Origin of the sequence: Cellulophaga sp. F20128, from assembly GCF_023015805.1 — a bacterium.
Classification (GTDB): domain Bacteria; phylum Bacteroidota; class Bacteroidia; order Flavobacteriales; family Flavobacteriaceae; genus Cellulophaga.
The window spans coordinates 57,672-115,342 of the sequence record NZ_JALKBA010000004.1 but is presented as its reverse complement, the minus strand read 5'-3'; the positions used below and the strand labels follow the sequence as shown (position 1 = coordinate 115,342).

The 57,671-nt window shown below is 34.1% G+C and carries 51 protein-coding genes (2 of these 51 cut by a window edge); 27 read left to right on the top strand and 24 right to left on the bottom strand.

The window, feature by feature from the left end:
- The 3 genes in view from MWU65_RS05830 to MWU65_RS05820 are tightly spaced (at most 7 nt apart) and all read right to left on the bottom strand, a layout consistent with a single transcriptional unit that may run on beyond the window.
- On the bottom strand, positions 1–1,044 hold the 5' portion of the coding sequence (locus MWU65_RS05830) for a DUF4249 domain-containing protein (protein ID WP_247076243.1). It extends 174 nt beyond the left edge of the window; the window shows 1,044 of its 1,218 coding nt (coding positions 1–1,044); its start codon is at positions 1,042–1,044; the stop codon falls past the left edge of the window.
- 7 nt (positions 1,045–1,051) lie between these two features.
- A complete protein-coding gene (locus tag MWU65_RS05825) occupies positions 1,052–3,826 on the bottom strand; it encodes a TonB-dependent receptor (RefSeq protein WP_348646024.1) in 2,775 nt (924 codons plus the stop codon).
- Positions 3,810–4,565: a hypothetical protein gene (locus MWU65_RS05820; RefSeq protein ID WP_247076241.1), complete on the bottom strand. Its 756-nt coding sequence runs from the start codon at positions 4,563–4,565 to the stop codon at positions 3,810–3,812. Before MWU65_RS05820 ends, MWU65_RS05825 begins: the two co-directional genes overlap by 17 nt.
- A 485-nt stretch (positions 4,566–5,050) precedes the next feature.
- On the opposite strand from MWU65_RS05820, the gene MWU65_RS05815 reads away from it, so the two are divergent.
- From MWU65_RS05815 to MWU65_RS05785, 7 genes are all read left to right on the top strand, one after another.
- A complete protein-coding gene (locus MWU65_RS05815) occupies positions 5,051–5,494 on the top strand; it encodes a hypothetical protein (protein WP_247076240.1) in 444 nt (147 codons plus the stop codon).
- A gap of 122 nt (positions 5,495–5,616) precedes the next feature.
- Entirely contained in the window at positions 5,617–6,309 is a 693-nt protein-coding gene (locus tag MWU65_RS05810) for an SGNH/GDSL hydrolase family protein (RefSeq protein WP_247076239.1), read from the top strand.
- A 7-nt stretch (positions 6,310–6,316) separates the two neighbouring features.
- On the top strand, positions 6,317–7,327 hold the full coding sequence (locus MWU65_RS05805) for a glycosyltransferase family 2 protein (protein ID WP_348646023.1): 1,011 nt from the start codon (positions 6,317–6,319) through the stop codon (positions 7,325–7,327).
- 53 nt (positions 7,328–7,380) lie between these two features.
- Positions 7,381–9,303 (top strand): BatA and WFA domain-containing protein, encoded by a 1,923-nt coding sequence (locus MWU65_RS05800; protein ID WP_247076238.1) that lies wholly within the window; start codon positions 7,381–7,383, stop codon positions 9,301–9,303.
- Positions 9,300–10,559 (top strand): dihydroorotase, encoded by a 1,260-nt coding sequence (locus tag MWU65_RS05795; RefSeq protein ID WP_247076237.1) that lies wholly within the window; start codon positions 9,300–9,302, stop codon positions 10,557–10,559. The genes MWU65_RS05800 and MWU65_RS05795 overlap by 4 nt, the downstream gene beginning before the upstream one ends.
- A 17-nt stretch (positions 10,560–10,576) precedes the next feature.
- A complete protein-coding gene (locus MWU65_RS05790; RefSeq protein ID WP_247076236.1) occupies positions 10,577–10,900 on the top strand; it encodes a hypothetical protein in 324 nt (107 codons plus the stop codon).
- 1 nt (position 10,901) lies between these two features.
- Positions 10,902–11,561 carry an alpha/beta hydrolase-fold protein gene (locus MWU65_RS05785; protein ID WP_247076235.1) on the top strand — a complete coding sequence of 220 codons (660 nt, stop codon included), beginning with the start codon at positions 10,902–10,904 and terminating at the stop codon, positions 11,559–11,561.
- Here MWU65_RS05785 and MWU65_RS05780 read toward each other — a convergent pair.
- Together MWU65_RS05780 and MWU65_RS05775 are read right to left on the bottom strand one after the other, a co-directional pair.
- Positions 11,558–12,052, bottom strand: a complete 495-nt coding sequence (locus MWU65_RS05780) for a hydrolase (RefSeq protein WP_247076234.1) — start codon at positions 12,050–12,052, stop codon at positions 11,558–11,560. The two genes, MWU65_RS05785 and MWU65_RS05780, sit on opposite strands and share 4 nt — an antisense overlap.
- A 10-nt stretch (positions 12,053–12,062) precedes the next feature.
- Complete coding sequence (locus MWU65_RS05775; RefSeq protein ID WP_247076233.1) at positions 12,063–12,839, bottom strand: MBL fold metallo-hydrolase; 777 nt, start codon at positions 12,837–12,839, stop codon at positions 12,063–12,065.
- A 78-nt stretch (positions 12,840–12,917) separates the two neighbouring features.
- On the opposite strand from MWU65_RS05775, the gene MWU65_RS05770 reads away from it, so the two are divergent.
- Positions 12,918–14,366 carry a TonB-dependent receptor gene (locus MWU65_RS05770; protein WP_247076232.1) on the top strand — a complete coding sequence of 483 codons (1,449 nt, stop codon included), beginning with the start codon at positions 12,918–12,920 and terminating at the stop codon, positions 14,364–14,366.
- A gap of 38 nt (positions 14,367–14,404) precedes the next feature.
- Here MWU65_RS05770 and bcp read toward each other — a convergent pair whose 3' ends face one another.
- Positions 14,405–14,857, bottom strand: a complete 453-nt coding sequence (gene bcp, locus MWU65_RS05765) for a thioredoxin-dependent thiol peroxidase (RefSeq protein WP_247076231.1) — start codon at positions 14,855–14,857, stop codon at positions 14,405–14,407.
- Positions 14,858–14,909: 52 nt separating this feature from the next.
- Between bcp and nth the strand changes: the two genes are divergently transcribed.
- Entirely contained in the window at positions 14,910–15,572 is a 663-nt protein-coding gene (gene nth / locus MWU65_RS05760; protein ID WP_247076230.1) for an endonuclease III, read from the top strand.
- Between the two features lie 233 nt (positions 15,573–15,805).
- On the opposite strand, the gene MWU65_RS05755 is transcribed toward nth, so the two are convergent.
- On the bottom strand, positions 15,806–16,387 hold the full coding sequence (locus tag MWU65_RS05755) for a sigma-70 family RNA polymerase sigma factor (protein WP_247076229.1): 582 nt from the start codon (positions 16,385–16,387) through the stop codon (positions 15,806–15,808).
- Positions 16,388–16,637: 250 nt separating this feature from the next.
- On the opposite strand from MWU65_RS05755, the gene uvrA reads away from it, so the two are divergent.
- Positions 16,638–19,421 carry an excinuclease ABC subunit UvrA gene (gene uvrA / locus MWU65_RS05750; RefSeq protein ID WP_247076228.1) on the top strand — a complete coding sequence of 928 codons (2,784 nt, stop codon included), beginning with the start codon at positions 16,638–16,640 and terminating at the stop codon, positions 19,419–19,421.
- Between the two features lie 307 nt (positions 19,422–19,728).
- Positions 19,729–20,991, top strand: coding sequence for a hypothetical protein (locus MWU65_RS05745; RefSeq protein ID WP_247076227.1), 1,263 nt, complete (start codon positions 19,729–19,731; stop codon positions 20,989–20,991).
- A 67-nt stretch (positions 20,992–21,058) separates the two neighbouring features.
- On the opposite strand, the gene MWU65_RS05740 is transcribed toward MWU65_RS05745, so the two are convergent.
- From MWU65_RS05740 to MWU65_RS05725, 4 genes are read right to left on the bottom strand one after another with little or no spacing between them, the layout of a single operon-like run.
- Positions 21,059–22,525 carry a polysaccharide biosynthesis C-terminal domain-containing protein gene (locus MWU65_RS05740; protein WP_247076226.1) on the bottom strand — a complete coding sequence of 489 codons (1,467 nt, stop codon included), beginning with the start codon at positions 22,523–22,525 and terminating at the stop codon, positions 21,059–21,061.
- Complete coding sequence (locus MWU65_RS05735; protein WP_247076225.1) at positions 22,509–23,795, bottom strand: glycosyltransferase family 4 protein; 1,287 nt, start codon at positions 23,793–23,795, stop codon at positions 22,509–22,511. The genes MWU65_RS05740 and MWU65_RS05735 overlap by 17 nt, the downstream gene beginning before the upstream one ends.
- On the bottom strand, positions 23,795–26,230 hold the full coding sequence (locus MWU65_RS05730) for a YfhO family protein (RefSeq protein WP_247076224.1): 2,436 nt from the start codon (positions 26,228–26,230) through the stop codon (positions 23,795–23,797). The genes MWU65_RS05735 and MWU65_RS05730 overlap by 1 nt, the downstream gene beginning before the upstream one ends.
- A gap of 20 nt (positions 26,231–26,250) precedes the next feature.
- Positions 26,251–26,514, bottom strand: a complete 264-nt coding sequence (locus MWU65_RS05725; protein WP_247076223.1) for a DUF4834 family protein — start codon at positions 26,512–26,514, stop codon at positions 26,251–26,253.
- 103 nt (positions 26,515–26,617) lie between these two features.
- Between MWU65_RS05725 and MWU65_RS05720 the strand changes: the two genes are divergently transcribed.
- Together MWU65_RS05720 and MWU65_RS05715 are read left to right on the top strand one after the other, a co-directional pair.
- On the top strand, positions 26,618–27,640 hold the full coding sequence (locus tag MWU65_RS05720) for a transporter (protein ID WP_247076222.1): 1,023 nt from the start codon (positions 26,618–26,620) through the stop codon (positions 27,638–27,640).
- 84 nt (positions 27,641–27,724) lie between these two features.
- A complete protein-coding gene (locus MWU65_RS05715) occupies positions 27,725–28,843 on the top strand; it encodes a GNAT family N-acetyltransferase (protein ID WP_247076221.1) in 1,119 nt (372 codons plus the stop codon).
- A 76-nt stretch (positions 28,844–28,919) separates the two neighbouring features.
- Here the strand turns inward: MWU65_RS05715 and MWU65_RS05710 are convergent, their stop codons facing one another.
- The 3 genes from MWU65_RS05710 to MWU65_RS05700 all read right to left on the bottom strand — a co-directional run bounded on the left by MWU65_RS05710 (position 28,920) and on the right by MWU65_RS05700 (position 33,556).
- Positions 28,920–30,179 carry an aminotransferase class I/II-fold pyridoxal phosphate-dependent enzyme gene (locus MWU65_RS05710; protein ID WP_247076220.1) on the bottom strand — a complete coding sequence of 420 codons (1,260 nt, stop codon included), beginning with the start codon at positions 30,177–30,179 and terminating at the stop codon, positions 28,920–28,922.
- Positions 30,180–30,303: 124 nt separating this feature from the next.
- Entirely contained in the window at positions 30,304–31,344 is a 1,041-nt protein-coding gene (locus MWU65_RS05705; RefSeq protein WP_247076219.1) for a cysteine synthase family protein, read from the bottom strand.
- A 73-nt stretch (positions 31,345–31,417) separates the two neighbouring features.
- Positions 31,418–33,556: a S9 family peptidase gene (locus MWU65_RS05700; RefSeq protein WP_247076218.1), complete on the bottom strand. Its 2,139-nt coding sequence runs from the start codon at positions 33,554–33,556 to the stop codon at positions 31,418–31,420.
- 60 nt (positions 33,557–33,616) lie between these two features.
- On the opposite strand from MWU65_RS05700, the gene MWU65_RS05695 reads away from it, so the two are divergent.
- The 3 genes from MWU65_RS05695 (at position 33,617) to MWU65_RS05685 (ending at position 34,858) form a co-directional block, all read left to right on the top strand.
- The gene (locus MWU65_RS05695; protein ID WP_247076217.1) at positions 33,617–33,943 is read left to right on the top strand and encodes a YbaB/EbfC family nucleoid-associated protein; all 327 of its coding nucleotides are present in this window, start codon (positions 33,617–33,619) and stop codon (positions 33,941–33,943) included.
- Between the two features lie 38 nt (positions 33,944–33,981).
- Positions 33,982–34,437, top strand: coding sequence for a thioredoxin family protein (locus tag MWU65_RS05690; protein ID WP_247076216.1), 456 nt, complete (start codon positions 33,982–33,984; stop codon positions 34,435–34,437).
- 106 nt (positions 34,438–34,543) lie between these two features.
- Positions 34,544–34,858 carry a YegP family protein gene (locus MWU65_RS05685; RefSeq protein ID WP_247076215.1) on the top strand — a complete coding sequence of 105 codons (315 nt, stop codon included), beginning with the start codon at positions 34,544–34,546 and terminating at the stop codon, positions 34,856–34,858.
- Here the strand turns inward: MWU65_RS05685 and MWU65_RS05680 are convergent.
- Positions 34,853–35,875, bottom strand: a complete 1,023-nt coding sequence (locus tag MWU65_RS05680; RefSeq protein ID WP_247076214.1) for a GntG family PLP-dependent aldolase — start codon at positions 35,873–35,875, stop codon at positions 34,853–34,855. The genes MWU65_RS05685 and MWU65_RS05680 overlap by 6 nt on opposite strands.
- 189 nt (positions 35,876–36,064) lie before the next feature.
- Here MWU65_RS05680 and prfB point away from each other — a divergent pair.
- The 5 genes from prfB (at position 36,065) to MWU65_RS05655 (ending at position 41,132) form a co-directional block, all read left to right on the top strand.
- Positions 36,065–37,160, top strand: a protein-coding gene (gene prfB, locus MWU65_RS05675; protein ID WP_247076213.1) for a peptide chain release factor 2 whose coding sequence is annotated in 2 segments (ribosomal slippage) — positions 36,065–36,127 and positions 36,129–37,160 — 1,095 coding nt in all. Because the reading frame shifts where the segments join, the coding sequence is not laid out codon by codon here.
- Positions 37,161–37,258: 98 nt separating this feature from the next.
- Positions 37,259–37,729, top strand: coding sequence for a hypothetical protein (locus MWU65_RS05670; protein WP_247076212.1), 471 nt, complete (start codon positions 37,259–37,261; stop codon positions 37,727–37,729).
- A gap of 3 nt (positions 37,730–37,732) precedes the next feature.
- Positions 37,733–38,074 (top strand): arsenate reductase (glutaredoxin), encoded by a 342-nt coding sequence (gene arsC, locus MWU65_RS05665; RefSeq protein ID WP_247076211.1) that lies wholly within the window; start codon positions 37,733–37,735, stop codon positions 38,072–38,074.
- A 107-nt stretch (positions 38,075–38,181) separates the two neighbouring features.
- Positions 38,182–38,640, top strand: coding sequence for a hypothetical protein (locus MWU65_RS05660; protein ID WP_247076210.1), 459 nt, complete (start codon positions 38,182–38,184; stop codon positions 38,638–38,640).
- A gap of 2 nt (positions 38,641–38,642) precedes the next feature.
- Positions 38,643–41,132, top strand: a complete 2,490-nt coding sequence (locus MWU65_RS05655) for a TonB-dependent receptor (protein ID WP_247076209.1) — start codon at positions 38,643–38,645, stop codon at positions 41,130–41,132.
- A gap of 51 nt (positions 41,133–41,183) precedes the next feature.
- Here MWU65_RS05655 and MWU65_RS05650 read toward each other — a convergent pair whose 3' ends face one another.
- Entirely contained in the window at positions 41,184–41,357 is a 174-nt protein-coding gene (locus MWU65_RS05650; RefSeq protein ID WP_247076208.1) for a hypothetical protein, read from the bottom strand.
- A 297-nt stretch (positions 41,358–41,654) separates the two neighbouring features.
- Between MWU65_RS05650 and MWU65_RS05645 the strand changes: the two genes are divergently transcribed.
- Entirely contained in the window at positions 41,655–44,072 is a 2,418-nt protein-coding gene (locus tag MWU65_RS05645) for an outer membrane beta-barrel family protein (RefSeq protein WP_247076207.1), read from the top strand.
- A gap of 201 nt (positions 44,073–44,273) precedes the next feature.
- Positions 44,274–45,671 (top strand): class II fumarate hydratase, encoded by a 1,398-nt coding sequence (gene fumC, locus MWU65_RS05640; RefSeq protein WP_247076206.1) that lies wholly within the window; start codon positions 44,274–44,276, stop codon positions 45,669–45,671.
- Between the two features lie 77 nt (positions 45,672–45,748).
- On the opposite strand, the gene MWU65_RS05635 is transcribed toward fumC, so the two are convergent.
- Positions 45,749–46,636: a hypothetical protein gene (locus MWU65_RS05635; protein WP_247076205.1), complete on the bottom strand. Its 888-nt coding sequence runs from the start codon at positions 46,634–46,636 to the stop codon at positions 45,749–45,751.
- Positions 46,637–46,866: 230 nt separating this feature from the next.
- On the opposite strand from MWU65_RS05635, the gene MWU65_RS05630 reads away from it, so the two are divergent.
- Positions 46,867–47,736 (top strand): cation diffusion facilitator family transporter, encoded by an 870-nt coding sequence (locus MWU65_RS05630; protein WP_247076204.1) that lies wholly within the window; start codon positions 46,867–46,869, stop codon positions 47,734–47,736.
- A 37-nt stretch (positions 47,737–47,773) separates the two neighbouring features.
- Positions 47,774–48,568, top strand: a complete 795-nt coding sequence (locus MWU65_RS05625) for an MBL fold metallo-hydrolase (protein WP_247076203.1) — start codon at positions 47,774–47,776, stop codon at positions 48,566–48,568.
- Positions 48,569–48,638: 70 nt separating this feature from the next.
- Here the strand turns inward: MWU65_RS05625 and ettA are convergent, their stop codons facing one another.
- From ettA to MWU65_RS05610, 3 genes are read right to left on the bottom strand one after another with little or no spacing between them, the layout of a single operon-like run.
- Positions 48,639–50,330, bottom strand: coding sequence for an energy-dependent translational throttle protein EttA (gene ettA / locus MWU65_RS05620; RefSeq protein WP_247076202.1), 1,692 nt, complete (start codon positions 50,328–50,330; stop codon positions 48,639–48,641).
- 58 nt (positions 50,331–50,388) lie between these two features.
- Complete coding sequence (locus MWU65_RS05615) at positions 50,389–50,571, bottom strand: CAL67264 family membrane protein (protein ID WP_247076201.1); 183 nt, start codon at positions 50,569–50,571, stop codon at positions 50,389–50,391.
- A 59-nt stretch (positions 50,572–50,630) separates the two neighbouring features.
- Positions 50,631–51,614: a Gfo/Idh/MocA family oxidoreductase gene (locus tag MWU65_RS05610; RefSeq protein WP_247076200.1), complete on the bottom strand. Its 984-nt coding sequence runs from the start codon at positions 51,612–51,614 to the stop codon at positions 50,631–50,633.
- A gap of 91 nt (positions 51,615–51,705) precedes the next feature.
- Between MWU65_RS05610 and MWU65_RS05605 the strand changes: the two genes are divergently transcribed.
- Both MWU65_RS05605 and MWU65_RS05600 read left to right on the top strand, forming a co-directional pair.
- Entirely contained in the window at positions 51,706–53,334 is a 1,629-nt protein-coding gene (locus MWU65_RS05605; protein ID WP_247076199.1) for a carboxyl transferase domain-containing protein, read from the top strand.
- 30 nt (positions 53,335–53,364) lie between these two features.
- Complete coding sequence (locus MWU65_RS05600) at positions 53,365–54,633, top strand: MFS transporter (protein WP_247076399.1); 1,269 nt, start codon at positions 53,365–53,367, stop codon at positions 54,631–54,633.
- Here MWU65_RS05600 and MWU65_RS05595 read toward each other — a convergent pair.
- The 4 genes in view from MWU65_RS05595 to MWU65_RS05580 are tightly spaced (at most 12 nt apart) and all read right to left on the bottom strand, a layout consistent with a single transcriptional unit that may run on beyond the window.
- Complete coding sequence (locus tag MWU65_RS05595; protein WP_247076198.1) at positions 54,628–55,689, bottom strand: AMP-binding protein; 1,062 nt, start codon at positions 55,687–55,689, stop codon at positions 54,628–54,630. The two genes, MWU65_RS05600 and MWU65_RS05595, sit on opposite strands and share 6 nt — an antisense overlap.
- Positions 55,676–56,614, bottom strand: coding sequence for a CPBP family intramembrane glutamic endopeptidase (locus tag MWU65_RS05590; protein WP_247076197.1), 939 nt, complete (start codon positions 56,612–56,614; stop codon positions 55,676–55,678). The genes MWU65_RS05595 and MWU65_RS05590 overlap by 14 nt, the downstream gene beginning before the upstream one ends.
- Positions 56,605–57,654, bottom strand: coding sequence for an o-succinylbenzoate synthase (locus MWU65_RS05585; RefSeq protein WP_247076196.1), 1,050 nt, complete (start codon positions 57,652–57,654; stop codon positions 56,605–56,607). Before MWU65_RS05585 ends, MWU65_RS05590 begins: the two co-directional genes overlap by 10 nt.
- 12 nt (positions 57,655–57,666) lie before the next feature.
- On the bottom strand, positions 57,667–57,671 hold the final stretch of the coding sequence (locus tag MWU65_RS05580; RefSeq protein ID WP_247076195.1) for a metal-dependent hydrolase. It continues 676 nt past the right edge of the window; 5 of the gene's 681 nt are visible here — the last part of the coding sequence; its start codon lies beyond the right edge, outside the window; its stop codon occupies positions 57,667–57,669.

Below are 57,671 nucleotides of genomic sequence, written 5' to 3'. Positions count from 1 at the left end.
TATTATTGCAGGGTTTACGGGTTGTATTGTGTTACACTCATACGGATAAGAAAATATATAAAAATCAAAGAAATCTCTATAATTAAAAAATAATCGTTTGCTTGTTACTGAAGACACATCAAAAAAACCAATTACATTATTTTCATTATTTACTGAAGATATGTTACCCTGTAAGAATCCAGGTTGCCTTTGAGAAAACAAACTTTGATTCCCGGAAAAATCATTCAAATCTTTATAAAAAGTATAAGCCTCTCTAGATACTGAATACTGTTTTATAAAAATAGAATACCTATTAGAAATCATATAATCTTCCTTATTAATAAAACGAATGGGAGTTTTCAAGAGTTTAGTAGAATTTAATCCGACTGATGATTTTAAAATATTTTTATCAGAATAATTTGTGCTATAACACACTTGTATTTCTTTAGTTTTTGGGACTTCCGTAAATGTTAATAGGGCTTCAGAAGAAATTATTAAATCATTAGGGTCCCATTTCGGAACAATTATTTTATAGGTTTCTTCATATTCAAACCTGTAATAATCGGTTTCACCTATAGGGTCATTTGAATCTAAAAACACTCCTATACCTGTTTTTCCTTCTTCATCCATTTGTTCCTCTGCATATATATTTTCTATTTCTGCTCCATTTTTAAAAATTTCTGATTTGGAAATATATTTTTCACCTAGACCTGTTTCTATATATAAAGTATACCCTACTTCTGCTTGGGCACTAAATTCTGTCACAGAAGTATATATTCCCGGATTAGACTCTATAAACAGATATTCACTGTTCTGGGTATCTTTAATACTAACAACTGCAAATTGTTCAGGGGCTGAGTTATATTCTTCAAACCTAAATGTTCTACTTAATTTAATTGTATGCTTTTTATTTTCATTTGTTAAAACGGCCTCTACTACAAGTAAACTTTCAAAGGATTCGGTTTTGGCCTTGAATTCTTCTATACACCCTGTAGCCATAAGCAAAGCAAACATCACTACAACATTTTTTTTATACCTATCCAATTTTAAAAATCCGTTTTTCATTTTGAAATCAGAATTTAATATTATATGAAATCGTAGGAATTGGAATAGAAAAAATTGAACTTTTATATGCTTTTACGTCCCCATCCTTAGTCACAAAAAATACAGCATATGGATTGTTTCTCCCCAAAACATTATATATGGAAAAATTCCAATAACCATGCCCCGGTTTTTTTAACTTATGATTTCCTTCTACATTAAAACTTAAATCTAACCTGTAATAATCAGGGATTCTGTATTTATTTCTATCACTATAAACGGTATACGTAGAACCTTGATATTCAAAATTACCTATGGGGTATGTAATTGGCCTTCCTGTTTGGTATTCAAAATTTGCTGAAAGACTAAATCTCCTCGTTAATTTTAAGTTTGAAACTATACTTAAATTATGAGGTTTGTCGTAATTTGAGGGAAAATAATCACCTTTATTCACTTCCTCCTCTTCAAAATCACTATCTAATTTTAAGAAGGACCTTGAGTAGGTATACCCTATCCACCCATTAAGTTTACCTTGGTTCTTCCGTACTAAAAGTTCTACCCCATAAGATTTACCTTCTCCCTGTAATATTTCAGTCTCTACATTTTCATTCAACAAAAGTTGCGCGCCCGTTTTAAAATCTGGAATATTTTTTGATTTTTTATAATAGCCCTCAATACTAACTTCATAGGTATTCCCTTCTATATTTTTAAAAATACCCAATGCTATTTGTTCCGATTGTTGTGGTTTTACGTTATAATCTGATAGTTTCCAAATATCAATTGGAGACATTGTTGTATTGTTCGTTAAGGTATGAACATATTGATACATGCTGTTGTAACCCATTTTAAGAGATACCTTTTTATTGAGCAGGTATCTCCCAGATAATCGGGTTTCTAATCCGCCATAGTTTTTTACAATTTTATTTTTACCAAAACTCAAGGTATCAATAATAGTTTCTTCATTTTTTGGCATATTATTTTGATATACTCTGGGTGAAGCACTACCTAACGCTTGAAACATGGAATACCGAAGCCCCATGCTTACCAGCCATTTGTCGTTTATTTCATAGTTATCTGTAAGATATATAGCAGATTCCATACCCTGCTCTTTGGCTATATGTAATGATGCTATATCCGAGCTCTCTCCCAAAGGATCTATATTTCCAGGGCTAACAATGTATTTTTTGGAAGATACCCCATAATTTATTTTATGTTGTTTACTAGATAGGTAATCAATATTCAATTTTAACCCAATTTCATTAATGTCGTAATAAAAAGCAAAATTACTATTGCCCACACCTTCATAATCTATGTTGTATTTATAATGACTATTGAAAATGGAAAAACTTCCTATATTTTTTTCGTTGATTTTTTTTAACCAATTTACAGAAAACAATCGGTTACTATAGGTATACATAGAATCTGATGTAATACTAAAGTCGTCCTTACTATAATAGGCCGTACCTCGTATTTCACTTGTGTTATCTATTTTGGTATTAAACTTGGCAACAAGATCAAAAAAAGAGGCTTTACTATTTTCTAGTGATTTCTCATTTAAGGATTTTAAGATCCAGTCAGAATATGAACTTCGACCTCCAAGCATTACAGCCGTTTTATTCTCCTTCAAAGGAATTTCTAGAGCCACATTATTTGTTACAGGTCCTATAGATGCCTCTCCTTGAAACTCCTTTAAATTAGCATCTTTTGTTGTAATATCAAAAACGGATGAGAGTCGACCACCAAACTGTGCAGGAACACTTCCTTTATAAATTTTAATGGATTTTGTTGTGAATGGATTTAAGGCTTGAAAAATACCGAAAAAATGTGCCGGATTATATAATACTGCATCATCCAAAAGTATTAAGTTTTGGTCTGTTTTGCCTCCTCTTACATTAAACCCTCCCGAGCCTTCACCGGCAGTAGTTATTCCTGGTAAGGTTGTAGCAACTTTTAAAATATTGCGCTCTCCCATAACCATTGGAATGTTCTTAGTTTCTTCTGAACTGATTTCATTGGCACCCATTTCAGCTTCTTCAACATTGCTGTTTTGGTTACCATCGAGAATAACTTCATCTAATTCTTCTATATTTTCAGTCATAGCTATATTAAGGACACCATCATTATAGGCGATAATCTTCTTCTGAATTTCTTTAAACCCCATAGAACTAATTACAAGCTCATTTTCACCTTTAGGGATCGATATTTCATAATAGCCAAGACCATTTGACACAGTTCCTGAACCCGCGTTTTGAACAAAAATTAAAACATCTGAAATTGTATTCTCGCTTTTACTGTCTGTGACATATCCACTGACCGTAAACATTTTACGTTTGTCTAGAACGTTTTCCTTGCCGATAATAGAAGTTTCGGTCTCAATTTCTCTTGAAGAACTATTTTTGGAATAAAAAATTGGCTTATTTACTACAGGAGAATGCTTTTCTTCATCAACGGATATTTCTTTTTTTCCAAAAAAATTAGGAGGTAATTCGCTATAAACAACCCGGTTTTGAGTAAGAATTATACTTTTGGAATTTAGAATAAAATAATTAAGATTTGTTTTCTCAAATATAAAACCTAGAACATCTGACAAAGCTGCGTTCCTAAAGCTTCCCGAAATAACATTTTGGTCCAACCATTCCTCAACGAAATAAAAGGTATAATTAGTTTTTTCTTCTAAAGTATGAATTACATCAATTCTTTTGGCATTTTCAAAACTTAAAGAAATTAAATCTTTGTTTTCTTGAGCAAATCCGAAAACCAAAAAATGAACAAATAAGACGGTTATAATTTTAGTTCTCAAATTCACTTGTTTTAGTTTGTATTAAAATTTGCAAACCTTCTAAAAGATGAATCATATCCAAATCTAGTGATGACTTTTTAATACCATATTTTTTAATTTCTTTTTTATATTTTGGAAAAACACTCATAAAATCACTTCTATTTTTTACCCTATAAAATCTATTTTCATAAAGGATGAAATTAAAATTTGCTTTCTTATATTTATAAAGTAATCTTTCATCATCCACTATAGACCGCCGTGTTTTTTTATGTTTTTTAAAGAGGGTTATGGAAGGTGATTCATAGAGTACCTCTGCAAACCCATTTATACCTGCACCTTGGATTTTATAGTTGTTCAAGTTTACAAATTGATTCTCACCTATAAAAAAGCGTTCAACCTTATTTTTAATAGGTTGTATGGGTATCAGCATTCCTTCCCTATTTTTAAGATGAATTAAAAGTTCTTCTTCAAATAAATCATATTTGAGTTGTAAATCAAAATACGGTTGTCCACTATACACTAAAGATCCAATAAAAAAATCATAGGATTCAAAATACCGATGTGTATTCTTAAATGATTTATTTTTCTCAAAGAAACCATCACCAGTATCAAGGTAACCATTAAAGATGGCTGTATTTTCAGGCCCAACCTTAGCATCAAACCAATTGTATATCTCAGCTGTAGTCGAAACTTCCTGAGACCAAACCAACCGTGAAATTAAGGCGAAAAATATAAGAATAAAAGTTCTTATGTTTTTTGATATCATATTCGGTAAAAATTTAAATGTGTATCAAATACATACACAAAAATCAATTAATTAAAAAGGTGAATTTAACCAAAATTTTATTTCAAAAAATAAAAACAGAGAAATAAAACATACAGGAGGATTAACCAAATTATTATCCCTTGAAAAATAATGAAAGGTTGTATTCGTTTTATCAATTTTATACAAAGGTAAATTCACAAAAAAAGCTTGGCCCTACTAACAAAAAAATGAATAGTTACCACTTTTAATTCCTATCGAATTACTTTACTGACTATGCTTAATTAATTTGAAATCGAATCATATCATTACCTCCTTGCAGGGTACACTTTATTCACATCCTCTAAAAAAAACAATTCAGCTAATGAATTCATTTTTAATGCATTTCATCTAAAACATAAAAAGATGGCTGTAGTTCAACGAAAGTAAGTAATAAACCTAAAAAAAATCTGTTATAATAATCCCAAATGAGATTAAACCTACTTTGAATGACATGTTTAGAATGTAAGAATGAGCTTAGCCATATTGAACTTAAAAATGCGATAGACGCATTTGGTGTTGCATTATGTACCAAGCATCAACTAAGATTAAACAAATTAATCTTAAAGAATAAAACCCCCAAAGAGGCCATACAATTGTACTATGGTCTGAAAGAGAAAAACGTAAACCCAATGTTAGAGTGGTGGGATGGTAAAAAGTCTGTTGACATAGCCATATCTCGCGTAAAGCTCAATATTGAGATTGACACTGAATACAACATGCTTACGCATGAACAGGCTCTAAATGACTTAGAAGAAGCAATGCATTCTTTTAAAAATGGGTTTACAACTATTAAAATCCCAAACGATTTAGTACGGCATCATTTTAAGGAGACCGTGAACAATATAATGGGTATCGTAGAAGGCCTTAACACCAATATTAAAAAAATTTAAAAAAATTAGTACAGCCTACCTTGCAAATAATTGAAGTTGATGTTTTTAAAAATCATCAACTTCAATTATTCTACACTATTCCATTTTTATCTTTATATTAGGCTCTTCAAGTTTACCGAAAGATGAAAAACACAGTATTTACCGCTTCTTTACTTATATGTTTATTTATGGCATTTAACGCTAGTGCCCAAGATTGGGCTAATTTAAACCGGTTTAAAAAAGCCAATGAAAAATTAGAGGAACCTGATAAAAATGAAGACAGAGTTGTTTTTATGGGGAATTCAATTACACAGGGTTGGGGCAATCTTATGCCCGAATATTTTTCAGACAAAGCCTATATCAATAGGGGAATTAGCGGACAAACTACACCGCAAATGGTATTGCGATTTAGGCAAGATGTAATTAATCTAAAACCAAAAGTTGTTGTTATTTTGGCAGGCACCAACGATATCGCAGGGAATACGGGACCAGCTACATTAGAAGAAATTGCAGACAACATTAAGAGTATGGCGGAAATAGCACGTGCAAACAATATTAAAGTTGTTATTTCTTCTACCCTACCCGCATTTGATTATAAATGGAGCCCCAATAAAAGCCCAAATACTAAAATTCCAGCGCTAAACGCAATACTTAAAGCATATGCCAAAGAAATGAAAATTGTCTATTTGGATTATTTTTCGGCAATGGCTACGCCAGAAAACGGATTGAAAAAAATTCATTCTAAAGATGGGGTACACCCCAATCTTCTTGGTTATCAGTTAATGGCTCCTCTGGCCGATAAGGCAATTGCCAAAGCTTTAAAGAGAAAAAAATAGGTACCTCATGATGCAAACACCACTAATAAGCATCTTAATACCTTTTAAAAATGTAGCTGCTTATTTTGATGAATGTATCCTATCTATCCTTTCACAAACCTATAAAAACTGGGAGCTAATTGCTATAAACGACCACTCTACAGACAATAGTGAACAACTATTGCATTCTTATGTTACCCAAGATTCGCGAATTACATGTACAACAAATACAGGAAAAGGTATAATCCAGGCACTACAACTTGCCTACACCTTATCTAGCGGAATATATATTACAAGAATGGATGCTGATGATATTATGACTCCCAATAAATTGGAGGTTATGCTAAGTTCACTTTTAAAAAAAGGAAAAGGACATATTGCAATTGGAAAGGTTGAATATTTTTGTGCGACTGGTGTAAACAACGGTTACAAACGCTATGAAGAATGGCTCAATAAACTAACGATTACTGGAAGTAATTTTTCTGAAATTTATAAGGAGTGCGTCATCCCATCTCCTTGTTGGATGCTACATAAAAACGATTTTGAAAAAGCTAATGCCTTTAACCCCAATAGATATCCTGAAGATTATGACCTTGCATTTCGCTTTTATAAAACAGAGCTACAATGCATTCCTTGCAACCAAGTTTTACATCTATGGCGAGATTACGACACTAGATCCTCGAGAACTAGCGCGCATTATGCTCAAAACTACTTTTTAGATATTAAATTAGACTACTTCTTAGCATTGGAATACAAATTAACCCATACCCTTATTGTTTGGGGCGCTGGATCCAAAGGAAAAGAAATTGCTAAAAAATTAATACACAATAAAACCCCTTTTCTTTGGGTTTGCAACAATCCTAAGAAAATTGGAAAGGATATATACAACCAACGTTTACTACATTTTTCAGCCATATCTTCCGTAAAAAAAAGTCAAATCATTATAACTGTGGCTAATGAGGAGGCTCAAAAAAGTATTAGAAATAAGTTAAAACAGTTCGAATTAGCAGCTATGAAAGATTATTTTTTCTTTTGCTAAAGAAGCAGATCCTTTTCATCTAATTGCTTATATTTGGGAAATTAAATTAAGGAATGCAGTTTAAATATCCGGAACTTCTTTGGGCTTTATTTTTACTATTAGTTCCGCTATTCATTCATCTTTTTCAACTTCGGAAATTTAAAAAAACTCCCTTTACTAATGTAAAAGTATTACAAAAAGTACAAGTGGAATCCAGAAAAACCCGCAACCTAAAGAAATGGTTGCTCCTTTTTACAAGACTTTTAATTTTTGCGGGCATAATACTAGCTTTTGCACAACCTTTTTTTGCACAAAAAGGCGCCTTAAAGCAAAAGGAAACTGTAATATACTTAGATAATTCTTTTAGCATGCAGGCCAAGAATAATGACATCGATCTGCTAAAGGATGCTACGCAAGAACTAATAAAAAACCTAAGAAAGGAAAATCAATTTAGCCTGTTTACCAATTCTAACACCTATAAAAACACAAGTCTAAAGGATATTCAAAACGATTTACTGTCTTTAAAATATACCAATAACCAATTGAGTTTGCATGAAATTAGTATAAAAGCGAATACTATTTTTAGTTCAAAAAATAATACTGAAAAGGATTTAATAATTATTTCAGATTTTCAACAGGCTATGGGTACTACCAAAATAGATAGTGCCACTACTGTCCATACCCATTTTATAAAATTAAATCCTAACCACAGCAATAATATTAGTATAGACAGTGCCTATATTTCTAAAATTGATGCTGAAAATATGGAATTGACCGCAACTTTATTAAGCAGCACTGCAACAGAAAATATTGCTGTTTCGCTATATAATAAGGATCAGTTATTTGCTAAAACATCGGCCCTATTTAATCAAAATAAAACAGCAACTGTGATTTTCACTCTACCAAAAAACACAGCATTTGACGGTAAAATTGAAGTGTTAGATAAGGCCTTGTCTTATGACAATCAACTCTTTTTTACGATCAACAAAAAAGAGAAAATAAAGGTGTTAGTGATCTCTGAGAGTGATTCAGATTATTTGGATCGAATATTTACTGAGGATGAATTTGCACTGCAAACAGTTGCACTAAAACAACTAAATTACAGTACGCTAGAAAACCAAAATCTTATTGTTTTAAACGAGCTTGTAACCCTCCCTGAATCATTAATAAATTCATTGCATTCCTTTACAACAAATGGTGGTAGCCTGGTTGTAGTACCCGCAATACAAAGCACTGTGGCTATCTATAATAAATTACTTGGATCCTATTATTCAACTGCAATGAGTAGCTCTATTCCTATGGCGCGTAAAATTACAGACATTGCGTTTTCTCATCCCTTGTATAAAAATGTATTTGAGAAAAACATTACCAATTTTCAATACCCAACGGTTCAAAGTTATTTTCCAGTTAAAACCACAGCACCCACCCTTTTAAATTTCGATAATCAAGCTCCATTTTTAGTGGGAGCAAACGGATTCTATTTTTTTACAGCTGCCCTATCTAAAGAGCATTCCAACTTTAAAAACGCTCCATTAATTGTACCTACATTTTATACAATGGGTTCCAGTAGTCTTAAACTGCCCCAATTATATAACGTCGTAGGTGTAACAACAAAAGTAGATATAGAAACACCATTAGAAAATGACAATATTTTAAAACTAACCAAGGGCAGTACAGAATACATTCCCTTACAACAATCGTTTGCAACCAAAATAACCCTTACATTAAACGATGTTCCGGATACAGATGGAATTTATACTGTTAATAAAGGAGATTCTATATTAAATACAATTAGTTTAAATTACCCTAGAAAAGAAAGTGTATTGACCTATCTTGATGTACACGCTTTGGATGCAAGCACAACGAATGAATCGATAACGAAATTATTTCAAAATTTAGAAAATAAGCAAAAGGTATCTGAGCTTTGGAAATGGTTTGTTATTTTTGCAATGTTTTTTCTAGTACTAGAAGTTCTTATCCAAAAATATCTTTCATGAACATACTAATAAAATCGGCCAAAATTTTTGATAGCACCAACAAGAAACTCCATTTACAAAAGCGAGATATCTTGCTAAAGAATGGTATTATTGATACAATAGCTCCTACGATAAAAGAGGATGGCGACGTAAAGGTAATTAGCCGTGATAATTTATGTGTTTCTATAGGCTGGTTTGATAGCAGTGTTTCTTTTGGTGAGCCAGGATATGAAGAAAGGGAAACCATTGTAAACGGACTTAAAACAGCGGCTAACGGTGGGTTTACCGACATCATACTTAATCCAAACACAAACCCTGTACCTTATACAAGTTCTACAATTTCATTTATAAAAGACAGGGCTAAAAACACGAGTACAACCCTTCACCCGCTTGGAGCTTTAACGGTGAATAGTGAAGGTGTAGACTTGGCCGAGTTGTTTGACATGAGCAATGCAGGAGCAGTTGGTTATGCTGATCATAAAAAACCAACGGACAACGCTAACCTTTTAAAAATAGCCTTACAGTACGCACAAAATTTTAACGGATTGGTCTATTCATTTCCATTAGACACTAAAATTGCCGGAAAAGGTATCGTAAATGAAGGAAGTGTTTCTACAAGTTTAGGACTTAAAGGAATCCCTGCTTTGGCCGAGGAATTACAAGTAGCTAGAGATTTATTCATTTTGGAATATACCGGAGGTAAATTACACATTCCAACCATTTCAACTGCAGGTTCTGTTAAACTTATTGCAGATGCGAAGAAAAAAGGATTAGACGTTAGTTGCAATGTGGCGTTACCAAACTTGGTCTTTACCGATGAAACTTTAGAGGAGTTTGATACCAATTTTAAGGTACTTCCGCCATTGAGAACCAAGAAAGATGTAACTGCACTTATAAAAGGAGTAAAATCTGGAGTCATCGATTTTATTACAACCGATCACACACCACTAGATATTGAACAGAAGAAAATTGAATTTGATAATGCAGCCTATGGTACCATAGGATTAGAAACAGCCTTTGGAATCCTCAATACAATCTTTGATGTAGAAACAACTGTTAATACCTTAACAAAAGGGAGAGATAGGTACGGAATTCATACCCCGTTATTTGCTGAAGGTGAAAAAGCGAATCTCACTTTGTTTGATGAGAACACAGCCTATACCCATACAGAAAAAAACACGATCAGTACTTCCAAAAATAGCATGTTTTACAACCTGGCATTAAGGGGCGAAATTTTTGGTGTTATAGCAAATAACACGGTTACTATTAAAAACTAATTTAGAACATTACATTTATGAGTGATTCACCCAAGGGTAAAACTACTGCAATTCTAACCTACCTATCACCTGTTGGTACCTTAATTGCCTTAACAATGAATATGGAACCAAAAGATGAATTTGCGCGCTTCCATATTCGACAAGCATTTGGATTGAATTTATTTTTTATCGCATTTGCATTGTTCATTAGTCAATGGTTAGATTTTTATGCTTCTATAGGTTTGTATATTTCTTATATGGTACTTTGGACCTATGGTTTCTTAGGCGTATTAAACAACAAAAAACAACCGATTCCAATACTCGGTGATATTTCTCAAAAATGGTTTACTTTTATTCAATAGCATGACAACAGCACCCCTATCCCTACATCACCTTATAAAACCAGCAACAATACTTAAAGATAAAACTCCTGTATTATTTATGCTTCATGGTTATGGAAGTAATGAAGAAGACCTTTTTTCTTTTGCAGCAGAATTACCAGAGGAGCTTTGTGTAATTTCTATCCGGGCTCCCTACCCTATGCAACCATATGGTAATGCTTGGTATGCTATTAATTTTGATGCCGAAAAAGGAAAATGGAGTGATGATCAAGAGGCCTTGCTTTCAATAAAAAAAATACTAAATTTTATAGAAGAGGCATGCAATACCTACTTCTTAGACAAAAACAATGTAACGCTTTTAGGGTTTAGTCAAGGCGCAATATTAAGCTATGCTACCGCAATCTCTTATCCAGAAAAAATAAAAAATGTTATCGCATTAAGTGGATATATCAATGAAAACTTAATAGACACAGAAACGGATATAAAAGGGCTAAGTCATTTAAATATATACGCTTCTCACGGAACTGTAGATCAGGTAATTCCTGTTAGTTGGGCACAAAAGACACCACTTATATTATCGAATTTACAGATTAAACACAAGTATGAAGAATTCCCTATTGGACATGGGGTTTCTCCTCAGAATTTCTATTCACTAAAAGAATGGTTGAAAGATAAAATTTAATTATTCCTACGGTATAATAGATGATCTATTAAAGTAAAGTCTATGCTTAAATCATCCTTAAGCTCATACTTAATCAATAATTCTCCCCAGAATTTGCCATCAGAGAAATCAGAAATAATCCATTTATGGTTTAGTACTTTAATTTTATTTATTTTAAAATCTCCTTCCATTCCTTCATAAGGAACTAAAGGGTTATCGCCTTTTGCTTCATTGGTTTCAATAAGCTTATCAGCAATGTACCGTGCAAGATTTTTAATTTTCAAATGATCGTAATAAGACAAAGCATCATCATTATTTTCCAATAGAAAATATTGAAGATCCATTGTTTTTATCGCTGCCGTTTGCACAGAATCTTCTAGGCTAACTACTTTAGATCGTAAGAAATCTATCTTGCCATTTTTATCTTTTAGCATATTACTTGCACTTACAAATTGGTACAACGCTATTAATGCTGCAAATATAAATAGGTATAATAATAAATTCTTCTTCATTAGATTAAAGCTATATCGTTAATGTTAAATTATCATATGCCAAATGTACATTTTTTGGCAATATTTTTTCCACTTCATCATGAAAACCTAACAAATGACTAATATGTGTAAAATAGGCTTTTTGTGGTTGTACCTTTTCAACAAACTCAAGGGCTTCCTGAAGATTAAAATGTGAAGGACTAGGGTCTACACGCAAGGCATTAACGACCAATACCTTAACTCCTTTTATTTTTTCAATCTCACTATCTTCCATAACCTTTACATCGGTTAAGTACACAAAATCATCAATTTTAAAACCAAATACCTCCAAATTCATGTGCAATGATTTTATTGGCATTACTTCCTTGTCACCAATAACAAACGAGGTGTTTTCTTTGAATTCATTACTGAGCAACTCCGGTGCTCCTGGGTAGCGTTCTTCCTCATTAAAAATATAGGCAAAGCGTTGTTTAAAAGCATTGAGTACTCGTCTATCCGCATAAATAGGAATAGCTCCTTGTCTAAAACAAAAAGGCCTTATATCATCTAAACCTGCCGTATGATCTGCATGCTCATGTGTAAAGAGAATACCATTTAAGTGACTTATAGGGTTTGTAAGCATTTGTTGTCTAAAATCCGGGCCACAATCGATCACATAATTGTATGATCCCCATGAAATTAATACAGATACCCTAAGGCGTTTATCTTTTTTATTAGTACTTAGGCAAACTGGGTGATTACTACCAATGACAGGCATTCCCTGTGATGTACCTGTACCTAAAAATGTAATTTTCAACAATCCTTTCATTTTTATCAAATTTATAACATATTTATTTAATAGATGAATCTATCTTGTTAACTTTGGGCATTGTAAAAACACAGAAGAATGTCATCAGTTATGAAAAAGGATTTTGCTTTTGAGAATATACCGTCTATAAAAGCAAAAACTCTTAGAATAAATTTAAATCCCGATATCTATGGCACTTTTGCTGAAATTGGTGCCGGACAAGAAACGGCTAGGCATTTTTTTAGATCTGGCGGGGCGTCAGGTACTATAGCAAAAGCTATGAGTGCTTACGACAAAGATTTTAGTGATGCTATTTATGGAGATGAGCCTGATGGGCGATACGTAACTCAATCAAGGTTAAAAAAGATGCTTTCCCATGAAATGAGACTTATGGAAGAGCGCATTAGTAGAGAAACACATCCTGATAGATTATTTTTCTCGTATGCCAATACAGTTGCTACAATAGACTTTGCTAAAAAATATAAAGGCCATGGATGGGTTGGAATTCGGTTTCAATTAGACCCAGAACAAAAAGAGTTAGATGAAATAATAATGCATATTCGTTTTAAACAAAACGAAGCCAGGTTACAACAAGAAACTTTAGGAACAATAGGGGTTAATCTTATATATGGAGCTTTTTATAAATATCATAAGCCCATAAAATTACTTAAATATTTATACGACCACATAGACCATGATACCGTAGAAATTGATATGATTAATTTCTCTGGACCTAATTTTAAAAATGTAGACAATAGATTAATTAGCTTACAGTTAATTAAAAATGATATGACAGATGCTGTTATGTTTGGACCAGATGGCAACAATTTATTACCAGCAACGGTATTATACAAAAAGAACATCTTAGCATTACGGGGTAGTTATAGACCCGTAACCAAAGTAAATATGGATATGTTCGAGAAATCACATGATATTTTTCTAGGAGAACAAACCGTAAATCCAGACAAAACCATAGTTATTTTTGAAATAACCCTTTCAAATCTTAAAGCAAGTGGAGAAATAGATGAACAAGACTTTATGGACCGAGCAAAACTATTATGCTCTTTAGGCCATACCGTTATGATTTCTAAATTTCAGGAATATTATAAGCTAGTAGAATATTTTAGCAACTATACTAAGGCCAAAATTGGGTTAACTATGGGAGTTAATAATCTGGTTGAAGTTTTTGATGAAAAGTACTACCGACATCTAAGTGGGGGTATTCTTGAAGCTTTTGGCAAATTATTCTTTAAAGATTTAAAAGTATATCTGTATCCTATGAAAAATGAGGAAACAGGTCAAATCATGACAAGTAATAATGTAAAGGTTCACCCTAGAATGAAAGAACTATACAAGTTCTTTAAATACAATGGTAAGGTGATGGATATCTTTGATTATGATCCAGAAATACTGCATATTTTCTCTAGGGATGTTTTAAAGAAAATGAGGAATGGTGAAGAGGGATGGGAAAAAATGTTGCCTGAAGGTATTGCAGAAACCATAAAGAAAAACAATCTATTTGTTCGAAAAGAAGAAGAACCTAAATAAAAAAAACCGCAGTTTACTGCGGTTTTTTTTATTAACTTTTATTCTAGAATCTGAGCGGTATGCTCTTTTGTTTTCACTTTGTCTATGACCTTGGTAACAATTGCATTTTCATCCAATAAAAATGTTTTTCTATGGATCCCATCATATACTTTTCCCATGAATTTTTTAGTTCCCCAAACTCCAAAAATATTTAAAACCGTATGATCTTCATCTGCTAGCAATGGAAATGGGAATTCATACTTATTTTTAAAATTAGATTGTCTTTTAGGAGAATCTGCACTAACCCCTAATAATTCAAATCCTTCTGCTTGTAGTTCTTTATAATTGTCCCGTAAATTACAAGCCTCAACCGTGCAACCAGGAGTACTTGCTTTAGGATAAAAAAATACAATTAATTTTTTTCCTTTATAATCTGATAAATTTATTGAATTGCCATCTTGATCTATGGCTGTGAATTCTGGTACTTTGTCTCCTACTTTTAAAGTATTCATAAGTATTTTAATTAAATTCGTTTTTATTAATTTCTAGTAAAATTAAGTAAAAATGACGAAGGCAGAAAAAGTTACATTTACAATACAAACCTTACAAGAACTTTATCCAACTATTCCGGTTCCATTAGACCATAAAGACCCTTATACCCTGCTAATTGCAGTTCTTATGTCTGCCCAAAGTACAGATGTACGTGTCAATAAAATTACCCCACTATTATTTGAAAAAGCAGATAACCCTTATGATATGATAAAACTAACTGCTGAAGAAATTAGAGAAATAATTAAACCGGTTGGGCTGTCCCCAATGAAATCTAAGGGAATATACGGGCTTTCAAAAATATTAATTGACAAACACAACGGAAAGGTACCTCGAGATTTGGAGTCCTTAGAAGAATTACCAGCTGTTGGCCATAAAACGGCAAGCGTTGTAATTTCACAAGCATTTGGCATACCTGCTTTTCCTGTAGACACTCATATACATCGACTTATGTATCGATGGGGATTTACCAACGGAAAAAATGTAGTGCAAACAGAAAAGGATGCAAAACGCTTATTTCCCAAAGAAATATGGAATGATTTACACCTTCAAATTATTTGGTATGGGCGTCAATATTCACCTGCTAGAGGGTGGGATTTAGAAAAGGATATAATTACAAAGACAATTGGTAGGAAAACCGTAATAAACGAGTACTATAAAACAAAAAAGAGCCGCTAGTAGCGGCTCTTTTGTTTAGTTTAAAATGTTTTCAAATTGCATTTCCTTGTAGTTTATAACATGCATTGATTTAGAGAAACTCAATAAAAACTGAACTGTTTCCGTCGATGCTTTTGCTAATCCACAAGAGTTGTTTTGTTGTTTAGAGTAAATTTTTTCCATATAAAATAGTATTGTTATAATAAGATAACGCCACTATTTTAGAAATATTATGCCTTTCGGTAGAAAACCAATTAATTCGTTAAAACGATATTGTGCTTTTCTATGATCTTTCGCATATTGATTAAAGCATATCTCATTCTACCAAGTGCAGTATTAATGCTTACTCCAGTATTCTCAGAAATTTCTTTAAAACTCATATCCTTATAGATACGCATTAGTAAAACTTCTTTTTGATCGTCTGGCAATTCTTCTATAAGAACTTTAAGGTCTGTATCAATTTGATTTTTTATTAATTGTTTTTCAGCATTTAACTTATCGTCACTAATCACTGAAAAGATATTAAAATCATCACTACCTTCAAACTTAGGCATTCGTTTATTTTTCCTAAAGTGATCTATAATCAAGTTGTGTGCAATTCTCATTACCCAAGGTAAAAATTTACCCTCTTCACTATAGGATCCTTTTTTTAAAGTTTTAATTACTTTAATAAAGGTATCTTGAAAAATATCCTCAGTTATATCTCGATCCAAAACTTTAGAATAAATAAAGCTACTAATTCGCTGATTGTGCCTTTTTATCAAAATTTCAAGAGATTTTTCATCTCCTCTAATATAACTTTTTACTAATGCTGAGTCTTCAATCTGTAGTTCCATACAAATTACTTTTTTTTGGTTATAAATATGCACCTCTCCCAGTATGAGAAATTAGCGCAGTCAATATGTTATAGTTTTAAAAAAGTAATGTTCGCTGTATAGGCCTATAAGTTTAATTACACTTCAAATATATACAAAATAAGACCTTTAGTAAAAATGATTGTTGTGATTACAGCAATTTTTGATGTAAAAGGGTCTTTTGTGGATATTAAAAGGTACAAATTGTATCTTTACACTATTAAATACGAACATGAATACAGTTTTAGACGTCGACCCCAAACATAATATCATTATAAAAGGTGCCAAACTGCACAACCTCAAAAATATAGATGTAATTATTCCTAGAAATAAATTAGTTGTTATTACAGGTTTATCAGGTTCCGGTAAGTCTAGCCTTGCTTTTGACACTCTTTATGCAGAGGGCCAACGTAGGTATGTAGAGAGTCTTTCCTCCTATGCTCGGCAATTTTTGGGAAAGTTAGATAAGCCTAAAGTAGATTATATTAAAGGTATATCTCCGGCCATTGCAATAGAACAAAAGGTTAATTCTACGAATCCTCGTTCTACAGTAGGAACAACAACGGAAATTTATGACTATTTAAAGCTGTTATACGCTAGAATAGGAAAAACCATATCTCCGGTATCTGGTAAAGAAGTTAAGAAGCATACCGTAACCGATGTTATGAATCATATTAAAACGTATGATGACGACACAAAACTTTTATTATTGGCACCTATTGATGTCATAAAAGATAGAGAGCCCTTAAAAGCCTTAGAAATGTTTTCGCAACAAGGTTATGCTAGAATAAAATATAAAGGTGAAATTTTACGTATTGATGATTCTATTACAAAAATAGGTAGGAAGTTTGATTTGGTCATTGATAGAATCATTACTAAGGATGATGAAGATTTTTACAATAGATTGGCAAATGCAGTTGATACCGCTTTTTTTGAAGGCCAAGGTAATTGTATTATTGAAGAGTTAGCCACTGGAAAACAAACTACTTTTAGTAATAAGTTTGAATTAGATGGTATTAGCTTTATTGAACCTAACGTACATTTATTCAGTTTTAACAATCCTTTTGGCGCCTGTCCTAAATGTGAAGGATATGGAGATGTAATCGGTATTGATCAGGACTTAGTAGTACCAAATACAGCATTATCAATTTTTGAAGGTGCGCTGTTCCCTTGGAAAGGTGAAAGTATGGGTGCCTACAAGGATGAATTTATTGCTGCAGCATATAAATTTGATTTTCCCATTCACAAACCCTGGTATGAATTAACCGAAGCTCAAAAGCAACTTGTTTGGGATGGTAATGAATATTTCACCGGACTAACGCAGTTTTTTGCAATGTTAGAAGAGAAGAGCTATAAAATTCAGAATCGGGTTATGTTGTCGCGCTATAGAGGCAAAACAAAATGCAACCAATGTAAAGGAAAACGCTTACGCACGGAAACCGATTATGTTCAGGTAAATAAGAAGTGTATTTCGCAATTGGTAGAGATGCCAATAGATACCCTTACCCATTTTTTTGATACTATTCAATTGGATGCCTATGATACCCAAATCGCCAAAAGGCTTTTACAAGAAATAACAACCAGGTTAAATTTTTTATATAAAGTTGGATTGCGTTACTTAACATTAAACCGAAAATCCAACACCTTGTCTGGTGGTGAAAGTCAACGAATAAACTTGGCAACTTCATTAGGAAGCAGTCTAGTGGGCTCTATGTATATTTTAGATGAGCCTAGTATTGGGTTGCACCCAAAGGATACAGAAAACTTAATAGACGTATTAAAATCGCTAAGAGACTTAGGCAACACCGTTATTGTGGTAGAACACGATGAAGATATTATGAAAGCTGCAGACCAAGTGATAGATATAGGCCCAGAGGCAGGAACGCATGGTGGTGAGGTTGTTGCTAATGGAACTATGGCAGATATATTAGCTTCGTCATCTTTAACCGCGAGCTATTTAAATGGAACCAAAAAAATTGAGGTTCCAAAGAAACGAAGAACATTTACAGATTATATCAAAATTATAGGCGCACGGGAAAACAATCTAAAGAACATAGATGTTACCTTTCCCTTAAACGTGCTTACTGTGATCACCGGAGTTTCAGGTAGTGGTAAAAGTACTTTGGTTAAAAACCTTTTATATCCCATTGTATTAAAAGAAGTGGGAGGTTATGGTGTTAAAGCCGGACAGTATACGAAGGTAGAAGGGAAATACAAGGAAATTAAAAATGTTGAGTTTGTAGATCAAAATCCAATTGGCAGGTCATCTAGATCTAACCCAGTAACCTATATTAAGGCATACGATGACATAAGAGCACTTTTTGCTTCACAGAAACTAAGCAAATTAAGAGCATACCAAGCCAAACACTTTTCGTTTAACGTAGATGGCGGACGCTGTGAAAAATGCAAGGGCGAAGGTGAAATTACAGTGGAGATGCAGTTTATGGCCGATGTTCATTTGGAATGTGATGCCTGCAACGGGAAACGATTTAAAAAAGAAGTCCTAGAAGTAAAATTCTTTGGGGCTAATATAGATGATATTCTCACCATGACTATTGATGATGCCATCGACTTTTTTGGGGAACAGCAGCAAACTAAAATAATGACCAAGCTAAAACCCCTACAAGATGTAGGCTTAGGTTATGTAACTTTAGGACAGTCTTCTTCTACGCTATCTGGAGGGGAAGCCCAACGTATAAAACTCGCATCGTTCTTAATTAAAGGGAAAACAACGAACAAATCGTTGTTTATTTTTGATGAACCAACAACCGGACTTCATTTTCACGACATAAAAAAATTACTAAAATCCTTTAATGCTTTACTGGCTAAAGGACACTCTGTGGTTGTAATAGAACATAATATCGATTTAATAAAATGTGCCGATTATATTATAGATTTAGGTCTTAACGGAGGCTCTGAGGGCGGTGAATTAATTGCAGAAGGCACCCCTGAAGAAATTATAAAAAACAAAAGATCGCATACAACAAAGTATTTAAAAGAGAAATTAAACAATTAATACCGTTCCTTAACCGTTTGTTATTACCATAATAAATTTAAATACTACACAAATTAAGGACTATAACAAGGGCTAAGATGGTTCCTAATTACCAAATAAATTATTCCAAAATACCCTTGGGTTTCAAATAAATTATACTAAAAGTAGTAATTAGAGATTATATAAATCACAATTCATTTTAAAACATTAAATTTTAAATAACTGATTACCAGTATTCTAAAGTAGTTTTATATATTTTGGCACGTTGTTTGTAATATAGCTATCAGAATGTAAACAGTTGCGTTCTGAAATTATAAAACCTTATATTATGAAAAAATCAGTACTCTTTTTAACAGCACTTATAGTTGGTACATTCAGTACATTGGCTGTAACAATAGAAAACACAGATGATAAGGTTGCAAATAGCAATGCTTATAGCTATAACGATTCTTTTGTCTTTGTAGAAGATGGAATTACATTTTCAATTTTTCCCGATGGTGAATTCGATTTTTACATTAACAATAGAGTTAATGTAAATGCCAATATTAGTTTAGGTAGAAATAGTAATATTACCTTTAATACAGGATATGACTACAATCCATATGTGCAATATGATGATTACGGAGCAATTTTACAAATAGAAAATGTTCCAATTTATTACGATTATTACGGTAGGGTTGAGCAAATAGGTAATATCAATATCAACTATAGTAACAATAGAATTTCTAGGTTAGGTAGTATGAATATTTACTACAACAACAGAGGATATTATGATTATCACAGAGGATACATCAATGTATACAATAGAAATTATGTATTCAGGCCTTTTGACCGGTTTTTTATTAGACCCGCTCTAAATTTACGCTTAGTACAAACAATCCCTTATAGAAGATATTATAGTCCAGTAAGATATACGTACTATAACCCATATCATAATAATGTAAGGCACTCCTATGTGAAAATTGGAAAACATTACAAGTACAACAAACACTACAATCACAATAGTAGAGCTAAAGTGTATAAGAATGATAGGCGTGTAACACAAAGAAGTAACAGAACAGTTAGAACAAATGGCTATAGAACCAACTCGAAAGCCGTTGCACAAAAACAAGTGAGATCAAATAGGTCTGTTGCTTATGACAAGGGGACTTCAAGAAAGGCTGTAGCACAAAGAAGTAGTAGAAATTCTGTTTCTAGCAATTCTAAGAGAGCCAGTACCATACATAGAAATACTAGCGCACCGAGAACTAGCGTAAGTAAATCTAGTAGTACAAGGAAGCCAGTTGCTAATAGCAATACAAGATCTACAACACGGTCTAGTTCTTATAGCACTCCTGCAAATAGGAGTTCTATAAAAAGTAAAACAACGGTTTATAAAAAACCCCAAAGTACAACTAGATCAACGGCTAATAGGTCTACGGCAAGCAGAGGTTCTAAAAGTAGCGCCACAAAGGCACCATCTAGAAGTAGCTCTAGTAAAAGTAGGGTATCCTCTACGAGAAGTAGTAGCTCTAAAAGAAGTTCTGCCAAGGCACCTTCTAGCTCTAAAAGAAGTAGCACAAATACAAGAAGTAGAAGTTCTGTAAGGTAATTAAAGATAGTTTTTAGGTTGGTTGTTGAAGCCTCAGAGAGATTTATTCCTCTGAGGCTTTTATTTTTTACCCTTTATTTTTAGGTTTGTAGGATGAAAAAATTGCGTACACATCCTCAGAAATTTTAAATATATACAGTGCCCCAACATAGACCAAAATCATGAGAACACTTTTGATAATTATGTTTAAGATGGGGTGAAAATTAAAATGAATAAAAAAGAATCCTATTCCTAGAGCTACTAAAAGTGCAAATACTTTTAGCGAATCTAAAGTAAATGGATGCATTTTAAATTTAAATTCAACATACACAACCTTAATAATATTATTGCTTACGATTGCAATAAATGTAGCCCAAGCAGCACCTTCTAAACCGTAGATCGGAATAAATAAATAATTTAATAAAACCACAACAACAGCCAAAAGCACGCCCATTACCAAAACAGCCCTGTAATAATCCGAATTAAAAAGAATGGAATTATTATTACCCAGAATTGAATCAAATACTTTTGTAAGCCCTATTAAGAAAACGACCGTTACCCCTCCCCTATAGGCTTCAGGCATTAATTTGTACAATTCTTCAATGTTTAAAATAATCAATAAGAATAAAATTCCGGATACAATAAACAGGGTTAATGATGACTTTTTGTACAGTTTTTTTAAGCCTGCTTTGTCTTTATCATTTAACAACTTAGCCGTTAGCGGATATGTAATTTGATGCATCGCCCTATAAGGCACCGTAATAACCGTGGCAATAAAAACAGATACCCCATAAAAAGCGATATTTTCTATAGCTACATACCGGTTTAACATAAACTTATCAACCTCTAATAGCACTACGGCGGCAGAACCTCCCAGTATTATTAGGGCACTGTATTTTATAATGGATATTACATTATTAGGAAAATGAAATGTTAATTTTGGTCTATGTAAAATAAATGCATAAATTTTCATAATCAACATTCGTAGGATATAAACCCCCACTAATGCCTTGAGAAAGAACGGGACCGTAATTGCATTAAAATAGACTAATCCTAATAAAATAGCAATACACAATCTACCGAAAACTTCTTTCATAAAGTTACCAAAAACAGATTTCATGTGGACTTTTACCCAAGCGTAGAACACCTCAAAATAAGCCATAGCCAGCCCTATCAAAAAGATATACCAGATATAATCTTTAACTAAAATATTTTCCTCTCCTGCTACAAAACGCCCAATAAGGTCATTTGCAAAATAACTAAATAAGGCTAGTGGTACTATAAGTACTAACGGCAAGAGTAGCATTAAACTTAAAAATCCGTCGGTATCTTTAGAATTCTTATAACTGCTATAAAACTTAACCAATGTATTTTGTACGCCAAATGTTAATACGGGCATTAAAATAGCAGCCGTGGCTAAAATAACCATTACCAAACCGTAGTATTCTTCCGTTAAAAAATTGGTGTATAAAAAAAGTGTGTTTACTGCACCTATCCCAAAGCCCAAAAAGGTAATGATGGTATTGTTTAGTGTTTGTTTAAATACGATACCCATAGATATGTGCTGCTAATTTAGCTGTAAGTTCTTTTCTGCTGTATTTCGATATATTGGTAGACTGAACCTTTAGGTTCTTTTCTTGATACAACTTAAACCATTCTAAAAGTAAACTTTTTAAATTAGAATTATCTGAATAATCAAAAGCAACTCCTGTATTTGTATCTTTGATAATACAGCTTACCTCCCAGTTCTTTGGACCTATTCCTAAAATAGGTCTTTTGGCCCTCATATATTCAAACAGTTTCCCTGCAATAATACCCTCTGTGTCTGGCGAATCTATCTCTGATAGCAACAAAACTTGAGATTTCTCTTGATAGTGAATAGCGTCAGTATGAGAAACATACCCAATTAGCTTAACATAGGGTTCTAAGCCATATTCATAAATGCTAGCCAATACATCTTCACTAACTACACCCACAAATTGAAGTTTTAAATGTTCTTTAAAAGCTTCATTGGTATCAATTAATTCCGATAGGGCCTTCCATAGGTTCAAAGGATTTCTACCTGTTAACAAAGATCCGATATGAGAAATGGTAAACTGTACATCTAAATCCAAAGCATCAGAAATAGGACCATCAAATCCATTGGTAATTACCTCAATAGGCTTGTTGGTTATGCTAGAAAATTCTTCTTTTGTGGTAGTGCTCGTCACTATAACACTATCTGCACTATTCAATACCAAATGCTCTAAGTCTTTGTGCTTTTTTTCTGATGCAGCACTGAGTTTTAATTTTTTATGATACCCTATAGTGGTCCATGGATCCCTAAAATCTGCCACCCATTTTACACCTATTTTTTGTTGTAGTCTATACCCTATTAGATGCACACTATGCGGCGGACCAGTAGTGATTACCGTCTTTATATTTTCTTTTTTTAATATTTCTGTCAAATAGGAAACGGAGGGTTTTACCCAATTTTTCCGTGCATCAGGAATAAAGAAATTACCGCGGACCCAAAGCAATACTTTTTCAACCAAAGACTGATTCTTTTGCTGAATTATTCCTGAACTAATCTGTTTTGTTTTATTTTTTGATAAAAAATTAGCCCACCCATATGGCTCCTTAATAGGATGCTTATATATTTTTATATTCTTGGGAATCTCATCAACGAATGATTCGTCAATAATAGGATAATTAGGATTATCTGGAATATAAACAATAGGTTCAACTTCGTAATCCTGAAGATATTTTACAAATTTTAACCATCGCTGCACTCCAGGACCACCTGCCGGTGGCCAATAATAGGTAATGATGAGTACCTTCTGCATTAGGATACCTTCTTTTTTCTAGACCTCCAAAATGAAATACCCATTCCTACCAATGCAATAACAGCTAAGGCAATAGAACTACCTAAGGCAATCTTACTTCCTGTCACTACAACTTGTGGTTCAAATTTAAACTCAATAATATGATCCCCTGCTGGAACTTCTAACCCACGTAAAATATAATTCACTTTAAAATACGGAATAATATTACCATCAATATAGGCATTCCAACCATGCTTATAATACATTTCAGAAAAAACGGCCAAGGAGTTAAAAGCACTAGAAGACGTATAGGTTAAGTGATTTGGTTTATATTCCTTTAAGTGAATGCTCGCCGTAGTATCTTTTTCAAAATTAAATTTAGAAATTGATGGAAAATCAGATGTATTGACAACTGCTTCTGTTGCCACATGTAAACTATCAAGTGCCATTATTTCTTCATTGGCTGAATTCACTTTTAATAATCGAGTTACAAACCACGCATTTCCTAAGGCATTGGGATTTATAGCTGGGTAACTATTCCCTTCTTCATCTTGTTGAAATACATACTTAACATTAAGCATATTTAATACCCTTACATTGTTCTTATAAATATGAAAATCGAACAAATCTTGCATTGCTCCAGGTTTAGCCCCGTGATAACCCCCAATGGAGTTATGATAAAACGAAGTACTTGCCCCATTTAGACCCTCAGAAGGATTGTATACTCTATATACAGACTTGTCTTTTTTTATTTGCTTTGTTGCATTTGATTCAGGAAAAGGATTTTCCATCTGTCTTGCTCTAACAAAATCACCATCATTTACATAACGCTTGGCTACTCCAACTAAATCTAATAAGATTAACAAGCCAAGAAGTACAACTACTATATTTTTATTTATTTTTTGTTTGATAAAAAACCAAAGGGTAAGTGCCGCCAGTAGTATAAAACTAAATGAACGAATAATATCGCTTGTATACACTGCTTCTCGGTCTAACTTCATCATCGTTAAAACTTCGGCCCCGTAATACTTTTGTAAAACAGAATCACTTTGTCCTTCAAAAGAAAACATCCCTTTTGTCAAAAATAAAGCCACACAAACGCCTCCAACAATTCCAAAACTTAATTTTAATTTTTTGATATAATCCTTCTGATCACCCTCATTTTTAAACAATTTCATCAAGGCTAAAATTGCTAAAATTGGTATACATAATTCCAAAATAACCTGTATAGAGGATACTGCCCTAAACTTGTCATACAGCGGAAAATAATCGATCATAAAATCAGTTAATGCGCTAAAATTTTTACCCCAGGAAAGTACCAATGACATGATTACTCCCCCCAACAACCACCATTTTGCTTTTCCCTTGACAATAAACAAACCAAAAACAAATAAGAAAAATAAAATTGCACCAACATAAGCCGAACCTGCTACTCCGGGCTGATCGCCCCAATATAGATTTAGCCCCTGGGTAAATTCTAAGACGGTTGAGCTAGAAAGACCTTTATCAATTAAATAGTCGTATGTTTTAGAATCCTTTCCTAGGTCTTCAGCATTAGAGCCGCCAAACAACCTCGGTATAAATATATTCATAGACTCTGCAATTCCATAACTGTATTGGGTAATATATTCCTTGTCTAACCCCCCTGTACTGATCCGCTCGGTACCATCTGGATTAATACTAAGGTTAGATTTTCCACGAGTACTCCAATCCGAATATTCTTTGGTAGCCATTAAGTTTGTAGCATTGGTAGCAATACCAAGCACCACAGCAACGATTAAAATCCCTACGGAAGCAAAATAATGTTTTAACTGTTTCTTTTTTAAAGCATCAATTAAATATACCACACCCAGAATCAGCACCAAAAGCATAAAGTAATAGGTCATTTGGTAGTGGTTTGCATTAATTTCTAATGCCATTGCTATCGCAGCCAATAGAAAGCCAGCCATGTACTTTTTTCTAAAGGTCAACACTATTCCTCCTAGAAGCATCGGTAAGTATCCTAAGGCATGGGCCTTTGCATTGTGGCCAACGCCAATAATGATAATTAAATAGGTAGAAAACCCAAAGGCTAAGGCGCCAAGCACAGCCAACCTATAATCTACTTTTAAACAACATAATAAAATATAAAAGCCTAGAAAATAAAGAAATAAATAATCTGCAGGCCTTGGTAAAAATCGTATAACTTTATCTAACTTCTTTACGTAATTGTGCGGATAATTAGCTCCCAGTTGATACGTTGGCATGCCTCCAAAAGCACTATTGGTCCAGTAGGGTTCTTGATCCGTTTTGGCTCTAAAATCATTTTGCTCTTTGGCCATTCCTGTATATTGAGCTATATCGGATTGGAATATTTTTTTCCCTTGTAAAACTGGACTAAAATAGGCCAATGATGTAACGATAAAGATTGCTAAAACAAAAAAGTTAAGAATAAAAAATTTTAAATTAAGTTTCATTGGTTGGTTTTAAACTACAGTTAGTCTACTTCTTCAAAGTCGATATATTCACCAACCTTCTTGGATGGATTCGCTTTTAAATCTGTCTTTTTATTTGGGTATGCTTTCTCCTTATTCTCCGGATTCCCAGAATTTTGTTGAGCAAATTCATCAAACTTTTTCTTTAAATGTTGTTCTGTTTTCTTCGCTGCATAATTAAGCATTTTTGGAGCAAATAATCGCACTAAATATTTTATTAGGTAGTAAACCCCAATAATTACCAGAATGGTTATTAAAAAATCCATAATTGTTTTAAAAATTTATATCAAAAATACAATTCTGTCGTTGTATATAGAGAGTAAAACTCTTAAAATAATTATAAAAGTGACTTTAGATAACCACAATAGTATGAAAAAATTAAAAATTGGATTCCTTTATATTCTTATCGTGCTACCTTTTTTGGGAATTTCACAATATACAGATGTGATTAACTCTAACAGACCGGGTAAATCTGTAAGTGCATATGCTATTGGAACTAATGTATTACAGTCAGAATTTGGAATATCCTATGAAAAACAAGACCACAATACACTAAACACCTCTTCTGTCTTTTTAGGGGCCGATATAGCTCTTAGGTATGGGCTGCTATTTGAAGAATTAGAACTGTATTACGAAGGGACCTTTGTAAATGAAAATCGAAGTTTTTCTAACGTTGGTTTTCCTGATGAGAAATACACGGCATTTAAACGAAATAGATTAGGACTTAAATATTTAATTTATGATCCCTATAAGAATGAGGAGCGAAATAAACCCAATTTGTACAGCTGGAAGGCGAACAATAGGTTTCAACTTAAAAATTTAATCCCTGCAATTTCTGTATATGGAGGTGCCAATTTTGTATTGGGAGACAATCCGTACTACCCCAATGAAGCTATAATTTCACCAAGAGCTATGATTGCCACACAAAGTAGGTTATCGCCTAAATTTGTGCTTATCACTAATGTTGCCTATGATAGAATTGGAACAGACTTTCCTGAATGGAATTATATTATATCCTTATCTCACGCGCTTAGAAATCCGAAGTGGAGTGTATTTGCAGAAAATCAAGGAATAAAAAGTGATCGGTATGCCGACGTTATTTTTCGTGGAGGTGCAGCCCACTTATTAGGAAAGAATATGCAAGTAGACGTACATATAGGAGCCAACATTAAGGACACTCCTACCCGATTATTTGCGGCGGCCGGATTTTCATATCGATTGGATATGCACAAGGATAAGGAAATTGCTATTGAAGATCAAAATGCCACAGGCAAAGACGGGAAAATTAGAAAGAAGGATTTAAAAAGGGCTCGAAAAAAGGCCAAATCCAAAAGTAAGAAAAACAAAAACTCTAAAAGGACGCCTCAAGAAATTGATGAAATTGAATTTTAGTTACGATCTCGTAAACTTTTAAACAACAAGCTTTCTCTTATAGATTAATATTCCTAATATTGGACTTACAAAATATTTTAGAATATGATTACTGTAGTAGAAGCCACATCAAAGGCCGATTTAAAGAAATTTGTAAAGGTTCCATTCGCTATTTACAAAGATTCTCCCTATTGGGTACCCCCTATAATTAGTGATGAATTAAATACTTTTGACAAGGAAAAAAACCCCATTTTTAAAGATGCGGATGCTTGGTTCTTCCTAGCCTATAAAGACCATAAAATTGTTGGCCGAATTGCTGCTATTGTAAATTGGATAGAAGTAAAGGAACAGAAAGTAAAAAAAATGCGGTTTGGCTGGTTCGATTTTTATGATGATACCGCCATATCTGATGCCCTTTTACAAAAGGTTGAAGAAATTGGCAAACAAAATAACTTAGAATATATGGAAGGACCTGTAGGTTTTTCTAATTTGGATAAAGTTGGTGTTGTCACTGAGGGCTATGAACATATTGGCAATATGATTACATGGTATAACCACCCCTATTATGTAAAACATTATGAACAATATAGCCTTGTAAAAGAAAAGGAATACCTAGAAAACAAGTTTCCTTTTGCCAATGCAAAACCAGAGTTCTTTGCAAGGATACAAGAATTAGTAAAAAAAAGATATCAATTACGAGCGCTTAATTTTACAAAGACCAAGGATGTAATGCCTATGGCAGACAAGATGTTTGATCTATTTAACGATTCTTATGCTTCCTTGTCTTCTTTTGTTCCCATTAACGATATTCAAAAAGAGCATTTTAAAAAGAAATACATTAGCTTTATTAACCCAGAATACATCAAATTTGTTGTGGATAAAGACGATAATCTTGTCGCTTTTTCTATTGTAATGCCATCCTTTTCTAAAGCCTTACAAAAAGCAAAAGGAAAACTTTTCCCCTTTGGCGCTTACCATTTACTAAAAGCAAAAAAACATAGCAAAGAAGTTATATTTTACCTCATAGGCGTACATCCAGAATACCAAAACAAGGGGGTTACTGCCATTCTTTTTAATGAATACCACAAAACATTTAAGGAAAAAAACATACTAAATTGTATAAGAACTCCAGAATTAGAAGAAAACACAGCAATTAGACAACTTTGGAAAAATTTTGATCCAGAGATTTTTAGAAGACGTAGAACCTACAGAAAAAACATCTAGTTGATGTATAGATCACCAAAAAAAAAATCCCAAGTAATACTTATTACTTGGGATTTTTTATATGAAATAAAATAGACTATTCGCCCATAGCAGCTGCTACAGCAGCAGAAAGTCTTTTGTAGGTACCGTTATTCAAACGTTCACGTATGGCATCAAAAGCGTTTAATGTCACTGCTATATCTTCTAGTGTATGGGTAGTAGTAGGAATCATTCGCAATAGAATTAACCCCTTAGGAATTACCGGATACACCACAATAGAACAGAAAATACCATAGTTTTCTCTTAAATCCCTAACCAAAGCCATAGCTTCTGGTATACTTCCATTTAAGAATACAGGTGTTACACAACTGGTTGTTGTTCCTATATCAAAACCACGTTCTTTTAATCCGCTTTGCAATGCATTTACATTTTCCCAAAGCTTATTTTTTAGTTCTGGCATTGTTTTAAGCATATCTAAACGCTTTAATGCCCCAACAACAAGCTGCATTTGCAATGATTTTGCAAACATTTGAGAACGCAAATTGTATTTTAAATAATCAATAATTTCTTTATCAGCAGCAATAAACGCTCCTGTACTGGCTAAAGATTTTGCAAAGGTGGCAAAGTACACATCAATATCATCTTGAACGCCTTGCTCTTCACCTGCTCCTGCCCCCGTTTTACCTAAGGTACCAAAACCGTGTGCATCATCAACTAAAAACCTAAAATTGTATTTTTTCTTAAGTGCTACAATCTCTTTCAATTTTCCTTGCTCCCCACGCATTCCAAAAACACCTTCAGAGATTACTAAGATACCTCCTCCAGTTTGATCTGCCATTTTGGTAGCACGCTCTAAATTTTTCTCTAAACTTTCTACATCGTTATGCTTATAGGTAAATCGTTTCCCCATATGCAAACGAACACCATCAATAATACAGGCGTGCGAATCTACATCATATACAATGATATCATCCTTAGAAACCAAGGCATCAATGGTCGAAACCATACCCTGATATCCAAAGTTTAATAAATAAGCAGATTCCTTATTTACAAATTGCGCTAATTCATTTTGAAGTTTTTCGTGTAAATCTGTATGACCAGACATCATTCGAGCACCCATTGGATAAGCAGAACCGTAATCTGCGGCTGCTTGCGCATCAACCTTACGAACTTCAGGATGATTTGCCAAACCCAAGTAATCATTAACACTCCAAGTAATAACTTCCTTCCCTTGGAATTTCATTTTATTGGAAATAACTCCTTCTAATTTAGGGAAAACAAAATATCCCTCGGCTTGCGAAGCCCATTTTCCTAATGGACCCTTGTTTGCTAGTATTCTATCAAATAAATCTCTCATCTAAGCTGTTTTGGCTGTTTGCAAAAATATAGAATTTTGGCAAGTTTTCATAACAATTTCACGAACAAAAAAAAACAATGAAATTTATTTCATTGTTTTTAATATTTATTGGACAATTTGTTTGTTATTTAACAAATTGAATTTCTGGTTTTTCCTCTGCTTTTACTGCATTTAAGAAGCCTTGCGCTTCCATCCATTCATCGCTATATATTTTACTCATATATCGTGAACCGTGGTCTGGAAATATAATTACGACCCTACTATTTTGATTAAACTCTCCTTCTGCGTACAATTGTTTTACCGCTTGCATAGCAGCACCACATGTATAGCCTGCAAAAATACCTTCTTTACTAGAGATTTCTCTTGCAGTATGTGCACTTTCTTCGTCAGATACCTTAACAAACTTATCTATAACATCAAAATCTGTAGCGCCAGGAATCAAATTCTTTCCCAAACCTTCAATACGGTAGGGATAAATTTCATTTGCATCAAATTCACGAGTTTCATGGTATTTTTTTAATACAGAACCGTATGCATCTACACCAATAACTTTTACTTTTGGGTTTTGCTCTTTCAAGTACATAGCGGTTCCTGAAATAGTACCTCCAGTGCCACTACAAGCAATTAAATGAGTAATATTACCATTGGTTTGTTCCCAAATTTCCGGCCCAGTAGAACGGTAATGCGCCATTCTATTTAACGCATTAAAATATTGATTTATATAGATAGATCCTTCCGTTTCTTGGTGTAATCTTTTGGCTACTTCATAATATGACCGCGGGTCATCTGCACTAACATGTGCTGGGCAAACATAGACCTGTGCTCCCATAGTACGAAGCATATCAATTTTATCTGGTGAAGATTTAGAGCTAACGGCAAGAATACAATTGTATCCTTTTACAATACTTGCCATAGCGATACTAAAACCCGTATTGCCAGAAGTAGTCTCTATAATTGTACTCCCTTCTTTTAAGATTCCTTTTTTCTCTGCTTCTTCAATAATATGAATAGCAATTCTATCTTTTGCAGAATGACCAGGATTAAAAGCTTCAACCTTGGCATAATACTCTCCTTCAAAAGACTCAGTAATTTTATTAATTTTAATTAGTGGTGTATTTCCAATTAATTCTAAAATATTACTGTAGGCATTGATTTTATTTTCCATGCGTGTTTGGTTATAGATTGATAAGATTTGTTGATTTACTTATCAATTACGTGGCAAATTTAGTTATTTTTTTTTAAATCTTAATTTTACCTTCTAAATCTAGCAAAAATGCATATTCTTTGGCCACCTCTTTTAGGGCTTCAAACCTACCGGATGCACCGCCATGACCAGCTTCCATATTGGTATCTAAAAACAATAAATTAGAATCTGTTTTTAGGTCTCTTAGTTTAGCAACCCACTTTGCTGGCTCCCAATATTGTACTTGGGAATCATGTAAACCTGTGGTCACCAAAATCGTTGGATAAGCTTGCGCAACAACATTATCATATGGTGAATATGATTTCATATAATCATAATAATCTTTAACGTTAGGATTTCCCCACTCGTCATATTCTCCCGTTGTTAGCGGAATAGACTCATCGAGCATAGTTGTAACCACATCTACAAAAGGAACACTTGCAACAACACCATTATAAAGTTCTGGCGCCAGGTTTAAAATTGTACCCATTAACAAACCTCCTGCTGACCCTCCAGAAGCATATAGGTGGTCTTTACTTGTATATTTCTGTTCAATTAAATGAGTAGAACAGTCAATAAAATCTGTAAACGTATTTTTCTTTTGCAAGAGCTTTCCGTTTTCATACCATTTTCTTCCCAAATATTCACCACCCCTAATATGTGCAATTACATAGATAAATCCTCTGTCTAGCAAACTTAAACGAACCGTTGAGAAATAAGGATCAATGGTATACCCGTAAGAACCATAAGCATATTGCAGTAACGGACTGCTACCATCTAATTTTGTGTCCTTATGGTAAACTACGGACATTGGTATTTTTACACCATCTCTAGCCGTGGCCCAAATGCGTTCAGACTTATAGTTGTTTTTATCAAAAGTACCGCCTAAAACCTCTTGTTCTTTTTTAATTTCTTTGGATTTGTCATCCATATTAAAATCGATAACAGCACTAGGATTGGTTAAGGAGTTATAGCCATACCTTAAAATATTAGTATCAAAATCTGGGTTTGCGCCTACATAAGCAGTATAGGTTTCGTTTTCAAAAGGCAGATAATAAGCGGCATAAGTATCCCAGCGAACTATCTTTAAATTATTTAATCCATTTTCCCGTTCAGAAAGTACATAATAGGCTTTAAAAATATCGATATCTTCCAATAAAACACCTTCCCGGTGCGGGATAAATTCTTTCCAATGGTCGGCTTCCGTTGCATTCTCATCACATTTCATCAATTTAAAATTAAAGGCCTTATCCTTATTGGTAAGTACAAAGAATTCATTACCATAATGTGCAATGGAATACTCTAAACCTCTTTTTCGTTTCGAGAATATCTTAAATTCCCCATCTGGATTTGATGTTTCCAAAAAACGATACTCCGTTGTTAGGGTACTAGAGGATCCTATGACTATATATTTTTTAGATTTTGTCTTATATATAAAGGAGCTAAAGGTTTCGTCTTTTTCCTCATAAACCAATACATCTTCTGTAGCAGCTGTCCCTAATTTATGCTTGTATATTTTATCGGACCGTAAGGTTACCGGATCCTTTTTTGTATAAAACAAGGTTTTGTTATCTGCAGCCCAAACACTACTTCCTGTTGTATTTTCAATGACGTCTTCATAAACCTCTTCCGTCGTTAAATTTTTAATTTTTATAGTATACTCTCTTCTTGATATTGTATCTACGCCAAAAGCAGCCAAATTATTATCTGAACTAATAGAAATTCCGCCCAAATTAAAATAATCATGCCCTTTGGCCAATTCATTACAATTAAACATAATTTCTTCCGCAGCCTTCTCTTCTCCTTTATGTCTCGCAAATATTGGATATTCCTTGCCTATTTCATAACGTGTTGTATACCAATACCCATTTTGCTTATATGGTACAGAGGCATCATCTTCTTTAATGCGACCTTTCATCTCTTCAAACAAAGTAGTTTGAAAGTCTTTGGTATGAGCCGTTAAGGTATTGTAGTATGCATTTTCTTCTTCCAAATAAGCAATGACCTCTTTGTCTTCCCGATCATTAAGCCAATAGTAATCATCAATTCGAACATCATTATGTTTTGTTAGCTCTTTAGGGTTCTTTTTTGCAACAGGAATTTTAATGGTTGCCATAGGCTTATTCTTAGTATTACATGAAGTCGCAAAAATAAGGCTAACTAAAAGAACTAAGCATTGTTTTATGATTTTCATTTTTAAAATTGAATTAAAAAACATTTTAGTAATTTTGGATATCTAACTAAATTACAAAATATGTTTGGAGATATGATGGGAATGATGGGTAAACTTAAAGAAACCCAAAAAAAAGTGGAAGCTCAAAAGCAGAGACTGCATACGGTTTTAATCGATGAAAAATCCAGTGATGATGGATTAAAAGTAACTATAACTGCCAACAGAACAATCAAAAATATAGAAATAAGTGATGCCCTATTAGCAAACAAAGAACAACTTGAAGATCATCTAATTAGCACCCTAAACAGAGCAATAGAAAGAGCTACACAAATTAATGAAATAGAACTAGCTGCCGCTGTAAAAGACGGATTACCCAATATTCCAGGAATGGATTCGTTATTTAAATAGATTGGCAAAATTATTGCTATTACTTTAAAAAAAGGAACATGAAATATATAATCCTACTCTTTTTAATACCCTTTGCATTTGGAATTCAACAAGACTATAGCAGCAATGACGGTGTAGAATGGCAGACAGATTTTAACACGGCACTAAAAAAGGCCAAGAAGCAGGATAAAAAAATTCTAATTTATTTTACTGGAAGCGATTGGTGTGGACCATGCAAACTATTAAAAAAAGATTTGTTCGACACCAATGAGTTTCAAGAGATTGCTAAAAATTACGAGCTACTATATATCGATATACCCAGAAAAAAAGGGGTCATTTCTACGGAACAATTGAAACATAATATGGACCTTATGGCTCAATTAAACAAACGCGGTGTTTTCCCCAATTTAAAAGTATTAAACAAGGAAGGAAAAGAGATGGGAGCGCTTTCAGGGTATAATAACGATGGTAATATACAAAAACATATAAAGTTCCTTAAAAAACACATCGAATAAAATAGAATGACACTACATTTAAAAGGGCTTTCAAAATAATTGAAAGCCCTTTTAATTTGGCAATCTGTACTAAATAATTTTATATCTTTAAGCAAAAGATAAATGCATGATTCAAATAGTAGAGAACGATAATGGCACCTTTACATTTCATCTAAAAACTGAAAATAATATTATTTTATTACAAGGTGCTATTTTTAGTAGCAAGGAAGAAATAGAAGCAATCATCAAAACAATTACTACATCACTTCATGATCAAGGCATTTTTGAACGAAAAACAGCGACTACAGGTAAATTTCTTTTTAACCTTAAAAGTTTAGAGGGAAAAGTTATCGGCACCAGTCAGTTATACAGTTCTGAAGCTGGCATGGAAAATGGTATTAAAAATTTTAAAACTAGTATGATTTTAAACACCAAATTATAGCCCTTTTAAAATAGTCATAAACTTGTCATGCATAGCAGCTGTATAATCTAAATGTGTTACCATACGTAGCTTTCCTTGACCCATTCCAATAATTGTTACATTGTTCTTTTTTAGTAGTTCTAAAAAAGCAGGGAGTGTCATAAAGGTTTCGTCCAATTCAAATATAACAATATTGGTTTCTATGGGTTCTACACTTTTAACAAAGCTTAAAGTTGCAAGGGTTTCACCTATTTCTTTAGCTTTTTTATGATCTTCTACCAAGCGACCCAAATGGTTGTCCAAAGCGTAAATACCAGCTGCTGCTAAAAATCCAGCCTGACGCATTCCCCCACCCAACACTTTCCGAACCCGTATTGCTCTTTGAATATCTTTGGCAGTTCCTAGAAGAACAGACCCAACGGGGCAGCCCAAGCCTTTACTTAAGCAAACACTGATGGTATCAAACAAAGAGCCGTATTGCTCACACGATTCCCCCTTGGCTACTAAGGCGTTCCACAGTCGAGCTCCATCTAAATGATACCCCAACTTATGGGTGTCGCAAACCGTTCTAATTGCTTTTAGCGCTTCAAAATCCCAACAAGCACCTCCACCCCTATTGGCCGTATTTTCTATACACACCAATGAAGTTAATGGACTGTGGTAAAAATCTGGCGGATTAATCGCGGCTACAATTTGTTCAGCCTTCATCATTCCCCGATGACCATCGACCAATTTGCAAGAGACACCGCTATTAAAACTAACTCCTCCTCCTTCATAATTATACACATGAGCATACTTGTCGCAAATCAACTGATCGCCCGGTTGTGTATGTAATTTGATTGCAGTTTGATTTGCCATAGTACCACTGGGGAAAAACAAGGCGGCCTCCATACCAAACATTGCCGCAATCTTACTTTCTAATTTATTTACTGTTGGGTCTTCTTTAAAAACATCATCTCCAACTTCAGCAGCTAATATAGCAGCTAACATACCTGCGGTAGGCTTGGTAACGGTATCACTGATAAGGTTAATTTTCATACGCTCGTTTTAGGTTTTGTTTGTGCAGTATTCTGTTGTATTTGGCCCGTATAAAAATAACGCGTTTATACCTTTGGCTAATACCCTTTTATGGGTTCTATTGTTCTATTTTTTTAAGATTTTCTAAATTTATATAAAATAGATTGCACAACCATAGTTATGTTCTATTTTTGCTTAAAATTATTAGAAATGATAACAACAGATCAGTACAAAGATCTATTAGATCGCCTTGGTGCGTTAAGGAGGTATCTTTGACGTTGATGCCAAGCTTATAGAGATCGAAAATGAAGAAGAAAAAACCTTAGCGCCTAATTTTTGGGATAATGCTCAAAGTGCCCAGGCACAGATGAAAACATTACAATCCAAAAAGAAGTGGGTAAAAGATTATGAGGATGCCAAAGTTTTGGTGGCCGATTTGGAAGTATTGTTAGAGTTTTTAAAAGAAGGAGAGGTTACCGCTGAAGAGGTTGAAACCCATTTCATCAAGGCTCAAACACATATTGAAAAGTTAGAGTTTAAGAACATGCTTTCTGAAGAAGGTGATGAACTCCCTGCTATTTTACAAATAACCGCGGGTGCTGGGGGAACAGAAAGTTGCGATTGGGCAGCAATGCTAATGCGCATGTACCTTATGTGGAGTGAGAAAAATGGATATAAAATCAAAGAGCTCAATTACCAAGGGGGCGATGTTGCTGGCATTAAAACCGTAACCTTAGAAATTGAAGGTGACTTTGCTTTTGGATGGTTAAAGGGAGAAAATGGTGTTCATCGACTGGTCCGTATTTCTCCGTTTGATAGCAATGCAAAAAGGCATACCTCATTTGCATCTGTATACGTGTATCCGCTAGCGGATGAGAGTATTGAGATAGACATTAACCCTGCAGATATTGAAATTACAACAGCGAGGTCTAGTGGTGCTGGAGGCCAAAATGTGAACAAGGTAGAAACCAAGGTACAATTAAGCCACAAACCCTCTGGAATTCAAATTTCGTGTTCCGATTCTCGTTCCCAGCACGACAATAGGGCAACGGCTATGAAAATGCTTAAATCGCAATTGTATGAAATTGAATTGCGAAAAAAACAAGAAGCCCGTAGTGAAATTGAAGCTGGAAAAATGAAAATTGAATGGGGCTCTCAAATTAGAAACTATGTGATGCATCCTTACAAATTGGTAAAAGATGTACGCACGGCCGAAGAAACCGGTAATGTAGATGCTGTTATGGATGGCAATATTGATCCGTTTTTAAAAGCCTATCTTATGATGATGGGACAAAGAGACTATTAAATTATATAAGTATCTATTGAACAACAATTTAGTTTTCCACTATGGCATAAAATTTGTGGCCGTTAGGTTTAAAATACAAACTTTAAAATTAGGAAATTATGGGTGTAATAAAAATCTATATAAATGCATTTATCATTCTACTTCTAACTATCCCTGCTGTAAACGCGCAGCGTTATATTAATTTAGATGAACCTTTTCCGGTTGAAAAATTGCCAACAGAGAAATATTACAAAACTACATCATCTTCAAATCCCAAGAAGCAAACTCCTGAAGATATCATAGAAGTTTATATGCCAATAATTGCTGAAACTATCAAATTAGATTCAAACGAAGCATCATTGGTTAATACCACACTAGTTAAATACCTCAAAAAATCCTTGACACTGGACAAAGCTCAAATTCATAACGATTCCCTAAAGCTATATGTAAAAACGCTTGAAGAAAAACAATTGAACGAATTAAAAGCAATATTAACAAAATCAAAATTTGAAGCTTATGTTAATTTAAGAGAAACGATGTATTATAGAAAACGTCCTTCTTTCAAATTATTCCAAATTTTCCCATATTAAAGAATGATTAAAATATACCACAACCCCCGCTGTTCTAAATCGCGCCAAGGACTGCAACTACTGCAAGATTCGGGTAAAGAATTTGAAGTAGTTCAGTATCTAAAAGATACTCCTACGAAAAAGGAATTAGTTCATATTATAGAATTACTTAATTGTACGCCTCTGACACTTGTTCGTAAGAATGAAGCCATTTGGAAAGAAAATTACAAAGGCAAAGCACTAACTAACGACCAAATTATTGAGGCTATGCTAACACATCCTAAACTAATAGAAAGGCCCATAGTTATAAATGGAGATAAAGCTGTCATAGGAAGGCCTACAGAACTAATAGACACTATACTTTAAGTTGTCCAGAATTTTTCCGGATACTCAAGGGAATCAATTTAACAAACATTTAACCAAACAGAGTTAAACCTTGCTTTAATTTTGAAATCTAAATAACTCAGAAAGTTATGAAAACCAAGAAAGGATTTTTATTCACAGCAGTACTAATTATAGTAGCGGCTACAACGGTAGAAGCACAATATGGAAATGGATATGGAAATGAAGGCTATGGCAGACAAAGAAGTCAAATGCCACAAACACAGTCCAATGAAAAACCAGAACCTTTAACTGCAGAAGAGATTGTAGAGTTACAGATGCCAATAATTATTGAATCTATTGATCTCAATGATTTTGAAAAAGCAATTGTAAGCACCACACTTACAAAGTATATTAAAAAATACATGCAGCTTCAAATTTTGAAATTAGAAGGCGATATAATGAAGGAAAGTATAGAAAGACTTCGCAAAGAACAATCTGAGGAATTAAAAGCAGCCTTGCCAGAAGAAAAGTATGAGGCATATGTGGCATTAGAAGAGAGTGGTTTTAAAAAAGCCAAAAAAAGAAAAAAGAAAAAACCTAAAAAGTAAGAATGAAAAAAGCATTTTCCTTATTGTTATTATGTACAACTTTAATTATTCAAGCACAGGGCCCTAATCCAAACAGTGCAACAAACAACCCAAAAAAAATAAAAATCACAGGTACTGTAGTTGATCAAGAAACTGGCAGACCTTTAGAATATGCAACTTTAATACTTCAAAGCGTTGTAGACCCCACCATCCTAACTGGAGGTATAACAGATGAACAAGGAAAATTTAATGTTACCGCAGATGCTGGCAATTACGATATTAGGATTGAATTCTTATCTTATAAAACGTACAGCTTAACCAATCAATCTTTATCAAAATCTATAGATTTAGGTGTCATTAAGCTAGGCTTAAATGCCGAAGAATTAGAAGGTGTAGAAGTTGTTGCCGAAAGGACAACAGTAGAAATTAGATTGGATAAAAAAATATACAATATTGGTAAAGATATTGCTAATAGTGGCGCAAACATAAGCGATGCACTAAACAATGTGCCGTCGGTTACCGTTGATATAGACGGAGCCATTAGTTTGCGAGGAAATGAGAATGTTAGAATTCTTATTAACGGCAAGCCATCTGCTATGGCTGGTTTTGGATCAACAGATGCATTGCGCCAGTTGCCGGCAGATGCCATTGAAAAGGTTGAAGTTATTACCAGTCCGTCTGCTAGATACGATGCTGAAGGGACTGCAGGTATTTTAAACATCGTCCTAAAAAAGGAAAAAACACTTGGCTTTAACGGATCCTTGAACACTACTTTTGGTTACCCATTATCATCACAAATTAATACAAACCTCAATTTAAGGACTACCAAATTTAACCTTTTTAACACCCTTGGGTATTCGTACAGAGAGTCTCCAGGAAGTGGGTATTTTGACAATACCTATGCAAGTGGAGATTTTGATAGAATCATAGAAGATAGAGCTATTGAAAGAAAAGACAAAGGGTTTAATGCAAATATAGGAGCAGAGTATTTTATTTCTGAAAAGTCTTCTGTGACGGCCAGTGTTTTTGGTCGTATTTCTGATGAATCTGATATTACGGAAAATGATAACATACGGTACCTAGATTCGGATATTGCAAGTAGAACCTTCCGTTCTGAAGGAGATTCTGAAGACGATAAAAGTTACCAAGTATCCTTAAACTACACCAATAGCTTTAATGAAGACGGCCATAAGTTAACCGGTGATTTTCAATACTCTAAGGATGTTGAAGATGTTTTAACAACCATTGAGGAAAACAGTACAGTTCCTCTAAATGAATTGTTAGCTCGAGAAAACGTTTATAAAGATGAAATACAGAATGAATACTTGTTCCAAATGGATTATGTACTTCCTATGGGAGATGCACAATTTGAAGCAGGCTATAGAGGAAATTTTGAACAAAGTATAAACGATTACCAGTTAGATACCTTAAATCAAAATTCTGGGCAATATGAAACAAATTTAGATTTAACAAACAAGTTTACTTACGATGAAAACGTAAATGCCGTGTATTCACAATACGGAAACAAATTTGGTAAATTTTCTTTTTTATTAGGTTTACGTTTAGAGAATACGCAACTAAAGGGAAGTGTGGTTTCTGAATATGACGCTGAAGCCTTGCAAGATATTATAGGACAAGATGTTGATTTAAATTTTGATAAAAATTATTTAGGTCTTTTTCCTACTCTTAATTTTATTTTTGAATTAAACGAGATGGAAAATATTTCTTTAGGCTACAATAGAAGAATTAACAGACCTAGAGGATATTACATCAACCCATTTCCGTCTAGATCCAGTAGAACCAATGTCTTTCAAGGGAATCCTGACCTAGATCCTGCCTATGCAAATGCATTTGATTTAGGCTACTTAAAACGATGGGATAAGTTAACCTTAACCTCTTCCATTTATTACCAAAAAGAAACTAATGCTTTTGAACGAATTCAAGAAGAGACAGGCGAGGTTACTTCTGATGGTATTAGAATCATAAGATCTATACCTATTAATTTATCTACCAATGAACGTGTTGGGGCTGAAGCTGGGGTAATGTACAATCCTTCCCAATGGTTGCGACTTAATGGAAGCTTTAACTTCTATCAATTTCAGACAGAAGGTGTTTTTAACACGGTAGATTACGGTGCAAAAAATACGAGTTGGTCTTCACGCCTAAGTGCTAAAGTTACTTTACCAACCAAAATAGAATGGCAAACAAACGGATACTTTCGCGGTCCTTCTGAAAACTCTCAAACAAAATCGAGTTCTATGTTTTTCTTAAGTATGGCTTTTAGTAAAGATGTATTTGGAGATAATAGTACAATAACCTTTAATGTAAATGATGTATTTAATTCTGCCATCAGAAAATCATTTACAGAAACGGCATTCTTTACTTCAGACAGTGAATTTCAATGGAGACAAAGATCTTTTACTTTAGGTTTAGTCTATCGCTTTAATCAACCTAAAGGAAAGGCCAATCAAAGACAGCAACAAAATTATAATGATAGTGAAGGAGAATTTTAATCATTCCTTGAAAAAAGAACATAAAAAAAGAGGCTAATAAGCCTCTTTTTTTTATTCTGTACGTTTCGCTTTCCTAGCGGCACGTTTTTCTTTAATCAGTTCTATGATTGATCCACCCAACCAATATGGGATCACAAAAGTTAGTAAAAATATCATTAACCAAAACCCTATTGTAAGGATAGTTAAAAAAGCTAAAAAACCTAAATACTGGTCAAATTCAAACATAAGTAATTTCTTTTTACGTTTACAAAGATACTTGTTAAGATGAATAGTACAAATCAATTTTTAAAAAAAATAAAATATTTTTTCAACGCATTAGATAATTGACGAAAATTACTTGTAAGAAATCATAACAGTCAATTTAATTTGTAATAAAATTCTCTATTATAATAAATTTTCATATCATTACATTACAATATTTAATTGGATTTATTTTTGGAACAATAAACAGTCCGCAATTCAATAAGCATAACATTTCCTACTAGATAAGTTTATGAAATTTGAGATTTAGATATTTAATTAATGAAAAAAATCAGCCTTCCAATTCTTTTGCTTTTTGCTTTCCTATCTCATTCACAAAGCACTTTAAAAAAAATTAAAATAACAGGAACTGTGGTTAGTCAAGAGACTAGTCAGCCACTGGAATATGCAACGGTGATCTTGCAAAACACGAATAACCCTGCTTTGGTAACTGGTGGAATTACCAATCAAAAAGGGAAATTCAACATTACCGTAGACGCTGGTTATTACGATATTTTAGTAGAGTTTATTTCCTATAAGACCTATGAAAAGAAAAAATACAAGTTTTTAAATTCTAAGGATTTTGGTGAAATAAAATTAGCACAAAAAGCAGAACAATTGGCAGGTGTAGAACTTATAGCCGATAAAACTACGGTAGAACTTCGCTTGGATAAAAAAATATACAATGTAGGAAAAGATCTCACTGTAATTGGTGGTTCGGCCTCAGATGTTTTAAACAACATTCCTTCCGTTTCAGTAGATGCTCAAGGAACTATAAGCCTAAGAGGTAATACCAACGTTAAAATATTAATTAACGGAAAACCCTCTACCCTTTCTGGAATTAGCCCAGAAGCCCTCAAACAAATGCCTGTTAGCTCTATAGAAAAGGTTGAAGTAATTACAAATCCATCTTCAAAATACAGTTCTTCTGGTTCTGCTGGTATTTTAAACATCATTTTACGGAAAAACAAAAAATCGGGTATTAGCGGATCGGTTTCAACCACATTTTCGGATCCCAAATCCCAAAAAATTGGAACTGTTCTCAATTTAAAACGGAAGAATTTTAACTTGTTCAGCAATACAGCCTACACCGATAGGGAAAGACCTGGTTATTCCTTATTCAATAATGATTTTTATGACTCAAGTGGCATTACTACGGGTTATGAAAATGAATACCGTTCTCTAGATCGACACAGTAAAAATCTAACTGCAACACTTGGCTTAGAAATCCTTCTTAATACTTCTAGTAGTCTTACCAATTCTATTAGCTATACAAAAACTACGGGTCTTGATCATACGGGTATATCCATCATTAATTTTGATGAACCCAGCGATTTTTTAGTAAACAGAACCAGAAATACTGTGGAAGATAGTCAACTAGAGACCGTAAGTTACGCTGCAAATTACAATAAAAAATTTAATGCTAAAGGCCATTTATTAACTGTAGATTATCAATACACAAGAAGTTTAGAATTAGAAGACAGAGCTATTTCTGAAGCCTTCGAAATAGGAAGTAATAATTGGTTATTTGATAAAGCGATCACCGATAACCACGAAATAAGTCAGCTTTTACAAGTAGATTATATCCTACCCTTTGGACAAGCATACAATTCAAAAATAGAATTGGGGTATAGCGGTGTTTTTGATAATTACCATATAAATTATCTTGAAGGCGCTATTATAAATAATAGTTTTGTTAAAAATTATAATTTCAGCAACGATCTTGTTTACAACCAAAAAGTAAATGCAGCCTACCTTCAATTTGGTCAAGGTTTTAATAAGCTAACAATTTCTGCCGGAATGCGTGTAGAAAACACCGATGTATCTGTTCTTTTAACGAATTCCCATACGGTAGATAACAAATCGTATACAAACTGGTTTCCCTCATTATTTTTAGGGTACGAACTTAGCACTAAGGAAAAGTTAAGTTTAAATTTTAGCAGCCGAATAGGTAGACCCACAGCTGGAAACTTAAACCCCTTTCCCAATAGAGTTAGTAAAACCAACCTCTATTATGGCAACCCGGACCTCACCTCTATGTTCACCAATTCATTTGAGTTTAATTACCTGAACAAATGGAATAAAATTACTTTTACATCTGCACTTTACTACAAAAGAACCAATGACGTATTGCAAAATGTTACCATAGAAACAGGAGACACAGAAACAATAACAAGCAACGGAACTGATCTAAATGCTCCAATAATAGCAAAAACCAAAAGAAACATCGGGAAGGAAGATAGGTACGGTATCGATGTAACCACAACCTTTGTTCCTCTTAAAGATTATAGATTTTCCTTAAACACCCTGCTTTACAAACAAAATCTAACAGGAACTTATGTATATCATTCCGTTACTAATGAAATAATTAATACCAATTTTGAGGCCAACCAAGTTAGTTGGTTTTCTAAATTTAGTGCAAAATTTCCGCTAATTTACAAGGTAGATTTTCAGTCAAATTTTTACCATATTGGCCCCAATACAAATTCTCAAACCAAAACCAAAAGTTTAACTCGGTTAGACATTGCCTTGAGCAAGTCTATATTAAAAAACAAGGCATCAATTTCTATTGGAGTTACTGATATTTTCAATCAATATATCCGGTATTCAGAAACCCAGCTTTCCAATTCCCAATCGTATAACGAACTACAATCTGACCAAAGAAATATTAGAGCTACCTTTACCTATAAATTGAATTGATCTATTTCATAAAGACCTACTTCAAAGCAGCCTGGGTCCCCTACTAAAATCATAATACCTACTATTTTTTAACCCGGAGACTGAAGTAAATATTCCGAACATAAAAAGGTGATTGTTTATAGTTTCATCCAAATCTAGCCTTAAAATAGTCAAAATTATTTTCACAATATTGTACCTTTGCAGCTATAAAAATTTAGTATAATGAGCTTTAGAATCGAAAAAGACACAATGGGTAAGGTAGAAGTACCTTCAGATAAATATTGGGGAGCACAAACAGAACGCTCTAGAAACAATTTTAAAATTGGCCCTGCTGCTTCTATGCCTTTAGATATAGTATATGGTTTTGCTTATTTAAAAAAAGCGGCTGCCTATACAAATTGTGAATTAGGTGTTTTAGCAGAGGAAAAGAGAGATTTAATTGCTACCGTTTGTGATGAAATTTTAGCAGGAAAACACAATGACCAATTTCCGCTTGTAATTTGGCAAACAGGTTCTGGCACACAGAGTAATATGAATCTGAATGAGGTAATAGCCAACAGGGCTCATGAAATTGCTGGTCATGTAATTGGTGAAGGTGAAAAAACCATTCAACCCAATGATGATGTCAATAAATCGCAATCTTCTAACGATACTTTTCCAACAGGAATGCATATTGCTGCGTATAAAAAAATTGTGGAAAACACGATTCCAGGTGTAAAACAACTGCGAGATACTTTGGATAAAAAATCGAAGGAATTCGCCAAAGTAGTAAAAATTGGAAGGACGCATCTTATGGATGCCACCCCCCTAACCTTAGGTCAAGAATTTTCGGGCTATGTATCTCAATTAAATCACGGTCTAAAGGCTTTAGAAAACACATTGCCACATTTAAGCGAACTAGCTTTAGGTGGTACTGCTGTTGGTACCGGTTTAAATACACCTGCAGGATATGATGTACTTGTAGCAAAATATATTGCAGAATTTACAGGCTTACCTTTTATAACAGCAGAAAATAAATTTGAAGCACTTGCTGCACATGATGCCATCGTTGAAAGCCATGGTGCTTTGAAGTTACTAGCCGTATCTTTAAATAAAATTGCTAATGATATTAGAATGATGGCCTCTGGTCCACGTTCGGGTATTGGTGAAATAATTATCCCTGCAAATGAACCGGGTAGTTCAATTATGCCAGGAAAAGTGAATCCTACGCAATGTGAAGCCTTAACTATGGTTTGCGCTCAGGTTATGGGTAATGATGTAGCCATTTCCGTGGGTGGCACACAAGGGCATTACGAACTTAATGTTTTTAAGCCAATGATGGCAGCCAACATTTTACAATCGGCCGAATTACTAGGAGATGCTTGTGTTAGTTTTACAATTAATTGTGCGGTAGGTATTGAGCCCAACTACGCCATTATTAAAGAATTATTGAACAACTCTTTAATGCTTGTTACAGCTCTAAATACTAAAATAGGGTATTACAAAGCGGCAGAAATAGCCAATACAGCACATAAAAACGGGACTACGCTTAAAGAAGAAGCTATTAACTTAGGTTACGTTACAGCCGAACAATATGATGATTGGGTAAAACCAGAAGAAATGGTGGGAACCTTAAAATAATCCCATTTTGCACTAAATAAAGGGTATAATCATAATGATTATACCCTTTATTTATGCAAAAAAATGAATAGTGTTTCTTATTTTAATTCAAACTCGTTTTTAGCTAAAATCTTTAATTTTGAATCATAAACGATAGCCATATATTTTCCTTTTTGGAAATCACCTGCTGGTTTGTTTACGTAATCACAGACATCTAAATTCTTATTCTCATAGTAAAAAGCAGTTCCTTTGCTATATGCTAAAGAAGCACCGTTCTCATTGGTTGTTGTATTTCCTTCACCTAAAACGTTGCCTTGAGGATCTAAAACTTCAATAAAGAATTGCTTATCGCCCGCTTGTGCAATAGCATTGTCTGCAATAGTAAAACATACTTTAATTTTATCCGTAGATCGAGCTCTTGTTGTAGAAACTAATTTTCCGCTGTTACGTTCTCTTACCGCATCTACAGAGAATTTCGATAAATTTAAGGCAGAACCTTTTTCAACAGCATCCGCTAATTGGGTGTTTTGTACAACCAGAGAATCATTAAATACCGTTTGTCTCGATAATTCTTGATACGTACTATCTCTTTCCATAGCTAATAAAGAATTAGACTGCGTTAAGGAGTCCACTTTCTTAAGTAAAAAAGCTCTTTCCTTCTTTAACAAATCTACTTGTCTTCTGTATCTAGAAAGTGAGGTAATATCGGCCTTCATAGTCTTCACAGAATCAATATATTTTGTAATTCTGTCTCTAGCCTCTACCAATTCTTCATTGGTAGCATTACTCTCCATAATTGCTTTGTCGTATTCAGACTGCAAACTAGTTAAGTCATTTACAACATACTCTTTTTCTTGAGTCAAAACTGTTTTGGTCTTTTCTCTGTCTTTATATAATGATACTGTATAGGCTAAAGAGCCTAACAATCCCACACCTAATAAAACCGCAATGACCTTTAATCCTGTATTACTTTTTTTCTCATTCATAACAATACTATTAATTCTCTATTATTTATTAACTTTACAAAGCTAATCTATTGGTTCAAGTTTATATACGATTTAATTTAACATTTAGATTTTTTGCATTTTAAAATCTGATTAAAGTCATAATTAATCGTTTAACGGTAAATTTCATTTAAACCTATTGGTCTGTATGAAATAATATAAATTCCATAGAGTACTGTCTAAGCCTTATGATCTAGTCTCCAACTAAGCCAATGAAGAACGAAGAAAAAGCGATCCAAACTGTCTATTTTAGTATTATAGGTAATGTCTGTTTGGCTATAATAAAAGGATTTGCTGGTTTTTTTGGAAATTCATATGCCTTAATCGCTGATGCCATTGAATCTACCACCGATATTTTTTCTTCCTTATTGGTATTGTTTGGACTTAAGTACGCCAAAAGACCAGCCGATAAAAATCATCCCTATGGTCATGGTAAAATTGAACCGCTAATCACCTTTACTGTAGTTGCCTTTCTTGTGACTTCGGCTACAATTATTGCCTATGAAAGTATTCAGAATATTTTAACTCCCCATAAAATACCAAAAGCATGGACCTTAATTGTATTGGGCTGTATTATTTTATGGAAGGAAATAGCATACCGTATTGTTCTAAAAAAAAGTAAGGAAACAAACAGTTCTTCGTTGAGAGCAGATGCATGGCACCATAGAAGTGATGCTATAACCTCAATTACAGCGTTTATTGGAATTTCAATTGCTATAATCTTTGGCAAAGGGTATGAAACTGCAGACGATTGGGCAGCACTTTTGGCGTCATTCTTTATCTTATACAACAGCTACTTAATTTTTAGACCCGCCTTAGGTGAAATTATGGATGAGCAACGTTATGATGACCTTATTGTAATAATTAGAGAGAAATCCATGCATGTAGAAGGAGTCCTAGGTACAGAAAAATGTTTTGTTCGAAAAATAGGAATGAAATACCATGCAGATCTACACGTCATTGTCAATGGATCAGTTTCCGTAAAAATAGGACACGACATTGCGCATAATTTAAAAGATTATTTGCGGCAAAAAATTCCTAATTTAGCAGAAGTACTTATTCATATAGAACCCGATAAATAAAAAACTAATCATAGATCGAATCCTAAAAATAAATCATATGAAAACAACTATTTACATTCTATCCGTATGTGTTTTTACCTTAATGAGTTGTAAAGACAAGAAGGAAACCACAGAGGATATTGCAATTGAACCTATAGTTACCGAGGAAATTAAAGCGCAAGCCGACTTAAAAATTATCCCAATTGAACATGCTACCCTTGTTTTAGAATGGGGAGAAACTACAGTATATGTTGACCCTATTGGTGGCGCAGAAGCATTTGCTGGGCAGAAACAGCCCGATTTAATTTTGATAACTGATATTCACGGTGACCACTTTAGCGTGGAAACACTACAAGCCTTGAATACTAGCAAAGCCAAAATCATAGTACCACAGGCCGTGGCAGATAAAATTCCTTCTGAATTTACACCCCAATTGGATATTTTATCTAATGGAGAATCTAAAGAACGGTATGGAATCACAGTAACTGCCATTCCCATGTATAATTTACGGGAAGAAGCTCTTAAATTTCACGAAAAAGGAAGAGGAAATGGTTACCTAGTAACAAAAGGTGATGAACGCATTTACTTTTCAGGCGATACGGAAGATATTCCAGAAATGCGTGCCTTGCAAAATATAGATAAGGCTTTTATTTGCATGAACCTGCCTTATACAATGACCGAAGAAAGTGCCGCATCTGCTGTTTTAGAATTTAAACCAAAACAGGTTTACCCTTATCATTACCGAGGAAAACCGGATGTTAGTGATGTGTCACAGTTTAAAAAATTAGTAAATGAAGGTGATTCATCTATAGAAGTTATTCAATTAGATTGGTATCCAAAAAACGACTATTAAGCCTTCTTTAAAATATAAAAGCTCCTAAGGATAATTTCTCAGGAGCTTTTTAATACAGTAAACAGAATAATTATCGAATTAATTTTTTGTATTTGATACGCTTCGGTATTAAATCGCCACCCAAACGTTTCTTTTTATTTTCTTCATATTCTGAAAATGAACCTTCAAAGAAATACACCTGCGAATCTCCTTCAAAAGCTAAAATATGAGTACAAACACGATCTAAAAACCATCTATCATGCGAAATAACTACTGCACAACCTGCAAAATTGTCTAAACCTTCTTCCAAAGCTCTTAGGGTATTCACATCCAGATCATTGGTAGGCTCATCTAAAAGTAGCACGTTACCTTCTTCTTTTAAGGTCATGGCCAAATGCAAGCGGTTACGCTCACCTCCAGAAAGCATACTTACTTTTTTGTTTTGCTCGCTACCCGAAAAATTAAACCTACTTAAATAGGCTCTAGAATTTACTTGTTTGCCGCCCATCATAACCAACTCTTGTTCATCACTAAAGTTTTGCCAAATGGTCTTTTCAGTATCTATATTAGAGTGACTCTGATCTACATAGGCAATTTTTGCGGTATCACCCACTTCAAAGGAGCCTTTATCAGGAGTTTCTTCTCCCATAATCATTCTAAAAATGGTAGTCTTTCCAGCACCATTGGGTCCAATAATACCAACAATACCAGCTTGTGGTAAGTTAAAACTTAGATCTTCATACAACAATTTATCATCATAGGCTTTACTAACTCCCTTTGCCTCGATTACATTGGTACCTAAACGGGGACCATTGGGAATATAAATTTCTAATTTTTCATCAAGTTGTTTTTGATCTTGACTCATTAATTTATCGTAGTTCTTTAGACGAGCCTTTTGTTTCGTCTGCCTTCCTTTGGCACCTTGTCGTACCCATTCTAGCTCTCGTTCTAATGTTTTTTGGCGTTTGGAAGCTACTTTGCTTTCATCTGCCATTCGCTTGGATTTTTGTTCCAACCAAGAAGAATAGTTCCCTTTCCAAGGTATCCCTTCTCCCCTGTCTAATTCTAAAATCCATCCCGCTACATTATCTAAAAAGTACCTATCGTGGGTTACGGCAATAACCGTACCTTTATATTGCGCCAAATGATGTTCCAACCAATGTACAGATTCTGCATCCAAGTGGTTGGTAGGTTCATCTAATAATAGAATTTCTGGTTCTTGCAATAACAACCTACACAGGGCAACTCTTCTGCGTTCACCACCAGAAAGTACACTTATTTTTTTATCCCCTTCCGGCGTACGTAAGGCGTCCATGGCAATTTCTAGTTTGGTATCTAATTCCCAAGCATTGCTGGCATCTATCTGATCTTGCAATACGGCTTGCCTAGCCATTAACTTGTCCATTTTATCCGCATCAGAATACACTTCTTCTAAGCCAAACATATCGTTTATCTTATTGTATTCATCTAAGATAGCTACAGTTTCTGCAACCCCTTCTTTCACTATTTCTAGTACTGTTTTTTCTTCGTCTAATTGTGGTTCTTGTTCTAAATACCCAACATTGTATCCTGGAGAAAAAACTACATCGCCCTGGTAATTTTTATCCTGTCCCGCAATAATCTTTAATAGGGTAGATTTACCAGAGCCATTAAGACCTAAGATTCCAATTTTAGCCCCATAGAAGAAACTTAAATATATATTTTTAAGTACCGGAGTATTTGCCGTTTTAAAGGTCTTAGTAACCCCAGACATTGAAAAAATGACTTTTTTATCGTCAGACATATCTTAATTTATTTTTAATTTTTACTCTTAGCTTTTGTAACTAAACAAACTTTGTACTTTACACCCTTCCTTTTAGCGCATTAAAGACCCATGCAATGGCAAAAAAACCAATCCCTACGGATGCAAATCCCCATCCAGCTACATCATCATATCGAAACGCACCTAGTGCAATTAAGGCTAGACCTACAACGATCATAATAAATGTGGCCCATGCTAAAACTGTATTTTTATTCATCTTCATCTTTAGTTCGTTTATTAGTTGTCAAATATCGTAATTTTATAGCTAAAATACCTAATAAATTAGGCTTCAAAAGGGAAAACAATTCCTGAAATCTTCCTTATATCGTCTAATAAATTAATTAGATCTAAACTGTTTTGATGAGACCACAGACTACTTTCTAACTTTCCACTTCTAATACAGGCATTCACTTCCAAAATCTCATGGGCATAGCCCAAGCCTAATTTAGGAACTACCATTCTTTCCGTTTGCCCCTGGGTATTTAAAACAAGGTTTTCCGTATGATGCCACCTAGGCTCTAAAATTATACTGCCCTTGTCTCCTGTAATTTCGGCCTTAACCTCTGAATTGGAGGTTAACCCACTGTACAGTAATGCCTGTGCATTATCATAATTAAAAATAACTGAAATTTGTTTTTCGATTCCGGTGGAATGAAAATTTGCCGATGCCAGGATGTTTTTTGGTTTTCCCAAGATTAAATAGGCTAAAAACACAGGATAAATTCCTATATCTAACAAGGAGCCACCTGCTAAATTAGGATTTAACACCCTTCCCGTTGCTGGTCTATCCATTCCGTAAAAAGCAAAATCAACATTCATATGAGTCACAGCACCAATGGTGTTATTCCCAATTAAAACCTTGGTTTGGATTATGGATGGCAAAAACCTACTCCACAAAGCCTCCATTAAAAACACCTTGTTCTTTACTGCTGCCGCAATCATTCTTTTTAATTGCGATGCATTTACAGCCATGGGTTTTTCACACAAAATATGTTTACCACAACTCATAGCTTCAATACTTAACTCAGCGTGTAAGGTATGTGGAGTGGCAATATAAATAACATCCACTTCGGTACAATGAAACAAACTGGTATAACTATCATACGCATTTTTTACATTGTATTTCGATGCAAATTTTTCAGCCTTCTCCCTACTTCGGGAGGCTACAGATACCAATTCTGTATCCTTGACTACACTTAGGTCCTGAGCAAATTTTTCTGCTATATTTCCCAAGCCCACTATTCCCCAACGTATTTTTTGTGTCATTTTATTTCTCTTAGTTCTAATTTTATCAAAGTTAATGAATCTCATATATATTATTCAGCTTATCTTTATACTCAAATGAAATATCACACGAATGGACATAAAATTCAATAAAAACGAAGATCACAACAAACTCCTTTTATCAGATTTAAAACGAAGACTGGCACAGGTAAAGTTAGGAGGTGGTAAAAGTAAAATTGAAAAACAACACGCCAAAGGCAAAATGACGGCTAGAGAACGCATTGCCTATTTGTTAGATGCCAATACGGATTCTATTGAAATTGGAGCCTTTGCGGGCGATGGTATGTACGCTGAACACGGGGGTTGCCCCTCCGGAGGTGTTGTGATAAAAATGGGATATGTTCAAGGCAGACAATGTATTGTTGTCGCCAACGATGCTACCGTTAAAGCCGGTGCCTGGTTTCCAATCACCGGAAAAAAGAATTTGAGGGCCCAAGAAATTGCCATTGAAAATAGATTACCTATAATTTACCTCGTAGATAGTGCTGGTGTTTACCTGCCACTGCAGGATGAAATTTTTCCTGACAAGGAACATTTTGGTCGTATTTTTAGAAATAATGCGGTGATGAGTAGTATGGGAATTACACAAATTGCTGCGGTCATGGGAAGCTGCGTTGCTGGTGGAGCCTATTTGCCCATTATGAGTGATGAAGCCTTAATTGTTGATAAAACAGGAAGTATTTTTCTAGCTGGAAGTTATTTGGTGAAAGCAGCGATTGGTGAAATTATAGACAACGAAACTTTAGGCGGTGCAACAACACATTGTGAAATTTCTGGGGTTACCGATTATAAAGCGAAAGACGATGCCGATGCTTTGGATAAAATAAAAAATATTGTCAGTAAGATTGGAGATTTTGATAAAGCTGGATTTAATAGAGTTGAAGCCAAAAAGCCCAAAGAAAATCCACAAGACATCTATGGTATTTTACCCAAATCGAGAAGTGACCAGTATGATATGCTTGAAATTATTAAGCGTTTGGTAGACGACTCTGAATATGAACAATACAAAGAAGGTTACGGAAAAACAATACTGACGGGTTATGCCCGTATTAATGGTTGGGCCGTGGGTATTGTAGCAAACCAACGCAAATTAGTAAAAACTCAAAAGGGAGAAATGCAGTTTGGTGGCGTTATATACAATGATAGCGCAGATAAGGCTACACGTTTTATAGCCAATTGCAATCAAAAGAAAATTCCGCTTGTCTTTTTACAAGATGTAACTGGGTTTATGGTGGGTAGTAAAAGTGAACACGGAGGTATCATTAAAGATGGCGCTAAAATGGTTAACGCTGTTAGTAATTCTGTTGTTCCAAAGTTTACTATTGTCATTGGCAATAGTTATGGAGCCGGAAACTACGCCATGTGCGGTAAGGCTTATGATCCAAGGTTAATTGCCGCCTGGCCCAGTGCCGAACTTGCAGTTATGAGCGGCAATTCTGCAGCCAAAGTTTTAATGCAAATTGAAAAAGCATCTTTATTAAAAAAAGGAGAAGAAATAGACGAAAAGAAAGAAAAAGAGTTATTTGATAAGGTAAAAGCGAGATACGATGCACAAATATCTCCGTATTATGCTGCTTCACGTATTTGGACCGATGGCGTAATAGATCCTCTAGATACCCGGAAATGGATTGCTATGGGTATAGAAGCTGCCAATCATGCTCCTATTGAAAAACCTTTTAATTTGGGGGTGATCCAAGTTTAAAATCTAAGGACCTCCAAAATAAAATTATTTATCGACTCTAAAGCAAAACACAATTGGCGTTACTTATTCCTCCTAATCTTATCAGGAGAGGCTGTATTTATACTCCCTTTTGTATTGGCTAGGGTTTTTAGACCAACAGTTTTAGAGGTATTTAACCTGACAAATTTAGAACTAGGGACCTGTTTTGCAGTGTATGGTTTTGTTGCCATGGTGTCTTACCTTTTTGGCGGACCCATTGCAGATAGGTTCCCTCCCAGAAAACTGATAGCCACTGCTCTATTTTCTACAGCGCTTGGCGGAATTGTTTTTGCTGCTCATCCTAGTTATTTTGTTCTTAAAATATTATATGGATATTGGGGATTTACAACCATATTTTTGTTTTGGGCACCCATGATAAAAGCGACCAGAGTTTGGGGAGGAAAAAAATCCCAAGGCAAGGCTTTTGGCTTTTTAGATGGTGGTCGTGGTTTGGTAGGAGCATCATTTGGAGCATTGGGAGTACTTATTTTTTCGTTCTTTATTGTTGGGGAAATTGAAACTGCGAGTCTAGGCAACAGAACTGAAGCATTTAATTATATTGTTTGGGCGACTTCTACTATTATGGTCTGTATTGGAATTTTTGTCTGGTTTTTTCTAAAATCAGATAGCATAAAAGAGGAAGAAATACAGTTGCAAAAAATATCCCTAAACCAAATTAAAGCAGTTTTAAAAATTCCAGCTGTTTGGTTATTAATGGTTATTATTTTGTGTGCCTATGTTGGTTATAAAATTACCGATGTTTTTTCACTCTATGCTAAAGAAGTTATGCTTTACAACGAAGTAAGTTCGGCACAAATAGGAACCTTGCTGCTTTTTATTAGACCTGCTATAGGTATTGCAATAGGTTTTATAGCAGATAAAAGTAAAACAACACTTTGGCTGATTATTAGTTTTGCTCTAAGCATCCTAGGTGCTTTATTTTTTGTTTCTGGAGTTATTACACCAAATACTACGGTTTTATTTCTTCTGTCTGTCTTAATCACTGTTTCTGGTGTTTATGCGGTACGGTCTCTTTACTTTGCTACAATGCAAGAAGGGCATATCCCACTTTTGGTAACTGGTACAGCCGTAGGCCTTATTTCATTAGTAGGTTATACACCTGATATTTTTGCGGGTCCTTTAATGGGGTATTTATTAGATAATTCTCCAGGGGAATTAGGACACCAACATGTATTTATAATGTTGACTTTCTTTTCACTTATCGGATTACTCGCTTCTGTAGTTTTTTATAGGATACAAATAAGAAACAAAAGTTTATAATTTTAGCAATGCTACCGTTTTGTAACGGTTAATTTTACCCGTGTCTGTGCGAACAAACTCAGGAAGAAAATAGATTTCTTTAGGGACTTCATAGGTAGAAAATACAGAAGCGTTTTTCAATTTGCTGTGAAGTTCCTCTTTGGGTTTAGAACCTTCAATCACTAGAATTAATTTGTTTTCTAATATAGGATCTGGTAGACTGGATACAAAAAAAGGATCCTGAATAAAATCTGATAATTTAGCTTCTATTTGCTCGGGATTTAACTTAATTCCTCCAGAATTTATAATTGTATCGTACCTCCCCAACCACTTAAATTCTGTCTCAGAAACTAAGGTTACCACATCATTGGTTGTAATGAACTGAGTAGAAATTTTTGGCGCATATATTACTAAACAATTACGCGTATCTACAGATAAAGTAATATTGGGTAGTGCTTTAAAACTTGACATAGGTGCATTAATTTCTTGTACTGCAATATGCGTTATGGTTTCTGTCATCCCGTAAGTTTCATACACCCTAGTACCTATATTTAATAACTTACTTTTTAAATCTGAAGAAACGGCAGCGCCACCAATGATAAGCTTTTTTACTTGATTTAATTTCGATAGGGATGCATGTACCTGCAGCGGTATCATAGCGCAGAAATTGTAATTGCAGGTTGTTTTTTCTAAAGGAGTGGAACTGGGATCGACATAATCTAAATTAAGCCCTAAAACTAGAGCTCTTACCAACATCATTTTACCCGCAATATAGTTTGCTGGCAAGCACAAAAGGGCAGTATCACCTTGCTTTAACTCAAAAAAAGAAGCTGTGGCCATAGCAGAATTCACCATATGTTCCTTTTTTAAAACAATAGGTTTTGGAGCTCCTGTAGAGCCCGAAGTATGCACTAAAACCGTAGAATCTTTAGAAAGCCATTCTAGTAAAAATAACCCTATCGCCTTTTCATAATTTTCTCTTTCAGCTAAGACAACGGCAAATTCAATTAAACTTTGATACGTATAAGCTCTTCCGTTTAATTTAAAACCAGGATGTAATTGACTAAAATGCAGCATCGGTACGTTGTTCTTCCTGTATCTGTTCTTTGGGCAATACTTTGCCTGTTAATCGTTCTTTCCAATTGGTCCAGTTGTATTTTTTCGCAAATAGAAATAATAAAGCGGGATAAACGATTAAAATCGGTACAAAAATATCCCAACCTAACTCTGGCTTACTTACATCCAGAAATATAGAATCGGTCTGAAAAACGGTCCAATCTGCTGTTACCAATAAGGCTCCAATTAAATTATTAGCCGCATGAAAACCCAAAGCCAACTCTAAGCCTTCGTCCATTAAGGTAATAATTCCTAGAAATAAACCGGTACCAATATAGTACACCATAATACCATAACCCAATGTTCCTACTTCGGGGTTTGCCATATGCATAACTCCAAATAAAACAGAAGTAATTGTAAGGGGAACAAGCCTGTTGCCCGCAAGAAGTCCTAATCCTTGCATCATTTGACCACGAAATAAGTACTCTTCAAAACTAGTTTGCAAGGGAATAAATAGGATGCTTATTATAGCCAATATAACAAAGGGCAAAGGCCTAAAATTGAATACAAAATCAGCCGGAGAAAGCGCATAGCCAATTGCAAATAAAGTTATTGTTAAGATACCCCAAAGTGCAAATGAAAATCCTATTCTTTTAAAATCAATCTTTTTCCTAGAAGTAGTTATGGAGGTTATGGATTGCCGCTGAATTAATTTAGTCCACCCCAGCACAACAAAACACCCCACAGCCAATGGAATTAAGTTCATGGCAAAAACGGTGTTTCTTCCCCATTGGTCAATTAACCGATTCATCATATCATCTACATTTATAGGGGAGTTTTTTACCGCTATATAGTTGAATACCATTAAGGCAATAAATCCTATGGGAAGGACAAAATACAGCCATAATCCTTTTGTTTTTCTTTTATACCCTTGTTCTATGTACATAATTCTTCTATTAAATTGGGTCTCCAATTTTTATTTTTATGATAATAAATTTTTCCTTTTTCAACCACTAACGGACTCTCAAAATTATTGGTGTATAACCCTCCTGTTCCCAATCCTTGTGGCATTTTACTTTGCAAACCATACGTCCATTGTGCTATTGCATTAAGCCCTATATTGCTTTCTAATGCACTTGTAACCCACCAACCTATATTGTATTTTTCTGCCAAAGCTATCCATTCTTCGCAGCCTTTAAACCCACCGACTAAACTCGGTTTTAAAATAATATATTGAGGTTGTATAGTTTGTAGTAGTTCTTCTTTTTTTGTTATAGTAAAAACACCAATTAATTCTTCGTCTAAGGCTATGGGTAAAGGTGTTGCATTACACAAACCTTGCATTTGTTCCCAACGTCCTGGTTGAATAGGTTGTTCTATAGAATGTAAATCTAAACGAGATAGTATTTTTAATTTTCCCAAGGCAACTGCAGTAAATGCTCCATTTGCATCTACCCGGAGCTCTATTTCATCTTGGGTATATATTTTTCTAATCGACTTTAATAGCGCTATTTCCTTTTTAAAATCGATAGCGCCAATTTTAAGTTTAATACAGCGAAACCCTTCTTTTAATTTTTGCTGTATTTGTTGATGCATGAAAGATTCTTCTCCCATCCAAATTAGTCCGTTTATTGGAATGCCTGCCTCTCTTAATGAAAAATCATTCTCGAATAATAAAAACGGATTTTCAGCATCAACGGATAAAAAGGCTTGTTCCAATCCAAATTGAATGCTTGGATAGGCTGTTAATTTTTCTAATAATAAATCAAGACCTAAATGAATATTGTTACAAGTCCATTTTATTTTTTCTTCATAATCAGGAACATCGTCTACGCTTAAACTTCTTAAAATACCGCACTCTCCTATGCCCCATTTGTTATTTTTTTGTAAAATAATAAACCAGGTTTCTTTTTTAGTAAGTATCCCTCTAGAGGTACCACTAGGCTTTTTAAAGGTTAAAATATGTTTTTTGTAGAATGCTTTCATTTAGCCACTCAATTATA

Bases quoted from the DNA above. Each gene is read 5' to 3' on its own strand.
- MWU65_RS05800 (WP_247076238.1), top strand. From the start codon at position 7,381: ATGCAGTTTAAATATCCGGAACTTCTTTGGGCTTTATTTTTACTATTA.
- nth (WP_247076230.1), top strand. From the start codon at position 14,910: ATGACGAAGGCAGAAAAAGTTACATTTACAATACAAACCTTACAAGAA.
- MWU65_RS05615 (WP_247076201.1), bottom strand. From the start codon at position 50,571: ATGAAGATGAATAAAAATACAGTTTTAGCATGGGCCACATTTATTATG.
- MWU65_RS05700 (WP_247076218.1), bottom strand. From the start codon at position 33,556: ATGAAAATCATAAAACAATGCTTAGTTCTTTTAGTTAGCCTTATTTTT.
- MWU65_RS05720 (WP_247076222.1), top strand. From the start codon at position 26,618: ATGAAAAAATTAAAAATTGGATTCCTTTATATTCTTATCGTGCTACCT.
- MWU65_RS05740 (WP_247076226.1), bottom strand. From the start codon at position 22,525: ATGGGTATCGTATTTAAACAAACACTAAACAATACCATCATTACCTTT.
- MWU65_RS05670 (WP_247076212.1), top strand. From the start codon at position 37,259: ATGGGTGTAATAAAAATCTATATAAATGCATTTATCATTCTACTTCTA.
- MWU65_RS05680 (WP_247076214.1), bottom strand. From the start codon at position 35,875: ATGAAAATTAACCTTATCAGTGATACCGTTACCAAGCCTACCGCAGGT.
- MWU65_RS05605 (WP_247076199.1), top strand. From the start codon at position 51,706: ATGGACATAAAATTCAATAAAAACGAAGATCACAACAAACTCCTTTTA.
- MWU65_RS05725 (WP_247076223.1), bottom strand. From the start codon at position 26,514: ATGGATTTTTTAATAACCATTCTGGTAATTATTGGGGTTTACTACCTA.
- arsC (WP_247076211.1), top strand. From the start codon at position 37,733: ATGATTAAAATATACCACAACCCCCGCTGTTCTAAATCGCGCCAAGGA.
- MWU65_RS05805 (WP_348646023.1), top strand. From the start codon at position 6,317: ATGATGCAAACACCACTAATAAGCATCTTAATACCTTTTAAAAATGTA.
- MWU65_RS05595 (WP_247076198.1), bottom strand. From the start codon at position 55,689: ATGCTGCATTTTAGTCAATTACATCCTGGTTTTAAATTAAACGGAAGA.
- MWU65_RS05695 (WP_247076217.1), top strand. From the start codon at position 33,617: ATGTTTGGAGATATGATGGGAATGATGGGTAAACTTAAAGAAACCCAA.
- MWU65_RS05780 (WP_247076234.1), bottom strand. From the start codon at position 12,052: ATGAAGAAGAATTTATTATTATACCTATTTATATTTGCAGCATTAATA.
- MWU65_RS05705 (WP_247076219.1), bottom strand. From the start codon at position 31,344: ATGGAAAATAAAATCAATGCCTACAGTAATATTTTAGAATTAATTGGA.
- MWU65_RS05655 (WP_247076209.1), top strand. From the start codon at position 38,643: ATGAAAAAAGCATTTTCCTTATTGTTATTATGTACAACTTTAATTATT.
- bcp (WP_247076231.1), bottom strand. From the start codon at position 14,857: ATGAATACTTTAAAAGTAGGAGACAAAGTACCAGAATTCACAGCCATA.
- MWU65_RS05735 (WP_247076225.1), bottom strand. From the start codon at position 23,795: ATGCAGAAGGTACTCATCATTACCTATTATTGGCCACCGGCAGGTGGT.
- fumC (WP_247076206.1), top strand. From the start codon at position 44,274: ATGAGCTTTAGAATCGAAAAAGACACAATGGGTAAGGTAGAAGTACCT.
- MWU65_RS05590 (WP_247076197.1), bottom strand. From the start codon at position 56,614: ATGTACATAGAACAAGGGTATAAAAGAAAAACAAAAGGATTATGGCTG.
- MWU65_RS05755 (WP_247076229.1), bottom strand. From the start codon at position 16,387: ATGGAACTACAGATTGAAGACTCAGCATTAGTAAAAAGTTATATTAGA.
- MWU65_RS05635 (WP_247076205.1), bottom strand. From the start codon at position 46,636: ATGAATGAGAAAAAAAGTAATACAGGATTAAAGGTCATTGCGGTTTTA.
- MWU65_RS05715 (WP_247076221.1), top strand. From the start codon at position 27,725: ATGATTACTGTAGTAGAAGCCACATCAAAGGCCGATTTAAAGAAATTT.
- MWU65_RS05685 (WP_247076215.1), top strand. From the start codon at position 34,544: ATGATTCAAATAGTAGAGAACGATAATGGCACCTTTACATTTCATCTA.
- MWU65_RS05630 (WP_247076204.1), top strand. From the start codon at position 46,867: ATGAAGAACGAAGAAAAAGCGATCCAAACTGTCTATTTTAGTATTATA.
- MWU65_RS05820 (WP_247076241.1), bottom strand. From the start codon at position 4,565: ATGATATCAAAAAACATAAGAACTTTTATTCTTATATTTTTCGCCTTA.
- MWU65_RS05650 (WP_247076208.1), bottom strand. From the start codon at position 41,357: ATGTTTGAATTTGACCAGTATTTAGGTTTTTTAGCTTTTTTAACTATC.
- MWU65_RS05790 (WP_247076236.1), top strand. From the start codon at position 10,577: ATGAGTGATTCACCCAAGGGTAAAACTACTGCAATTCTAACCTACCTA.
- uvrA (WP_247076228.1), top strand. From the start codon at position 16,638: ATGAATACAGTTTTAGACGTCGACCCCAAACATAATATCATTATAAAA.
- MWU65_RS05770 (WP_247076232.1), top strand. From the start codon at position 12,918: ATGTCATCAGTTATGAAAAAGGATTTTGCTTTTGAGAATATACCGTCT.
- MWU65_RS05810 (WP_247076239.1), top strand. From the start codon at position 5,617: ATGAAAAACACAGTATTTACCGCTTCTTTACTTATATGTTTATTTATG.
- MWU65_RS05690 (WP_247076216.1), top strand. From the start codon at position 33,982: ATGAAATATATAATCCTACTCTTTTTAATACCCTTTGCATTTGGAATT.
- MWU65_RS05815 (WP_247076240.1), top strand. From the start codon at position 5,051: ATGACATGTTTAGAATGTAAGAATGAGCTTAGCCATATTGAACTTAAA.
- MWU65_RS05660 (WP_247076210.1), top strand. From the start codon at position 38,182: ATGAAAACCAAGAAAGGATTTTTATTCACAGCAGTACTAATTATAGTA.
- MWU65_RS05795 (WP_247076237.1), top strand. From the start codon at position 9,300: ATGAACATACTAATAAAATCGGCCAAAATTTTTGATAGCACCAACAAG.
- MWU65_RS05610 (WP_247076200.1), bottom strand. From the start codon at position 51,614: ATGACACAAAAAATACGTTGGGGAATAGTGGGCTTGGGAAATATAGCA.
- MWU65_RS05645 (WP_247076207.1), top strand. From the start codon at position 41,655: ATGAAAAAAATCAGCCTTCCAATTCTTTTGCTTTTTGCTTTCCTATCT.
- MWU65_RS05775 (WP_247076233.1), bottom strand. From the start codon at position 12,839: ATGAAAGGATTGTTGAAAATTACATTTTTAGGTACAGGTACATCACAG.
- MWU65_RS05730 (WP_247076224.1), bottom strand. From the start codon at position 26,230: ATGAAACTTAATTTAAAATTTTTTATTCTTAACTTTTTTGTTTTAGCA.
- MWU65_RS05710 (WP_247076220.1), bottom strand. From the start codon at position 30,179: ATGAGAGATTTATTTGATAGAATACTAGCAAACAAGGGTCCATTAGGA.
- MWU65_RS05745 (WP_247076227.1), top strand. From the start codon at position 19,729: ATGAAAAAATCAGTACTCTTTTTAACAGCACTTATAGTTGGTACATTC.
- MWU65_RS05625 (WP_247076203.1), top strand. From the start codon at position 47,774: ATGAAAACAACTATTTACATTCTATCCGTATGTGTTTTTACCTTAATG.
- MWU65_RS05585 (WP_247076196.1), bottom strand. From the start codon at position 57,654: ATGAAAGCATTCTACAAAAAACATATTTTAACCTTTAAAAAGCCTAGT.
- ettA (WP_247076202.1), bottom strand. From the start codon at position 50,330: ATGTCTGACGATAAAAAAGTCATTTTTTCAATGTCTGGGGTTACTAAG.
- MWU65_RS05785 (WP_247076235.1), top strand. From the start codon at position 10,902: ATGACAACAGCACCCCTATCCCTACATCACCTTATAAAACCAGCAACA.